Below are 57,671 nucleotides of genomic sequence, written 5' to 3'. Positions count from 1 at the left end.
TGCGGTGGTACTGGCCCTGAAACCAGGCACGGTCACCGTCGAACCGGTGTACGTTCCGCAACAGCCGGGGCCGGGACACCTCAGTCCGCTATAGCCAGTCGACGCAGACCGAGCGTGGTCGAGCGACCGGAAATCACGTACGCATCAGCACACGGGGTCGCATACACGACGGCGGTCAACTACCCGACTGGGCACGCCGACCGCCGTATGCCGTATGCCGTATGCCGTATGCCGTATGCCGTATGCCGTATGCCGTAAGGACCACACTGCATGCGGTGTGCCGCATGCAACTCCTCCATGGCCGCACGCCCCGTTCAGGAGGCGATGCGCTGCACGGCGTACGCGCGACGGCTCAGCCCAGGCCTCTCGAGTCCTGCTTGAGAGCGGTGTCGACCGTCAGGGCCGTCGCGACCACGAGGCTCAGCAGAGGCTCGGGCAGCTGGTAGTGCACCTGCAGGACGTAGTTGTCCGCGGTCGTGAACAGGGTCTTGGCGAGGCCCTCCCAGGTCTTGGTGATCCGGGCGACCTCGTTGTCCGCATGGTCGACGATCGCGAAGTTCCAGGCGCGCCAGTTCTCCGCCTTGATGGCGCCGACCTGTTGGCCGTTCGCGTTCATGGCAAAGTTGATCTTCCCGATCATGTTCTGCTGGACGATCTCACCGACCAGCGATCCGTCCGGGCGGGTCACGATCACCCGGGACTTGAAGATCTTCGCGGGCCGGGTGAGCAAAAGTTGCGGCTGACCGTGGGCGTCGCGGATCTCCAGTTTGTGGGTCAGGAACTGGTCCCAGCTGGAGACGAAGCGCAGGATCTTCTTCAGCGCGCTCTGCCCGACCTCGGTGACCGAACCGATCTCGCGGCCGTTCTGATCCATGACCTTGTACTCGTTGGTCACCTCGATCAGCTTGGCCTTCTGGTTCACGACCAGGACGGGTTCGGTGAACAGAGTCCCACCGCCGGTACCGCCGGCCGCGACACCGGCCTGCTGCTGCACCTGCCGCTGAACCTTGGCATCGGCGGACTGCTGGGGAGCGGCCTGCTGCTGCGGCACCTGGCCGGTGGGCTGCTGGGCTGGGTTGGTGTGCTCGGTCCACTGCGCGCCGTCCCAGTAGCGGAGCGTCTGAGCCGCCCCGTGCGGATCCGGGTACCAGCCTGCAGGTGTGTTCGATTGCGTGGTCACCGGGGCACACTACCTTGACCTGACCAGTACCTGACCAGTTCGCCCGGGGCGGCACTCACCGTGTACTCACTCCGTGGCGATCGCCGGGTCGCTGATACCGGGCAGTCCGTTCTCGACGTGACCGGCGAGGCCGCGCAGGAACGCCGGGTCTCCCTCACTGGTGATCTTGAGATCGTACCAGTGCTTGCTCGCCGCGAGGTGGACGGTGCGCTTCACGGTGGCACCCGACCGCACACTCACCACGAAAGGTCGACCACCGTAACCGTTCGTGACCTTCAGCCGCACCGTGCCGGAACCGTTGTTCGTGAAGGTGAGCTTCAGTCGGTCGCCAGAGTGCCGGGCGGTGACTTCCGGTCCGGCGTCCCGGTTCCGCCCCTTGAAGACCCGGAGAAATCCGTTCGGGCCGTACACCGCCAGGTCGTAGGAACTCTCGGAGTAGGCCGAGTTCCAGGTGTCGGAGACCGACTGGCCGGCTTCTGTGGTGTAGCTCCAGGGACCATCGGTGCGGGTGTTGGAGGTGACGAGGAAAGCTGCGCCCGCCCGCGCTCCCGAGGCGAAGGTGAGCGTGTACGTCCCTGTCGTCGTTTCGGCCGAACCATCAACCGATGGCGCGTACTTGAGAGGACGGGTGGGACGGCTGCCGCATTCCTGCCGGGGCAGGGAGGGGTTGGCGGGCGGGCTGGGCACGTAGTCGGGGTGGCGGTTGCGGTCCGGCGGCCGGTAGCCGGCCGTGGACGGCAGCACAACCGTCTCGGCGGTCCGCCGGGAGAAGTCGAACGCACTGGTCAGGTCGCCGCAGATGGCGCGCCGCCAGGGCGAGATGTTCGGCTCGTGCACGCCGAAGCGGCGCTCGATGAACCTGATGATCGAGGTGTGGTCGAAGGTCTCGGAACAAACGTAACCGCCCGTGCTCCACGGGGAGACGACCAGCATCGGTACGCGCTGGCCGAGCCCGTAGGGGCCGGGGACGTGGCTGCGGTCGCCCTCGAACAGGTCGAGCGAGGGATCCACCGTCGACCTGCCCTGGGCGGCGGAGGCCGGCGGAAAGGGCGGGACGACGTGGTCGAAGAAGCCGTCGTTCTCGTCGTAGGTGATGAACAGCGCGGTCTTCGCCCACACGTCGGGGTGGGCGGTGAGCGCGTCCAGGACCTGGGAGATGTACCAGGCTCCGTAGTTGGCGGGCCAGTTGGGATGCTCGGTGAAGGCCTCGGGGGCGACGATCCAGGACACCTGTGGCAGGTTGCCGGCGCTAACGTCCGCCCTGAGTTGGTCGAAGAAGCCCTCGCCCGTGCGGACATCGGTTCCGGTGCGGGCCTTGTCGAACAGCGGGTCGCCGGGCTCGGCGTTGCGGTACTGGTCGAAGTAGAGCAGGGAGTTGTCTCCGTAGTTGCCGCGGTAGGCGTCTGCGATCCAACCCCAGCTGCCGTCCGCGTCTAGGCCGTTGCCGACGTCCTGGTAGATCTTCCAGGAGATGCCGGCCTGCTCCAAGCGCTCCGGATAGGTCGTCCAGCCGTAGCCCGCCTCGTCGTTGCCGAGGACCGGACCCCCGCCCGTGCCGTCGTTGCCGGTGTGACCGGTCCACATGTAGTAGCGGTTGGGATCGGTGGAGCCTATGAGTGAGCAGTGGTAGGCGTCACAGATGGTGAATGCGTCCGCGAGCGCATAGTGGAACGGGATGTCGTGGCGGTTCAGGTACGCCATCGTCGTCGCAGATTTGGCGGGCACCCACTTGTCGTACCTGCCGCGGTTGAACGCGAGGTGTCCGTCGTTCCAGCCGTGCGGCAGGTCCTGGATGAAGGCCAGGCCCAAGTCGTCGGCGTCCGGGTGGAAGGGAAGGACGTCCTTCAGCCCGTCGGACTGCTTCCAGACCGACCTACCGTTCTGCGTCACGGAACGCGGGTCGCCGAAGCCCCGGACTCCTCGGAGTGAGCCGAAGTAGTGGTCGAAGGAGCGGTTCTCCTGCATGAGGACGACGATGTGTTCGACGTCCCGGACCGACCCGGTGCGGTGGTGGGCGGGCAGGGCCGCCGCACGCTGGATGCTGCCGGACAACGCCGTGAACGCCGTGGTGGCGCCGGCGATCTGAAGGAAACGCCGCCGGTTGACTTCGGGCATGGATGAGGATCCTCTCGTCCTGACGTACTGCGACGCCGTCAGGTGACGGAATCTGCTCGGAGCGAGTGTTCCAGGAGCAGAAAACGCCGGGGAAGCCTCTGGTGGCACCCGTGTGAAACTCGGCGGTCCGTGCGGTGCCGCGAACGGCCCCCGCCGGCCACGGCCGTGGGCACATCTGGCCGGCGAGGGACTTTCGTCTACCGCGAGAGGACTCTCAACTGATGAAGGAGCCGGGGGCACAGGCACTGGCCGTGACCCAGGCATGGGACATGATGTTGTCGTTCATGTTCGCGCCGTTGGTGAAATGGTTGCGGGTCAGGTCGTCCACGTACAACTCGCCCGGCTTGAGGCAGCCGTAGGCCGAGTCATCGTAGTTGGGGAGGTAGTAGAAGGCCACGACGTCCTTGCCGCCGATGTAGCCGCTGTTCATCACGGATGATGCGGCGTTGGCGTCGGAGCCCTGGAAGGGGCCGTAGCCGTCGTTCCAGTTGGAGTCGTTGCCGGGCGTGACGCCGAGGAGTTCCCCCTGGCAGTCGATGTCCCGCCAGGCCCGTACGTTGCCGTCGTAGCCCGGCCACTTGGCGTTGCAGCCGGTGACAGCGTGGGCGGATGCCGGGACGGCGATGCCGAGAGCTGCCAGGCCCAGGGTGGCCACAGAGACGACCAGTTTGCGCATGATGGCTCCTTGTCTTCCTCTTTCCGAGGTGATTGAGGGCGGTTGTGGTGTCCGCACGCGACGGCGCGGAGTCGGTGGGGCGGCAAGCAGCCGGGGCCCGTCGGGGGACGTCAGGCACGGGCGGGAGTGATGTGTTCGGCCCGGCGCAGGGCCGTCAGTCTGAGCTGCCGGTAGGCGTCGAGAGTGGCGACGTACGCCCGGGGGAGCCTGTTCAGGTAGTACGCCTCGCGCTCCCGGCCGATGGGACCGAGGAGGACGCTGCGGGCGCAGGTGGCGTCGGCGACCGCGATGCGTGTCTCTGCGGCGTAGGACCTCGCTTCCTCGGCCTGGGTCTGCTCGGCCGGGTGGTCACGGGTCGCCTGACGGGCGGCCTGCGGGTCCGGATAGGGGTGGCCGGCCCGTGCCATGCACCGTGACCAGGCGTCCACGGCCGCGGTGAACCGCCGGTCCTTCAGCAGTCTGCCGACGTACAGTGGGCGCAGGTTGCTCGCGGTCGTGTCCAGCCGGAACCAGGTCGCAGGGTCGCCGTAGAGCGTCTCCTCGGCCGCGCCGGTGCAACCGCCGGACCGTTTGGCGACCGTACCCCCGCCAGGCGTCCTGGTGCGCAGCGGTTCGGCGTCGTGCCCGCCGTCCATCGCGGTGTCGTAGGCCGCCTTACGGGTGGCCGGGAGGGCGGCGCGGTAGGCGATGTTGGGGTTGTGCAGGCGCGCTCGGTCCTCCTTCGCCCGAATGCGGCTGCCGTAGCCGTGGACGCGGGCCCAGGCGAGATCGTCCTGGACGTAACCAAGGGGTCGGCTCTCCCGCGCGGTGAGCGTCCGGTCCTCCCAGTAGCGAAAGCCGTGCCGTGCCATGCACCGCCGGATCAGACGTTGTTCGGCGTCGGTGATCCGCAGGTCCTCTGTGGGGGTGAGGGCACGTGCGTGGGACCGCGCGGTGGGTACGGCCGGCGTACCAGATCCGTCATCCCGGGCACAACTGGTCAGGACGAGGGCCGTCGCCGCGACGACGACGGCCGTGCGCGCGGCCGTACCGCGGAGGACGGCGGTGCGATTCATTGGAAGACTCCTGAGTGCTGGTCCCGGTCCCCGACCTGTCGGCCGGGGCATCGGTGAGGGCAGGGGCCGGGGCATCGGTGGGGGCAGGGGCGGGCCATGGACGGGGGAATAGGCTGGGTCCCAAGCGGCAACCGCTGAGCGGGGTTGGTGGGGAAGGACCGGGGGTCCAACCGAGGTGACCCGAGGGCGACAGGGGCGATAGAGGAACTGACTGACTGGCTGACTGACTGACTGACTGACTGGCTGACTGGCTGACTGGCTGACTGGCTGACTGCAGAACGTTGGCAACGGGCCGCGCGCGGCCCCGAACCCCGCCTCCCGGGCAAGACCTTGGCCGCCAAGGCCGGTTACCGATCCCACAACGGCTCGGTGGCTGCGTACCGTTGACGGATCCGCAAGCCCATCCGTATGACATCCGGCGGCCGGATTCCCCGGCGGCCGGGTGTAGGACGGATGTCCCGGCCGATGGCCGCCCGTGGTCATACGAACGCCGCCGCGGGGCCGTCTTCCGTACGGGTGGCTCTGCGCCGACCGGCCGGATTCGGACAACCGCCGAGGGAGGCGGGATACCGGGTGACCGACGCCCGGGCAGCGGTCAATGCGCGCCCGGAAGCGGTTGCGGACCCCGAGCCGCAAGGGTCGGGTTTCCGTCAGGGCGGCCCGGCTGTCGGCATGTCCGGAACCGGGACACAGATATCGTTGTCAGCTGTCCGCGAGGGCGGACGGGCGCGGCGATCGGGGTTCGATGTTCGAGGTACGTCTGCTCGGTCCGGTCGAGGCGTGCGAGAGCGGGCGGCGGGCACCGCTCGGCGGATCGAAGCCCCTCGCCGTCCTCGCCGCCCTGGTCGTGCACCTCGGGGAGGTGCTGTCCACAGAGCGGCTCGTGGACTACGTATGGGACGAGCAGGCGCCGGCAACGGCTGGCGCGCTGGTCGCCTCCCACGTCTCCGCCGTGCGGCGGGCGCTGGCCCGGATCGGTGCGGTGGGGGTCATCCGGACGCGTCCCCCTGGTTACCTCGCGGACCTCGGCTCGGCCCAGGTGGACGCTCGCCGGTTCGAGGAGGTCCTCGCGGCAGGCCGTGCCGCGGCCGGGGCAGGACGCCCCCAGGAGGCGGTGGACGGACTCGACGAGGCACTGGGGCTGTGGCGGGGGCGGGAAGCCCTGGAAGGCCTCGACCAGACGTTCGCGCGGATCGAGTCCGCCCGACTGGCGGAGCTCCGGCTGGTGGCCCAAGAGGAGTCGTTCGGGTTGCGGCTGGAGCTGGGGCGCGAGGACGAAACGATCGCTGCGTTGCTCGCACACGTCGCGGCCCATCCGCTGCGTGAACGGCCACGCGGCCAGCTCATGACCGCGCTGTTCCGTACCGGCCGGGCCCCCGACGCGTTGCGCACCTATCAGGAGGGCCGCAGGCGTCTGCGCGAGGAACTCGGGGTTGACCCCAGTCCCGGACTGCGCGCGCTGCATCAGGCGGTGCTCACCAGCGACACCCGTGTGCTCGGCACGGCCACCGTCCGGCGGTGGCACTCCGCGCCATCCCCGCCCGGGCCGTCCTCCCCCGTGCCTCCGCCCACGGCCGGCGACCGCAGGGCCGAAGCCAGGCCCGCCCCCACCCGCCCCAGCGCCGCGCCCGCCGCAGTCGCCTCGTCCTTCACCGCCTCCACACCCGCTCCCTCCCACCTGCCACCGGACATCGCCGACTTCGTGGGTCGCGGGGCAGAGATCACCTGGGCGACCCGGTTGCTGGAGGGGGCCGGGAGCACCGGGCGGACGGCCCCACCGATCGGCGTGATCTCCGGCCGTCCGGGCACGGGCAAGACCGCGCTCGCCGTCCACGTCGGCCATCGCACCGCCGCACTCTTCCCGGACGGCAGGCTGTTCATAGACCTGCGGGCCGCGGACACCACCCCGTTGCAGCCGGCCGACGCGCTCACGCGACTGCTGCGGGTCATGGGCGCCGACCCAGGCGGTCTGCCCGACAGCCCGGAGGAGCTGATCGGCCTCTATCGCACCCATGTCGGGCACCGGCGGATGCTGCTCATCCTCGACAATGCGGCCGGCGAGGCCCACGTGCGGCCTCTGCTGCCGACCGGCCCCGGCTCGGCCGTACTGATCACGAGCCACCGCCGGCTGGTGGCACTGGAGGGGGCGGCCCATCTGGACCTGGCCGTACCCGGGGAGCAGGACGCGCTGGAACTATTGCGGCGGGTGGCCGGTGCGGAACGCACGGACGCGGAGCCCGAACGGGCCGTGGAGATCGTCACGCTGTGCGGGCGGCTGCCGCTCGCGGTGCGCATCGCCGGGGCACGGCTGGCAGCCCGGCCGCACTGGGCTCCGGGCCGGCTCGCCTGCCGGCTCCGTGACGAACGACGTCGGTTGAGTGAACTCAGCGCGGGTGACCTGGAGTTGCGTACCACTCTGGAGCTCGGGTACACCGACCTGGATCTCCCCGAGCGGCGGGCACTGCGCCGGCTGGCGCTGCTGGGCCTGCCCGACTTCGCGTCCTGGATCGCCGCACCGCTGCTGGACATCGGAACCGAGGAGGCTGAGGAGGCCGTGGAGCGGCTGGTGGACTGCCACTTCATCGATGTCGTAGGGGTCGACGAGACCGGCCGGACCCGCTACCGCATTCACGATCTGGCCCGCGAGCACGCCCGGGAGCGCTGCCTCCTGGAGGATGGCGAGGAAGAGCGGGCAGCAGCCGTACTGCGGCTGGTGGAGTGCTGGCTGGACCTGGCGCGAAAAGCTGCGGCGCGCGGGCCCGGCGGCGCAGCCCGTCACTTCCCCGAACCGGCCGCCGTGCGCGCCCTGGACGGGGCGACCGAGGCGTCACTGTTGCGGCGGCCCGCGGCCTGGTTCGCCGCCGAGCAGGCCGGGTTGCTCACCGCCGCCGTGTACTGCGCCGACCACGAACTCCCCCGCGCGGCCCGGGACCTGGCCGGCGCGCTGATGGCCGGATCGGTCGCTCTCTACAACCAGTTCGAGGCTTGGTCCCGGTCCCACACGGCGGCCATGGAGGCCGTGCGCCGCGGCGGCGATACGGAGGGCGAGGCCTGGCTGCTGTCCGGACTTGGTCAGCTGCGGTACGAACAGGACGACTTCGAGGCCTCGTACGGCTACTTCGCCGACGCCCTACGGCTGTTCGAGGTGCGGGGTGACGTGCCGCACGGCGCGGCCCTTGCCCTGGCCGGGATGGGCACGGTTCGGCGGGAACAGGCACGTTATGGCGAGGCGTTGAAGCTGCTGCACGGCGCGCTGAAGAGGTACCGTCGCCTGGACGGCCCGGACGCCCGGGCACGGGTGCTGTACGGCATCGGGTACGTGCACCGCGAGCGGGGCGAGGACACCGAGGCACGGCAGGCACTCACCGAGGCCCTGGAGCTGTACCGTACGAACGCCGACCGGCAGGGCACGGGCCTGACCCTGCGTTCGCTCGCCCTGTGCCATCGCGCGGAGGGCGAGCACACCGCCGCCGAGAGGCTGTTGAGACAAGCGCTGCGGATCTTCACCGAGCTGCACGACACCTTCGGCATGATGTACACCGAGCAGTCGCTGGCCAAGGTCGAGCTGCGCACCGGCCGTACGGGACGGGCGGTGGAACGGCTCGGGCACTGCCTGGCGGTGGCCCGCGACCGGCGGGACAGGTTCGGGGAAGCGCTGGTGCTGCGCACACTGGGCGAGGCGCACCTGGCGACCGGCGACACCGACGGCGCCCGCGAGCCTCTGGAGCGGGCGTTCGCGATCTGGGAGGAGTTGCGGCTTCCGCTGTGGCGGGCGCGGACGCAGTGGGATCTGGCTGCGCTGTGGGCGGCGCACGGCGAGGAGTCGGCAGCCCGAGCGGCTCGCGACGAAGCGCACGGGGTGTTCCGGTCGCTGGGCTGCCGGGAGGCCTGGGAGCGTACTGCCGGCCCTGGTTGAGTCACCGCCCACAGGGCGCGATCCGTCCCGTGGGCCAGTCCGCCGGCACAGGCTGGCCCACGGGCTTGGGCCGCACCACGGGCACGAACCCTGCGGACAGCGGAGCGAGAGCCCGTGGTTCCCGGGACACCAGCGAGACGGTGGCCCGGGGGATCGGCGTCCCCGGGCAGGCAAGGGGCAGCCCCGGGGTCACCTCGCCGCGGAGCGGGGACGGCCCGGCGGCACCGGGTGGCCCGGGCCGGGCAGACCCTGCAGATCGCCTGCTCCACTGCCCGCAGATGCCTGCAGAGAACGTGCAGTGCATTTGCAGGGGCTCGCGGCAGGCTCTGTTCCGTGACGGACACCATCCCACTCTCCGGTTCGCGGGTCGCCCAGGTCGCCGAGCGCGGTGAACGGCTGAGCGACCTGCGTCGGACGCCCGGGCCGCGGACCGAGCCGCGGCAGGCCGGCGGCACTGGGGCCCACGCCGCCTTCAGGTCCGGTACTCTGCGGCGCCTGTTGCGGGCGCAGCGCCCGGCGTTGGCCGGCAACCGGTTCCTGGTGGTGGAGGGATACCGGCCGGCTGGCTTGCACCAGCGGTGCTTCGAGCGTCACAGGGCGGCGCTGCTGGTCATCCGTCGACCGGTACTGAGCACTGCGACGCCGGGTCCCGGTGCCGCACGGTACGACTCGGCGGCGCACCCGCACCGGGCCGGGTGAGAGACGTTCCGAGCGTGGGCGGCACCGCCGCCCGCACTCCGCACGAAAATTGCCCCGGCACAGCAGCCGCCCGAAAACCGCGGGCCGGACCAGCGCGCGCGGCCACCGGACTGACGGACCACGCGGCTACTGGCCCACGGTCGCCAGGCCGCCTGACCCACCACATGACCACCGACCCGACGACCACCGGCCCAACCCACCCACCACACGACCACGGGCCTCGACGACCGTGCGACCTGGGGTCCACGGACGCTTGCGGCCCGGCCAGCGGGAGCGCCTCGCCCAGGCACCGGGGGCCCCGCAGTCACACCGCGACCAGCGAACGGGGGACACACATGGACACCAACAGCGACGACCGCACGCCAGCACCGCACGAGGACGGTTCCCTCGGGCCTGGGGAGTTCGACGCTCTCTTCACCGCCGGAATGCCGCGACTACGCAAACGGCTGTTGGCGCTCACCGGCAACCCGCACGATGCCGACGACCTGTTGCAGGAGACGTATCTGCGTCTGTCCGGCCGGGCACGTGCCCGCTCTCTCGCCCACCAGCGGCACCCGTACGCCTACACCTGCGCCGTGGCGCTCAACCTGCTCCGCGACACCTGGCAGCACCCCGCACGGCGGGAACACGCCACGGACCGTCTGCCGGAGATCGGCTGGGACGGTGGGCTGGGCCGTTACGAGGCGAACGCCGCCGTTCTGGCATTGCTCGGCACGCTCTCCCCGAAGGAAGCGGCGGCAGTGATCCTGGTGGACCTGGAGGGCCTCAGCCACGACTCGGCCGGCGAGCGCCTAGGTGCCCATCGCGGCACCGTGCAGCGCAACCGGATGCGGGCGCTGGCCAAGATGCGGGCCGCGCTCACCGCCGTCTAGACCCCGGTACCGCGCCCCTGCGGGGCGGGGCACGGCACCGGCTCGCGCCACGGCGGCGCGCGTTGCCGCGGCGTGCTTCCCCCTGTCTGCCGTCACCCGTCGACCCGGTGACGGACAGTCGACGAACGAAGGATGGGCTCCTTGAAGACCAGAACCTCCGGCGGGCTCCTCGCCCGGTCCCTCGCTACCCCCCTCGCGGCGGCCCTCACCGCCTGTCTCGCTGGCACCACCGGGGCCGCCGCGGCCCCGGCCACGCTCGCACCTGCGCGGGCGGACGCCTCCGTGCCCACGGTGGCGGACTCCACCGCCCACTCCTCCGAGGTCGCTTCGGCGGGGGCGAATTGCGGTGTCCTCGCCTCCGGTGCCTCGGCCACCGCCGAGGCCGCCGTGCGGGCGGCCTGTTCCCAGGTCGGCGTCTGGTACACGTGGGGTGGCGGACACGGCGCCACGCCCGGCGCCACCTACGGGTACTACGACGGGTCCGATCCGGACAGCCTGCATGACGACGAGCGCCTCGGCTTCGACTGCTCGGGTCTGATGCGCTACGCCTACTACCGGGCCACGGGCAAGGATCTACTCAACGGCACCGCCAACGACCAGTTCCACACCTCACACGCCGCTGCCCGCTTCTCGGCCGGCCAGGGCACGGGCCCTCTGCTCCCCGGCGACCTGATGTTCTGGGGCAACGGCCACGTCCATCACGTCGCCATGTACCTGGGCGCCGGACAGATGGTCGAGGCGTACGAGTCCGGCACCCACATCCGGGTCACTCCCGTGCGCACCGGCGGGGACTACGCGGGCGCCGTCCGCATCAACCCGTCGGGGGCGCCGACTCCCCCGCCCGCGAACGGCGGTACCGTCTTCGAGACCTGGGGCACCGGTGTGCGCACGCACTCCTCGCCGAGTGTGCGGGGGTCGGTCGTGGACACCTTCCCCGGTCCCACGCAGGTGTCGGTGCAGTGCCAGCAGCACGCTGAGACGGTGACCGCCGACGGCTACACCAACGACGCCTGGTCCAAGCTGACCGACGGCTCGTGGATCACCAACATCTACCTCAAAGGTCCGGCCTGGCTGCCCGGCGTCCCGGACTGCGGCGGCAGCAGCCCGGCGCCGCCCAGCGGGGGCAGCAAGGCGCACCAGACCTGGGGCACCGGGGTGCGTACGCACAGCCAGCCCTACGTCAACGCGGCCGTCGTGGACTACTTTGCGCAGCCGACGACGGTCAACGTGGTCTGCCAGAAGCATGCGCAGCAAGTCACCGCCGACGGCTACACCAACGACGCCTGGTCCAAGCTGACCGACGGCTCGTGGATCACCAACATCTACCTCAAAGGTCCGGCCTGGCTGGCGGACGTGCCCGCCTGTTGACCCTCCGGATGGGCAGCCCCGTGCTCCGGCCCAGGGGGGGGCGGGCACGGCCGGGTCATTCCGGACCGGGCCGGATGGGCTCCCGTGCCTGCGGACCGCTGTCGGGAGGGTCCGCTCCGGTGCCGTAGGTCAGGCACGGGCACCACGGTGCGCCGCTGGTGCGGACAGTCCGCGGGTGCTCCCCCGGCCCCGGGGCAGCCTGCCCCGTCCTGGGCGCGCGGCGGCGCCGGCACGGCCTGCCCGGTACCGTCGGTGACCTGAACACCGGCGGTACCGGGTCAGCCTTCGGCGACCGGGACGACCGCGAGGTGCGCGCCGGTGCCGCGCGGCCGGCGACGCGCGCGACGCGCCGGCGCAGCCGCCCGGCGGGCATCGCGCAGGACCATGGTCAGGCGCCGGTAGCCGAGGCCCCGCAGGGTCTGCGGTGTCTCCTCGACGAGGCGGCACTCGGTGGTGCCCCGGCGCGGATCGGGGTGGAGGAGCAACCGGACGGCCCCGTCGAGTCGACTCGCGCCCTCGCCCACGGCCCGGAGCCAGTGCGGCAGTCCCTGCCGGTAAGCAGCCTCCATGATCGGATCCTGGGCTATATCCCGGCGGACGGACTGCAGTTCATGGTCGTGAGCGTACATGTCGAGCGCCATCCTGAGGTGAGCCAGCATCGGCAGGCACCAGCCCGGTTCATGCTCGCCGAGGATGTCAGCCGCGTCGGGATGGAACAGGACGAACCGCAAGAAGTTGTTCCCGGGCATGGCCGTCGGGTGGGGGCGCACCCCACGGAAGAGTGTCTCGAAGGAGCCGTTGGCCAAAACCACGTCCCAACGGTGGTCCACGACCAGGGACGGGAAGGGAAGGGACTCCAGCAGAGCGGCGTAGTCCTGGAGGTACTCCTGTGTCTCGCGGGTCTCGGGGACGGGCCGCGGCGCCGGCCCTTGCCCTCCTGCCTGATATGCCATCGGGAGGTCACCCCTCTTGCCTCTGCGGCCTTCACGCGGCGATGCGATCCTGCTGCCCCACCCCGAGCGGTGTCAACTATCGTGGCATTTCACGACGGTTGACGGCTGAAATTCGCCACAGTTGTGGCGACACCTGGATGTGAGTTCGAGGCACCGGCTACTCTCCGGGAAGTTCACGGCGACCGCTTGCGGCAAGCAGGCACGCGTCTGAGGCCCTCAAGAGACGTAGGAGTTCTGTCGGTGACGGATGGCTACGAGGATCCGGGCGCCACGGCGACCGCCCAGCTGCCGGCCGTCGTCGCCCGCGTCAGCACGCTCGCCGATCGCCTCGGCGTCCCGCACGCCGAGGTCTTCGACGTCGCGCGGCTCTCCATCGCCTGCGGGGTTCCCGAGCCGGTGGTCAAAGCCCTCCTCAGCGGGCGGTCGGCGGGGGAACCGGACGTCCAGGCACGCTTTCTGCAGCGCCTGGACCTCTTGCGTCGCACCCGGCTGAAGTCCAATGGCCGCAAATACACCCAGCAGGAGATCGCCGACGGGGCGGGTATGTCCCGGCAACAGGCCGGCGCCCTCATCAACGGGGACCGGCGGCCCACCATGGAGCACTGCGACGCGCTGCAGCGGTTCTTCCGGGTGCACGCCGGCTTCCTCACCGCGGAGGACCCGGAGGCGCTGGCGGGCACGTTGCAGCGTGCCGAGCAGGAGCTGCTGCAGAAACTCGCCGACCGCGAGCGAGCCGCGGCCGGGACCGCGGCCGGGACCAGGGCCGGGGCCAGAGCCGTCGAGGATCCACTGGAGCGCCTGCTGCAGGACCATGGGGTGCGCGGAATCGCCTGGCGGGCTGCACAGCTGCCCACCGACCAGCACCGGGACAAGGTCGCGGAGTGGCTCGACATGCTCCTGGAGAGCGTCAAGCGGCCCGAGTTGTGAGCCGGGGGAGGACTGTGGGCATCGGCAGGGACATGCGCCGGCTGTGCAGCGAACTGGTGGGCGGACTGACCCTACCGGTTCCCGTACCACCGCAGGAGCTGTACCGGACGCTGTGCGAGGCGATGAGCCGGCGCCGCGGCCGCCCGGTGAATTTCCGGACAGCTGTCTTCCCACCGGGCACGGCGAGTGGATTGTGGCTGGACCTGACCGATCGCGATGTCGTCGTCGTGGAGGAACGCACTGCACCGGACCACCAGTTAGTGATCCTGGGCCACGAGTTGTGGCACATGCAGGCCGACCACTCCGGTCATCACGCGGACGGAGTCAAAGTCGCCACACGACTGTTGCAGGACTACACCGACCAGGCCGCGCTGCAGGCAACGGTGCACCGGGTCGCGGCCCGTAGCCGGTTCGACCTCGCCGAGGAACGGGAGGCCGAGGCCTTCGGCCTGCTGCTGGCCAGCAAGTGCCGTACGTGGCTCGCGGGTTCGGCGCTACGCGGACCGGTGCAGCGCGACGACGTGGCCGGGCGCATCGAGGCGTCCTTGGGCTATCCGGGGCCGCAGGGCTGACTCGGAGGCACCGCAGCGGGTGCGCCGCGATGCGAGCCCGTCCGGGCCCGTTCGGCGCGGAGGGGAAGCGGCACCGCACGGCAGGCCGGACGCCGTCGGGAGTCCGAGCGGTTCGCCTCCGCCGAGCGGGCGAAACGGGGCGAAGCCGGGCGACGTTGTCAGTGGCGAGCGGCAAGCTGGGTACGTGCGCCGTACAGCGCGGCGCACGGCGCCGCAAGGCGCGTGATCGTGACGCCCGCTCGGGGAGAGCCGACCGATGCCCACCACCGTACTGACCGACCGTGAGCGCACCGCCGTACAGGCCTATCTGCGGCTGCTCCATACGGTGCGCGCCGCCTTCGACGACTCACCGGACGACGACCGGCCAGCCGTCGTCCCGCCCGCCGTACTCGCTGAGGCAGAACAGGCCCTCGCATGCACGGGCCTCGCGGGCAACGAGGAAGTCTTCTTCCGGCTGCTCAGGGGGTGGTGCCCGCCCGCACCGGCCGCCGGAAGACCGCCGCTGCCGTGACGCACGCCGTGCGATGACTACGGCGATGCGGGGCGGGTGCTGGGAACCAGACAGGCACCAGCCGCAGTGACGACGACGGTTCTACCGACGCCTTCCGGACGCCCCGGGCCGCGGAGGAACACCGCGGGCCCTGGGGCCGGACGCCAGTCCCGTCAGGGCCACGGTACTGCGACGGTCGTGGCCACCACTCCGTCGCGTACCGTCCACCGGCCGTTGAAGGCCTGCAGCTGGTGGGCGCCGACCAGGGGGCCGGGGACCAGAAGTTCGGCGTGGAGGACGCCTCCCAGCCCACCGCTCACCTCCGTGTGCAAGGTGATGTCGGCCTCGGAGAAGTCCAGCCACTTTCGGGTGAGGGGGTACCACGCCTTGTAGACGGACTCCTTGGCGCTGAACAGGATCCGGTCCCAGTGCACGTCGGCCCGCCAGCCGGTGAGCCGGGCGAGCCGCTCGGCCTCGGCGGGCAAGAAGACGCTGGCGCCGACACCCTCGGGAAGCGGCCCGTGCGGTTCGGCGTCGATGCCCAGAGAGGCCAGGTCCACGGCACGGACCAGAGCGGCGGCGCAGTAGCCGTCGCAATGGGTCATGCTGCCGACCAGGCCGGCTGGCCAGCAGGGTGCGCCCCGCTCGCCGCTGACCACGGGCTGCGGTGGCACACCGAGCTTCTCCATGGCGCGTCGTGCGCACCCGCGCACGCCCGCGAACTCGCGGCGGCGCTTGGCCACGGCCCGTGCGACGAGCGCCTCTTCCTCCGGGTAGAGCGGGGCGTCCCACAGCGGGTCGTCACCGTGCGCTTCCACGGCCACGACCGGCTCCGGGAGCAACTCCTCGATCACCGGTTTCAACCTCCATCGGCAGGACGCGACGCAATCTTCCCGGGGATCCGGGACGTTTGCGCCACTCGCGGGGATAGCCCACGGAGACCTCTTCGAAGCGGACTCCGTCGTGCCAGGTGGTGCGGGGGATGTGTAGATGGCCGTAGACCATGGTGGCGACGCGGAACCGGCGGTGCCAGTCCGCGGTCAGCTCCGTACCGCACCACATCGCGAACTCGGGGTGCCACAGGACTTGGGTGGGATGCCGATCCAGCGGGTAGTGGCCCGCCAGCACGGTCGGCAGGTCCTCGGGCAGCGCGGCAAGTCTGCGCTCCGTCTCGGCGACCCGCGCCCGGCACCAGTCCTCCCGGGTCGGGTACGGGTCCGGGTGCAACAGATACTCGTCACTGCAGACGATGCCCGTGCTCTCGGCGTAGGCCAAGCCCTCCGCCTTCGTGGCACAGCCAGCCGGCAAGAACGAGTAGTCGTACAGAAGGAACAGCGGGGCGACGGCAACCGGACCGCCGGGTCCCTGCCACACCGGGTAGGGGTCCTCTGGCGTCACCACCCCCAGTTCCCGGCACAGCTCGACCAGATGTTCGTAGCGGGCGACGCCGCGCAGTTTGACGGAGTCACGCGGGTGAGTCCACAACTCGTGGTTGCCTGGCGCCCACAGCACTTTGCGGAACCGGCCCGCGAAGACGGTCAGGGCCCAGCGGATGTCTGCGACGGTCTCCGCGATGTCACCGGCCACGATCAGCCAGTCGTCGCCGCTACTAGGGCGCATCTGTTCCACCAAGGCACGGTTCTCCGGATAGCTGATGTGCAGGTCGCTGATGGCCAGCAGCTGCCCCGGCCCCGCCGTCGACTCCACCCCGTGCCCCTCCCGATGATCAGCCCGCCGGCACCACCAGAACACACTTCCGGGCAGGGGACAAGAGACGCCCCGGCCGCGCTGCCTCGGCCAGCGGCTGTCCCCGCGGGCCCATCGACCGGTCCACACCGATCCGCCACACGCGTGTTGCACCCACGGCTCCCGCAAGCCCCATGGTCTCCCGACACCAGGGCCGCCTCGCATATCTCGTACACAGAGGCCGTCCGGTGTCCCTGCCTCCCTCCTGCCCGGGACGAGCCGCTTCCACCTGCCCGCACGCTCCGAAGGGCGGCCTGCATGCCCTCTCGCATACGCGTCCGGCTCCCCCCTACGCGGAGAACGTGTTCTTCGTGGACCAGCTGCGGCGAAATCCCCACGACCGCGCGGCAGGCAGTGGCTGCAGTGGCCGTGGTCGAGGACAGGGCGACCGCCTACGAGGCGGTCAGGTCGGTGGGCGCGCCGTACCTCCCTGGTAGCGAAGTCCGGTCGTCTCCAACTCCTCTCCTTCGTAGCAGAGCTGGAGACGACCGGGCACAAGACCTGTTTCAGCCTGCCGCTGGAGCGGGGGGCGGCTTCCGACTGTGTCTTTCCGGTTGGGTTCGCCACGCGTGGAGGTCACCCAGGAAAGCCTGGGCACAGGCGCTCATTCAAGATATGACAGGCCGGGATGAACTTCGGCGTAGCCCTCGACCAGCCTGCGGGCCACGGAGACCGAGTCGACCAGTGGATGCAGCGCGAACGCCTTCACCGCCGTCGCACGGGAACCGGACTCCGCGGCGGCGAGCACCTCGCGTTCGACGGCCTTGACCGCGCAGACCAGGCCGGTGGCATGACCGGGCAGCGGGTCGACGGCCAAGGGATGGGCGCCGCTCGCGTCGACCAGACAGGGCACCTCGATGACCGCGTCGGCATCGAGGACGGGCAGGGTGTAGCGGTTGCGCACGTTGAGGATCAAGGTGACGCGTTCATCGCGGGCGATGGCCCGCATCAGGGCGAGGGCGACTTTCTCGTACCCGCCGGACAGATCAACGGGCTCACGTTCGCCCGCGCCGGAGCTCTCCCGGTTCTCTGCCATGTACGTCGCCTCACGCTCGGCGCGGGTGCGGTCCCAGGCTCGCAGCGCGGAGACGCCGGGGGCACACGCCTCCGTGTAGAACCGGGCCTGCTGGTCGCGCAAGAAGGCACCCCGGGTCCTCTCCACCTCCTGGTAGGCGCGCACGGTCTCCCGGTTGAAGTAGTAGTAGTGCAGGTACTCGTTGGGGATCGCGCCGAGCGACTGCAGCCAGTCGGCTCCGAAGAGCCTGCCCTCCTCGAAGGAGCCGAGCAGCACCGGATCACCGAGCAGGCGGGGCAGTTCGTCACGGCCGGCGACCCGCAGGGCACGCACCCATCCGAGGTGGTTCAGGCCGACGTAGTCGACGAAGGCGTGCTTCGGGTCGGTCCCGAGGACACGGGTGATACGACGGCCGAGGCCGACCGGTGAGTCGCAGATGCCGATGACGCGGTCACCGAGATGGCGAGACATCGCCTCGGTGACCAGGCCGGCAGGATTGGTGAAGTTGATGACCCAGGCGTCCGGGGCGAGGCGGGCCACGCGCCGGGCGATGTCGGCGGCGACGGGGACGGTGCGCAGACCGTAGGCGATGCCTCCCGCGCCGACCGTCTCCTGCCCGAGCACGCCTTCGGCGAGGGCCACCCGCTCGTCGTTTGCCCGGCCCTCCAGGCCGCCGACTCGGATCGCAGAGAAAACGAAATCGGCTCCGCCCAGAGCCTCATCAAGGTTGGTGGTGGCACTCACCGCGGGTGCATACGGGATACCCGCGGCCTGTTCAGCCAGTACACGGGTTACTGCATACAGTCGACGGTCGTCCACATCATGCAGCACCACCTCGGTGATCCGCCCCTCGTCGTGGTCGGTCAGCAGTGCGCCGTATACCAGCGGCACCCTGAATCCGCCGCCGCCCAGAATCGACAGTTTCACGACTGCATCCTTCCCGCCGCTCCCGTCACGACCGCTTCGGCTTCGGCTTCGGCTTCGGCTTCGGCTTCGGCTTCGGCTTCGGCTTCGGCTTCGGCTTCGGCTTCGGCTTCGGCTTCGGCTTCGGCTTCGGCTTCGGCTTCGGCTTCGGCTTCGGCTTCGGCTTCGGCTTCGGCTTCGGCTTCGGCGAACACTACTCGCCACCGTCGCTCACCTCGCGGATCACTTTCACCGCGCGGGATCACCAAAGCTCACACCGCCGCATGCCCAGCGAGCCAAGTGCCGCGGATGGTCAGTGTGGGAGACCAACCCGCCGTCGGTCCCGATCAGGTCTCACGGTGACGAGCCTGTTCCCGAAGCCCAATCCAGAGTCGAGGCCCAAACCGGCACCCGGTGGGGGTGCCGGCCACGTGCCCGCCTCCGCCGACGGCCGCAAGTCGGTCGGGCCCGTACGGACGCTCCGCCGCCGGCGTGGGGCGCAGAACGTCCGGCTTGTCTTGCGACTCCGATGATCCGAACCCCACCGCGGAACGCCACCTGCGCCACGACTTCACCCCGTGAACTCCCATGCGGAACAAGCACTTTACTCGCTTCAAGTCTTGACGACTGCTGGGGCGGAGAGCACATTGGCAGCATTGTGAGAGCGCTCTCAGACGCTCCATGGGAGCGCTCTCACTAATTCCCGCACGCACACCTCCGCATCCGAGAGGCTCCCCATGAGCGCATCCTCCGGTACGCCCAGGCCCCGGCCCTTCCGGCGCGCCATCGTCGCCGTCATCACCACGATCGGTCTAGCCGCGGCAGTCGCTACGACCGCCACCACGCCTGCGGACGCATCCGCGCCCTCGCCCCCTCCGGGCTGGACGCAGGTCTTCGCGGACGACTTCAACGGCCCGGCAGGCTCTGCCGTCGACACGACAAACTGGCTGTACGACACCGGGACTTCGTACCCGGGCGGAGCCGCCGCCTGGGGCACGGGCGAGGTCGAGACGATGACATCGAGCACCAGTAACGTGGCACTGGACGGCAACGGCAACCTGCGCATCACCCCGCTCCGCGATGCCGCCGGCAACTGGACGTCCGGCCGGATCGAGACGACGCGCACCGACTTCCAACCGCCGGCCGGCGGCAAGCTGCGGGTGCAGGCACGGATCCAGATGCCCAACGTCACCGGCACCGCCGCCAAGGGCTACTGGCCCGCATTCTGGATGCTGGGAACGCCATTCCGCGGTAACTACTGGAACTGGCCGGACATCGGCGAACTGGACATCATGGAGAACGTCCAGGGACTGAACACCGACTGGGCGACCATGCACTGCGGCACCAGCCCGGGCGGCCCGTGCAACGAGACCTCCGGCATCGGCGACTCCACCTCCTGCGCCGGTGTCACCTGCCAGTCCGGCTTCCACACCTACGCGATGGAGTGGGACCGCTCCACCAGCCCCGAGGAGATCCGCTTCTCTCTCGATGGCGTCAACTTCCATACAGTGAAGGCGAACCAGGTCGACGCAACGACGTGGGCCGACGCCACCGATCACGGCTTCTTCCTCATCCTCGACGTGGCCATGGGCGGCGGTTTCCCCGCCGCGTTCGGCGGCGGCCCGGACAGCGGGACTGCGTCGGGCCGCCCCATGGTCGTCGACTACGTGCAGGTCCTGCGGTCCTCGGGCGGCGGAAGCAACACCACTCCCCCGCCCTCCGGCAACCGGGACGCCTACGGGGTCATACAGGCGGAGTCCTACGACAGCCAATCCGGCATCAGCACCGAGAGCACCACGGACACCGGTGGCGGTCAGGACGTCGGGTACATCGCCAACGGCGACTGGGCCCTCTACCAGGGCGTTCACTTCGGCTCGATGGCGGCGAAACAGCTCTACGCGCGGGTCGCGAGCGGTGCCGCGAGCGGCATCAGCGGCCTGGTCGAGGTACGCCTGGACAGCCGGAGCAACGCCCCCGTCGGCAGTTTCGCCGTCGCCGGCACGGGCGGCTGGCAGTCCTGGCAGACGATCCCGGCCAACATCAGCGCGGTGACCGGCACCCACGACGTGTACCTCACCTTCACCAGCGGCCAGCCGGCCGACTTCGTGAACGTGAACTGGTTCGGCTTCGGGCACTGATACGAAGGGCTCGGACACGGCAGCGTCGCCAGGGAGCTCTCACCGGTGGGTCGACCCCGTAGCGGCCCCCTCCCGACGGCCCGAGCACGGTCATCCCCCAACCGGCGTGACGCGTCCGGACGCACGCGCTTCCGGCCCGTCCCACCTCCGCTCGCACGGGCTGCTCAGGACCGCCGCGTGCGCGGCCCGTGTGTCCGCTCGGCCGTGGCCGCAACGCGGGTGGCATCAGCGGGTGGCAGGCGCTGGCCAAGGCGGTGTTCGCCGTGCTGATCCACACGGCCATCCAGAACGGGGACCGGGTGTCCTCGAAGGCAGCGAAGCCGCGCAGCAGCATGTACTGCGCAGAGAAGGAGATCAGGCCGAGCCCGAGAGCCTGGAGCATCTGGCCCAGCGGCACGGTGGACGCCGGATCGGCTGCTCCGTGAGCGAAGACCACCTGCGCCGATTACGGGCCGAGGGCCACGAAGAAGAAGGCGGCAGGAACGATGACGACGCCGCTGATGAGACGTCCGGCTCTCCTACGGAAGTCGGGCATGCCGACGTGGACGGTGGCGTGCCTGGCCGCGAGGTCGCGCATGACGGTGAGTTTCTGCTCGGCGGCGGCGAGGCCGGCCTCGACCGCGGCGACCTCGCCGAGCCGCCCCTGTCCCTTGACCTTCAGGAGCCGATCAAGCAGGTGCGCGTGGATCTCCTCCAATCGGGGCATCCGCTGGGGATCGGGTCGCAGGGCGGGACAGCGGATGCAGACTTCTCTGAGCTACGCACGCAGCGTGATCCTTGGGATGGCCTCGGCGCTGCCAGAGGAACGCGGCCTCGCTGCAGGGCCGGCAGTTGAAGAGGTGAACGTCATGCGGGTGACGCACGATGGGCAGTCGGGAGTCTCGTCGCTTTGGAGCCAGTAAGGCTCGCCGCCCAGCCGTCCGAGGACCGGCTCCTCCGTGGGTTCGTCAACGAGACGGAGGCGCAGAGCGGTGACCGCGCCCAGCAGCGTCTCGCCGTCGACCGGGACGATGGCCAGTGTGAGCTCACCGGAGAACTGGTAGGCGCGGTTGGCGCCGGCGGTGGCGTCCCAGTCGTCGAGTGATGCTGACGGTAGGCCTAGCGAACATCGGAAACTTCACGGACCGGTGCGGGGGCCTGCGTGCCCTCCCCCGACCCCGTCTTCGTCCCTGCCACCAGCCGTGCCACCACCCGCGGTGCCACCACCCGCGGTGCCACCATCCGCGGTGCCACCACCCGCGGCTCGGGGCTCTTTGTCGGCCATGCCCTTTTCGCGCCACCACCCCTGTCGTGCGTTCACCGTCCCAGACTCATGACGCTCCACAGGTTGACGCACCCCGACCTACCCTCAAAAAAGTCAGACTTTTAGTCTTGAACATGTGCGGCCAGCATCCATGCATCAAACAAGGATTTCCTGAAGATGGCGACTCAGACCTCCGTCGGCTTGGAGTGGACCGGCCTCGATCGGCGTGCCGTGGACACCGCCCATCTGCTGGCGGCTGATGCCGTGGAGAAGGCCGGCACAGCCGCCCGGGTACCGCGATCGGCCTGGCTCCCGTGGCGTATGCAATCTTTCAGAAGGTGATGCTCCATGCCCCAGCTGACCTGGATTGGGTCGGCCGAGATCGGTGTGCGCGACACCGCGACCGCGTTCACACGGGATCCCCGGGCTGAACGTCGTCCGCCCAGCGGACGTCAACGAGACCGCCGTCACCTGGGCCGAGATCCTGAAAAGGCACGCCACGAACCCCGCCTCACGCGGGCTCGCGCTCATCCACCAGGGCGTGCCGGTCCACACGCCGAACGAGGACTCGGCCGGGGGCGGCTACGAGTTGCGCGAGTCTCGACGAACGTCCCGGAGGTGATCACCACGGCGGGGGACTCCGGGAAGCAGCGGCCATGGCCGCGCAGGAGCGGCCACGGAGCGCGGGAATCGGCACACGGGTGCCCGCGAGCCGCTACCTAGCGCCCGCCCCGAAACCGACCCGCCGTGGCGGCGAGCACGGCACGAACAGCGACGAGAAGTCCACGAGAAGTCCGACGACGAACGCGACGAGAGAGATGACTAACGTGACCGTGACCGAAACATGCACGACCGCCGGAGCCCTCAAGCGGCTGTCGGACGAGGGGGCCTCCGTCCGGCTGGACGGACTTTCGCCCGGCGGCTACGCACGGGCCCGGGCCCGCCTGGCCGCCGTCGAGCAGCTCGGGATCTCCTCCGACGACGCCCGGCAGGTGGAGGAACGGGGCAGCACCACGTTCGAGGCAGCCTGGCAGGACCTGCTGGGCGCCGTCGCCGAGTCGCTGGACAACAAGGGAGTCGACCCCCGATGACCGACGATGCCTCCGCCCAGGCACCCCAAGAGGTGCGCGTCCCGGCAGCCTCGGCCCCCGACTGGGTGAACCCGCTGCGGGACGCCCGAGACCGCCGCCTCCCCCGGATCGCGGGCCCGTCCGGTCTGGTCATCTTCGGCGTGACCGGTGACCTGTCCCGCAAGAAGCTGATGCCGGCCGTGTACGACCTGGCCAACCGCGGGCTGCTGCCGCCGGGCTTCTCCCTGGTCGGATTCGCCCGACGGGACTGGGAGGACCAGGACTTCGCGCAGGTCGTACACGACGCGGTGCGTGAGCACTCCCGCACCCCCTTCCGTGAGGAGGTGTGGCAGCAGCTCTCCGAGGGCATGCGGTTCGTTCCCGGCGACTTCGGCGACGACGACGCCTTCAAGCAGCTCAAGGACGCCGTGGAGGACCTGGACTCCTCCCGAGGCACCGGCGGCAACTTCGCCTTCTACCTCTCGGTGCCGCCGAGGTTCTTCCCCAAGGTCGTCCAGCAGTTGAAGAAGCACGGACTGGCGAACCCGCCCCAAGGTGCATGGCGGCGCGCGGTCATCGAGAAGCCGTTCGGCCACGACCTGGCCAGTGCCCGTGAGCTGAACACCATCGTGCACGACGTTTTCGAGCCGGACCAGGTCTTCCGCATCGACCACTACCTGGGCAAGGAGACCGTTCAGAACATCCTGGCGCTCCGCTTCGCCAACCAGATGTACGAGCCGGTGTGGAACCGGTCCTACGTCGATCACGTGCAGATCACCATGGCCGAGGACATCGGTATCGGCGGCCGGGCCGGCTACTACGACGGCATCGGCGCCGCCCGGGACGTCATCCAGAACCACCTGCTGCAACTGATGGCCCTGACCGCCATGGAGGAACCGATCGCGTTCGACGCGGAGGCGCTGCTCACCGAGAAGCTGAAGGTGCTCACATCGGTGCGGCTACCGAAGGACCTCGGCCGGTACACCGTGCGGGCCCAGTACGCGGACGGCTGGCAGGGCGGCGAGAAGGTCGTCGGCTACCTCCAGGAGGAGGGCATCGACCCCCGGTCGAAGACCGACACGTACGCGGCGATCAAGCTGGGGATCGACAACCGCCGCTGGGCGGGCGTCCCCTTCTACCTGCGCGCCGGCAAACGGCTCGGGCGCCGCGTGACCGAGATCGCGGTTGTCTTCCAGCGGGCCCCGCACTCCCCCTTCGACCACACCGCCACCGAGGAGCTGGGGCAGAACGCGATCGTCATCCGCGTCCAACCGGACGAGGGCATGACCGTACGGTTCGGCTCCAAGGTGCCGGGCACCTCGATGGAGATCCGGGACGTCTCCATGGACTTCGCCTACGGCGAGTCGTTCACCGAGTCGAGCCCGGAGGCGTACGAGCGGCTCATCCTGGACGTACTGCTCGGCGACGCCAATCTGTTCCCCCGTCACCAGGAAGTGGAAGAGTCCTGGAAGATCCTCGACCCGATCGAGGAGTACTGGACGGCGCACGACAGACCGGCACAGTACGCGTCGGGCAGCTGGGGACCGAGGGAAGCCGACGAGATGCTCGCACACGACGGACGGAGCTGGCGCAGGCCATGAAGATCGACCTGACCGACACCACGGCAAGCAAGATCAACAAGGCGCTGGTGCGGGGCCGCCGTGCCATCGGCACCCCCGCCGTCGGCATGGTCCTGACGATGGTCATCGTCACGGACGAGGAGAACGCCTACGACTCCATCCGAGCGGCCGAACAGGCCTCGCACGAGCATCCCTCGCGCACCCTGGTAGTGATCAAGCGGCACGCTCGCACCCTGCGCGACCGCACGCACTCAAGGCTGGACGCCGAAGTCCGGGTCGGCTCCGAGGCCGGCACCGGTGAGACGGTCGTGCTGCGCACCTACGGCGAGGTGTCCGACCACGCAGGCTCGGTCGTGCTTCCGCTGCTGCTGCCGGACGCCCCGGTGGTCGTGTGGTGGCCGGTGGACGCGCCGGACACGCCGTCACAGGACCCGCTCGGCGCCCTGGCCCAGCGCCGGATCACCGACCTGTACGCCGTCGACCGGCCGTTGGAGGTCCTGCAGACGCGGATGCTGAACTACGCGCCCGGCGACACCGACCTGGCCTGGACCCGGCTCACGCCGTGGCGTTCGATGCTGGCCGCCGCCCTGGACCAGGCCCGCGTGCGGGTGACGTCGGCGGCCGTCGAGGCCGAAGCGGAGAACCCCAGCGCCGAACTACTGGCCCGCTGGCTGGAGGCCCGCCTGGGGGTGCCCGTGGACCGCGTGGTCACCGCCGGACCGGTCGTCACCGCCGTGCGCCTCGGCACCGGCTCCGGCGAGATCGTCATCGACCGCCCCGAGGGCCCGCTCGCGACCCTGACCCTGCCGGGGCAGCCGTCGCGCACCCTCGCCCTGAAGGTTCGCCCCACCTCTGAACTCATCGCCGAGGAGCTACGCCGCCTCGACGCCGACGAGATGTACGCCATCGCCCTCAAGGGCGAGGCCGGCAAGGAGAACGCCTGACATGCCCGACGCCCCGTCCATCACACCGAAGCCCACCCGGCGGCCCGAGTGGACGGCACTGGCCGACCACCGCGCGGGGGGACAGCCGAACCTGCGCGAGCTGTTCGCGACGGATCCCGGCCGCGCCGAACGATACGTCGTCAAAGCCGGCGACCTGCACATCGACTACAGCAAGCACCTGATCACCGACGAGACCCTGGTCATGCTCCGGGAACTCGCCACCGCCACGGGGGTGTTCGCGCTGCGGGACGCGATGTTCCGCGGCGAGAAGATCAACATCACCGAGAACCGGGCCGTGCTGCACACCGCGCTGCGCGCTCCCCGCGACGCGGTGATCGAGGTCGACGGAGAGAACGTCGTCCCGAAGGTGCACGCCGTGCTGGACAAGATGGCCGGCTTCGCCGAACAGGTCCGTTCCGGCGCCTGGACCGGTCACACCGGCAAGCGCATCAAGAACGTGATCAACATCGGCATCGGCGGCTCGGACCTGGGGCCCGCGATGGCGTACGAGGCACTGCGCAGCTTCACCGACCGCACCTTGACCGTCCGTTTCGTGTCGAACGTGGACGGTGCCGACCTGCACGAGGCCACCCGCGACCTGGACCCGGCCGAGACTCTGTTCATCATCGCCTCCAAGACGTTCACCACGATCGAGACGATCACCAACGCGACCTCCGCGCGGACGTGGCTGTTGGACGCGCTCGGTGACGCGTCCGCGGTGGCCAAGCACTTCGTCGCGCTGTCCACCAACGCCGAGAAGGTGGCCGGTTTCGGCATCGACACGGCCAACATGTTCGAGTTCTGGGACTGGGTGGGCGGTCGGTACTCGTACGACTCCGCGATCGGCCTCTCCCTGATGATCGCCATCGGCCCGGACCGGTTCCGGGAGATGCTCGACGGCTTCCGCCTGATCGACGACCACTTCCGCACCGCCCCCGCCGAGGCCAACGCCCCGCTGCTGATGGGCTTGCTCGGCATCTGGTACGGCAACTTCTTCGACGCCCAGTCGCACGCTGTCCTGCCGTACAGCCACTATCTGTCCAGGTTCACCGCGTACCTGCAGCAACTGGACATGGAGTCCAACGGCAAGTCGGTCGACCGGGACGGTCACCGGGTCGAGTGGCAGACGGGTCCGGTCGTCTGGGGCACCCCGGGAACCAACGGGCAGCACGCCTACTACCAGTTGATCCACCAGGGCACCAAGCTGATCCCGGCGGACTTCATCGGCTTCGCCGAGCCGGTCGCCGAACTGAGCGGGGAGGTCAGGGCCCAGCACGACCTGCTGATGGCCAACTTCTTCGCCCAGACCCAGGCCCTCGCCTTCGGCAAGACCGCCGACGAGGTCCGCGCCGAGGGCGTGCCCGACGGGCAGGTGGCGCACCGCACCTTCCGCGGCAATCACCCCACCACCACAGTCCTCGCCACCGAGCTGACCCCCTCGGTCCTCGGCCAGCTGATCGCGCTCTACGAGCACAAGGTGTTCGTGCAGGGCGCCATCTGGAACATCGACTCCTTCGACCAATGGGGCGTGGAACTCGGCAAGGTCCTCGCCAAGCGTGTGGCACCCGCCCTGACCGAGGGCACCGCCGTACCCGGCCTCGACCCGTCCACCACGGCCCTGGTCGCTGCCTACCGTTCTCTCAGAAAGTGAATCCGGTCATGACAGCCATGCAGTTGGGCATCGTGGGTCTCGGCAAGATGGGCAGCAACATGCGCGAGCGGATCCGCCGCGCAGGCCACACCGTCGTCGGCTACGACCGCACCCCCGAACTCAGCGACGTCAAGAGCCTTGCCGAACTGGTCGGGCAGTTGGACGCACCCCGCCACGTGTGGGTGATGGTGCCCGCAGGCACCGCCACCCAGACCGTCATCGATGAGCTGCGGGACCTGCTGTCCCCCGGCGACACGGTGATCGACGGCGGAAACTCCCGCTGGACGGACGACGAGAAGCACGCCGCCGAACTCGGGGTCAGGGGTATCGGCTTCGTCGATGCCGGTGTCTCCGGTGGCGTGTGGGGCCTAGAGCACGGTTACGCCCTCATGGTCGGTGGCGACAAGGAGCGGGTGGAACGGCTGCGGCCGGTGTTCGACGCGCTCAAGCCGGAAGGCCCGTACGGCTTCGTCCACGCGGGCCGGGTCGGTGCCGGGCACTTCTCGAAGATGGTCCACAACGGCATCGAGTACGCGATGATGCAGGCCTACGCCGAGGGCTGGGAGCTGCTGGAGAAGGTCGACTCGGTGGAGAACGTCCGGGAGGTGTTCCGTTCCTGGCAGGAGGGCACCGTCATCCGTTCCTGGCTGCTGGACCTGGCGGTCAACGCCCTGGACGAGGACCAGCACCTGGAAGGCCTGCGCGGTTACGCCGAGGACTCCGGTGAGGGACGCTGGACCGTGGAGGCCGCGATCGACAACGCGGTGCCGCTGCCCGCGATCACCGCGTCCCTGTTCGCCCGGTTCGCCTCCCGGCAGGAGGACTCGCCGCAGATGAAGATGATCGCCGCGCTGCGCAACCAGTTCGGCGGCCACGCCGTCGAGAAGACGGACTGACCGGCCCGGGCAGCCCACCGCCGGTGCGCCGCGTTGAGGGGGACGGACCCCGTCGATGTGGCGCACCGGTCCGCTCCGAGGGGGCCACCGGACCGGTCCGGTGGCCCCCTCGGAGCGAGGTGGAGCGAGGAAGGACAGCCCCTGCTTCTACAATCACCGGCACGCAAACGCGCGCCCCAGGTGTTCCAAGGCCCGAAGGAATCCGATGACCAGCGTCGATGAGCCGGCACGCCCTGAGGGAAGGGTGCGCGACGCGGCCCGCACCAAGGCCGAGATCCTCGATGTGGCCACGCAGGAGTTCGCGCGGGCCGGCTACGACGGCGCCCGGGTCGACGAGATCGCGGCCCGCACCCGCACCACCAAGCGGATGATCTACTACTACTTCGGCGGCAAGGAGCAGCTGTTCACGGCCGCGCTGGAACGTGCCTACGAGGTGATCCGGCAGGCCGAGCAGCAGCTGGACGTCGAACATCTGGAGCCGGTGGCGGCGATCAGGCGGCTGGCCGAGGTAACCTTCGACCACCACGAGGCGCACCCGGACTTCATCCGCCTGGTCAGCATCGAGAACATGCACGGCGCCGTCCACATCGCGGGCTCCGAGAAGCTCGGCAGGATCGCTTCCCCGGCGCTGGAGGTGATCCGCCGCATCCTGGCCGCTGGGCGGGAGTCCGGTCTCTTCAAGGCCGATGTGGACGCCGTCGACCTGCACGCGGTGATCAGCTCGTTCTGCTTCTTCCGGGTCGCCAACCGGCACACCTTCGGCACGCTGTTCGGCCGGGACCTGGTGGACCCGGTGCGGCGGGAACGCTTGCGCGCCATGCTCGGGGACATGGTGATCGCCTATCTGACGGCGGACCGCGCCGAGACCGGTGCACCGGGGTACGGCGAGGCCGGCTGATCCGTTGGTCGCCCGTCCCCGGTCGAACGCCCGCAGTCGCCCACCCGAGCACGGGCGCACCCGTGCCCGGCTCCACGGGGCCGGGCTCAGCCGGTCACGAGGTCCGTCCAAGCCGCCGTCACACGGTCCAGCGCATAGGACTCCCGCACCTGGGCCCGGGCCAGACCAGCGGCTGCCCGCCAGGTCGCCGGATCGCCCAGCGCGGCGATCGCCTCCGCCATCGCCGCCGGCCCGTCATGGATCCAGCGCCGGTCGTAGATCTCGTCCGCCCCGGGCCACGGCAGCAGCGCCGGTACGGCACCGGAGGCCATCCCCTCGGCCGGAGCAAGGTGGAAGCTCTCGTCGTCGCTGGTGGACAGCACGTGCCCCACCCGGCGCAGCCAACCCGCCACGTCCGCGCCGAACTCGTCGAAGACGACCGCTCCTCGTAGCAGCGGGGAGGTCTGAACTCGGCGCAGGATCGCGTCGTAGTGCGCCCGCTCCTCGGCCTTGTTCCAGATCCACCAGTACTGCCACGGCGGTTGGGACTTGACCGACAGGTGCCAGCGCCGGTCCCGGGCGCGCAGCGTCTGGAGGACGTCCAGACCGAGGTCGAGGCGCTTGCGGCTGGGCGCGATCCCGATCATGCCGAGACGGAACTGGGCTCCGGGCGTCTTCGGCCGATCGAGTTGGTCGGCATCCACCCAGTTGGGTACCACCGTGACCTTGGCGGCCGGCCAACCGGTGTGTTCCAGGGTGCGGCGGGCGTAGTACGGGCTGACGCACACCACCTGGTCGACGGCACCGATGTCCACCTGTCGCGGCCAGACGGCGTCCAGTTCGAACCGGTGGAGCCGGATCACGAGCCGGCTGCCGCGCCGCTTGTGGCGGCTGTACCAGACGGCGGCCGGCCCACACCATTCGACGATCACCACGTCGGCCCAATCGGCCAGTTCACGGCTGGCAGCCGGGTCGTGCCCGGCAAGCGCGGGCCAGGCGTCGACGCGCACGTCGAGTCCGGGCAGGGCACGCAAGTGATCGAGGATCCGGGTGAAGAACTTCAGGTCATGGCCCGCCACACCAACCCTCAGCGGGCGGGTGCGCCCGGTCACGGCGGCAGGCGCGGGTGGGAAGGCCTGATCGAGGTGGGTGCGCCAGCGGGCGGCGGCGGCCTCAAGGGTGTACCGTCCGGCGGCGTCCCGGCAGCGGTCGACCGCGAGCCGTCGGGCCCCGGGGTCGCGGGCGGCACGGGCAATGGCCGCGGCGGCGTCCTCGGGTCCGGCCCGGCCGTCGACGTAGAGCGGGTAGCCGACTCCCAGCAGCGCCTCGTGCGCGGGGGTGCGGTTCAGCACGACGGGCAGACCGAGCGAGCCGAACTCCAGTACTTTGGTGGACAGTTCCAGGCTGGAGTCGAGCAGCGGGTCCCGCCAGCCGAGGCCGAGGTCACAGGCCGCGGCAATGCGCATCGCCTCCTCGCGAGGCTGCCCGCCGTGGTGCCGGACGCCGGGGGTCCCCCCGTGCAGAGACCGGAACATCGCGTCCCGGAAACCGGGCTGTGCGGGATCGTCGTGAATCTTGTCGCCGACGGTGTGCAGTTCGACATGCACACCCCGGCGGGCCAGCAAGGAGGGCAGTTGGGTCATGGGAAGGGTGTTCCACAGCGGTGCGAACTTCCCGGTATAGACGAGCCGCAGCGGATCGTGCGGCTGGTCGCGGCACGGGACCTCAAAGCTGGGTTCCGGCACGGCCGGCGGGCAGAGCACACTCCGGCCGCAGGCCTCGGGCACCCAGGTTTCCAGCAGGCAGCGCAATTCCTCGGTCTGGCAGAGGAGCCGCCGGGACGCCACGGCGATCGAGGCGAGTTCCGCGCGGGCCTGCTCGGTCATCGTGGCGGCGGACTGCGGGATGTCGGTGAGGTAGGCCCAGATCCGCCCGCCGAAGTGACCGTCGGCGACGACCTGACCGACGAGCCTGCGCCCGCGTAGCACCAGCAGGTCACAGGCCTCCTCGCGGTCCAGCCGGGCGAGCAGCCGGGAGGCCTGCACCGGTGACAGCGGTCGGCCCCGCTGCCCGTCGACAAGCCGTTCCTCGGCCGGCCGCACCACCGTCACCCCGGGCAGCCCGGCCAGCGGGTCGGTGAGCCGTCCCGTGCGCACGGGGGCCTTGAGCACCAGCCGGGTCTCGCATCCCGCCAACGACAGCGCCTGCACGGTCGACTGGGCCCAGACGGCGGAGCCGTCGATGAGGTTGAGGTCCACATCGCCGTAGACCAGGGCCCGTACCACCCGGCTCATGACGGCTCCTTCCCGCATACGGCGAAGAGACGGTATCCCTGGCCGCACCAGGTCTCCGGCGGTGTACCCGCGGTGTGAAGGGACGAGCGCACGAGGAGTGGCCACCGCAGTTCCGGTACGAAGGTGTAGTCGGCTGCCGCTCCGGCACGCCCCAAAGCGTCCGCCCCTGAGTGTTCCTGAGCGCACATCAGGTCCAGCAGCAAGGTGTCCGGGCGTTCTCCGGCCGGATCGGTCCAGTACGCCGTCCAGGGCGCGGTGGGCAGCCCGGTACGGACGGCAACGCCCGCACCGGTGAGTTCCTCCAGACCCGCTGGGTCCGCGACGACCACTTCGGCCGGACGGTGCCGCTGGCCGAGTACCTGTGCGACCAGCCGGGCCACGTCGTGCCGGTCACGCGGCTCAGCCAGTACGGCGACCCGGCGCTGGTCGAGCGGGTCCGGGGCGCCCACCAATCGGGCCAGTTCCGCCAGCCGCACCCGGGTGCTGTCCCGCTGGAACACCTCACGCAGCCGTTCCCTGCCGTGTTCGGCCGGGTCGAGCCGGGAGAGACACACGCCGGTGCCGGCGTCGAGCACGGCGTCCCAGGTCAGCCGGGCGAGGCCCGGCGCTGCAGCCCCCGGGGCGTCCCGCCACAGGACAGCCGGACGGCCCAGAGCCCGTGCCTGGGAGAGGAGTTCGGCCAGCTTCCGGTCCAGGTCGGGAGCCAGGCCGGTGCCCAGGAGCGACCAGGGTCCGTCACCCGTGCAGGCGCTCAGCTGCACCACGACCGCGTCGGGGTCGGTGCGTTGCAGCAGGAGGACGGCGTCGTGCGGAAGCATCCGGTTCACGATGGCGTCCGCCGCGAAGTCCCCGGCGGTGCGGTCGGTCAACACACCGGCGATCACCAGACGGTCGCGGGGCACACAGGAGAAGGCACGGTGAACGAGGTGGAGGCGCCCGTCGGCGGCCACGGCCGTGGAGCCGTCCCCGGCGGGGCGGGATGCCGGCACCGGCTTGTGCGCGGTGCGCCCGCGCCACAGTCCGAACAGTTCCCTGGGCAGAGTCACCGCGGCACGCCGCGGGCGGCGCGCCGCCGAAACCAGCGCCTTGCCCACCTTCAGTGAGGTCGAGCCCTCCAGCATGGCCACCCGCGCCTCCAGCGCCCCGGCCCGCTCGCGTGCCGCACGCAGCGCGGCGGCCAGTTGTTCCTTCTCCTGGACGGCGGCGGCCAGGCGGTCGGTGAGCCTCTCCTCACGGGCGGCGTCCCGCAGGTGTTCCGCCTCCTGCGCCCGGCGCTGAAGATCGAGGTGGCGGGCCCGCAGCGAGCGGGAGACGAGGTCGGCGAGAACGTACTCGCCGGCCAGGCGCAACGTGGCAGCGAAGCCGTCCGGCGGCACCGGGCGACCGAACCAGTCGTGCGTCGGCAGGAGTTCGTCCGTACCGAGGCACACGAAAACCGCACCGGCGTGTAGGTGTGCGTAGTCGAGCGGGGCAGCGCGCAGCACCTGGCAGCGGTGAGCCACCAGACTGTCCAGGAGCCGGTGATAGGGCGGCTCCGGCCCGGGGTGACCGAAGAGGAGCAAGCCTCGCCCTCCGGGCCGGAGGCGTTCCAGTACGGCGAGGCAGTCGGCTTCGGTGCCGTACAGAGCAGGGTCCGGGCCGTACGGGACGAGTACCATTTCGCCTTCCCCCATGTGTCGTTCGCCATCGTCGTCGAGCAGGACGACACCGTCCGGGAGGTGCAGGTAGGGCGCGAGACGCAGGCTGTGAGGGGCCGCGTCGATGACCGTGGTGACGCCGTCCAGGTGCGGGTGGAGCAGATCGGTCAGGCGCATCATCGGGTCCTCGTGAAGACGTGGAAGCCGACCTCGGACTCCCTGAAACCGTATGGCCGGAACTCGGTGTGCCGCAGGCCGAGGGGTTCAAGTTCAGCGCGGTAGGCGGCCGTCGGCCGGTGCAGCGTGTGGTCGTCGCGCTTGCGGGGCCCGGTCCGGTCCTCGTCGGTGAGGATCAGCTGTCCGGTGAGTCGGACCAGGGAGGCCAGGTTGCGCAGCGCCGCCGACCACTCGGGGTCGTCGAGGAGATGGAAGAGGACGTCGATGCACAGGACGACGTCGTACGGCCACGGGCTGCGCCATGCGTCCAGCCGGGCCCGGGCGTAGTGCGGACCTCCGCCGGCGGCGCGAGCCCGTTCGACGGCCTCCTCGCTGGCATCGAAGGCATCCACCTGATGTCCACAGCGGGCCAAGGCCCGCGCGAAGGAGCCCTCGCCACAACCCGCGTCGAGCACGAACAGGGGAGCTGCCGGGCTGCTGAGGTCTCCGACGAGTGAGAGCAGCGTGCCCAGCCGCAGCGCGTGGTACAGCTCGTTGCCGGCCCGGTCGAGGCCGGGGTGGCCATCGGGGGCGAGCTCGTGCTGCTCGCGGTCGCGGGTGTCCCCGTAGCCGAGGGTCGCGTCAGTCATGGTGCTCCAACCAGCGGGTGACGACGCGGGCGATCCGGACGCCGGCCCTGCCGTCCCACAGGGGCGGCCCTTCGGCGGGTGCGGACGGCCCCGCGTCGAGTGTTTTGCACAGGGCGGGCACGAGTTCGGTGTGCGTGACGAGCCGGTTGGTGCCGTGAGTGACAGTGACCGGGCGTTCGGTGGTGGTGCGCAGCGTCAGGCAGGGTACGCCGAGCACTGTGGTCTCCTCCTGCACCCCGCCCGAGTCGGTGATCACGGCCGCCGCGCCGCGCACGAGGCTCATGAACTCGATGTATCCGAGGGGTTCGATGAGGTGCACACCGGGCGCGGCAGCCAGGCCGGCCGCGTGCAGCGTCTCGCGGCCGCGGGGATGCAGGGGGACGACGAGGTCGAGCGCGCGGGCTGCCTCGGTGAGCGTCCTCGCGGCGGCGCGGGCGGCCTGGGGATCATCGACGTTGGCGGGACGGTGCAGGGTGACCACGCCGTAGCGTTCGGGCAGTTCGTACGTGGTCCGCGCGGCGGCCGGGTCGAAGAGGTCCAGGTGGGTGAGCAGGGTGTCGATCATCGGGTTGCCGACGAGGTACGTCCGGGCCGGGTCGGCGCCTTCGCGGGCGAGATGGCCGATGGCCTCGGGGCTGGTGGCGAACAGCAGCTCGGCCAGCTGGTCGACCAGGCGGCGGTTGACCTCCTCGGGCATCGTCATGTCGAAGCTGCGCAGGCCCGCTTCCACATGGGCGACCGGGATATCCCGCTTGGCGGCGGCCAAGGCGGCGGCGAGCGTCGAGTTGACGTCGCCGTACACCACGACCAGGGCTGGTGCGCGGACGGCCAGCTCGGCGTCGAGTGCCACCAGCAGATCGGCGGTCTGCCGAGCGTGGCTGCCGGAACCGACGCCCAGATCGGTGTCCGGTCGGGGAAGTCCCAGCTGGCGGAAGAACACGTCCGACATCCGGGTGTCGTAGTGCTGCCCGGTGTGGACCAGGACCTGGTCGCACCCGGCCATCCCGAGCGCGGCGACGACTGGTGCCGCCTTCACGAAGTTGGGCCGGGTGCCGACCACATGGAGTACTCGGCCGTTCATTGTCCTCGCCTTTCGTCGGCGGTCCGCGGGGAGATCAGGAGGGGGACCAGAGGAATCCGGGGCGGCCAGGGGCCGTCAGGGACGACCAGGGCAACCGGAGGCTCACGGGATCAGGGGTGGTCAAGGGACTCTGCGGGGGGTGGGTGAGCCGGGCCGTAGGCGCGTGCACGGCACGGGTGTGCTCCCGCGGCGGCGCGGGCGGCGGTGCTGCGGTCTTCGGCCTACCGTGGCGACATGTCCCGCCGTGTCCCCCGCGCTGTCAGTCTGGCCGCATCCGTCGCCTGGGGCGAGTTGCGCCACGATCCCGCCAGGGCCGCGCTCCTCGGTGTACGGCTGCTGCCGGAACCCGTGCGACGCCGGACACGGCCGGTGGAACGCTGGCTGTCCTCCCGGGCCCGTACGACGGGGCCGGGCGCGGCTCCGTCCGCCGTCCGGGTGAGCGCCCCCACGGGTCGGCCGGTGTGCCCCGTGCCCGGACGGGTGCTGCACGTGGTGACCAACTCGCTGCCGTTCGTCCACGCCGGGTACACCGTGCGTACTCAGAAGCTCGCCGAGGCGCAGCGGGCCGCGGGGCTCGACCCGCACGTCGTGACCCGGATCGGGTTTCCGGTGACGCAGGGGGTGGTGGACGCCAGCCCACTGCAGACCGTATGCGGTGTGCCGCAGCACCGGCTGCTGCCCGTGTGGCTGCCCTACGGGCAGGGTCCGGCACTGGCCCGCAACGCCGAACTCGCCGCGCGACTCGTGGCACGGCTCCGGCCCGCGGTGCTGCACGCGGCCAGCGACCACGGCAACGGACGGGTAGCCCTCGCCCTGCGGGAAACCTTCGGGCTGCCGGCGGTATACGAAGTACGGGGCTTTCTGGAGGAGACCTGGTTGACGCAGGATCCGACACGCAGTCGACAGGATCCCGTCTACCGCATGCGACGCGAGCTGGAGACGCACTGCATGCGGGAAGCCGACCTGGTCCTGACCCTCGGTGCCGCGATGAAGACCGAGATCGTGGCGCGCGGTGTCCCCGCCGAGCGGGTGCTGATCGTCCCGAACGCCGTGGACGACACCTTCCTGGCTCCGCAGCCGGACGGGGCGGGGCTGCGTGCTCGCCTCGGTATCGCCCCGGACGAGTTCGTGGTCGGCACCGTCAGCAGTCTCACCCCGCACGAGGGGATTGGCACACTGCTCCGTTCGGGTGCTGAGCTCAGGCGGCGCGGAATTCGGCTGCGGTTGCTGATCGTGGGCGACGGCCCTGAGCGCGTGCCCCTGCGGCGGATGGCCGCACGGCTGGGCCTGGACGATGGCACGGCCATGTTCACCGGACGAGTGCCGCACACCCAAGTGCCTTATTTCCATGCTGTGTTGGACGTGTTCGCGGTGCCGCGCACCGACGAGCAGGTGTGTCATCTGGTGACCCCTCTCAAACCGGTCGAAGCGATGGCGAGCGGTATCCCCGTACTGGCAAGTGATCTCACCGCCATCAGGGAATTGGTCAAACCAGAGGTTAACGGGCAGCTAATTCCCCCTGAATCACCCCGGGCTTGGGCAGATGCCCTCGAAACGGTGCTTTACAGTCATAAGCGACGACTCGAATGGGGAGCGGCCGCTCGCGCGATGGTCACGCGGGAACGCACCTGGGCCCGGGTCGCCACGACGACCCGCGAGGCGTATCGCTCTCTCGGATGCGTCTGAAGTCCTGCACCCTCCACCACCAGTCCAGCCGTGAAGGCCGGGTGATTCCTTATGCAGGTCGAACGGAACCAACACCTCGGGGACAGCAGTGAACCGCTCGGGGACGAGCGGCAGGAAGGACGGCCCGACGCCGTCGAGCTCGCAGTGATCGGACTCGGTTACGTCGGACTGCCCCTGGCCCGGGAGGCGGCCTCGGTGGGCCTGCGTGTCGTGGGCCTGGATCGCGACCCACGGGTCGTCACACGGCTGAACTCCGGCCGTTCGCACATCGATGACGTGTCCGACCGCGACGTGCGCAGGATGCGGGACGCCGGTTTCACCGCTTCCACCGATGGTGCCTGTCTGGCCCGGGCTCAGACCGTGGTGATCTGTGTGCCGACACCGCTCGGTGAGGACGGGGGACCGGACCTGGGCGCGGTCGTCTCGGCTGCCCGCGCGGTGGCCGGCCACCTGCAGCGCGGCCAGTTGGTAGTGCTGGAGTCGACGACCTATCCGGGCACCACCGAGGAGGTCGTACGCCCCCTATTGGAGGAGACCGGGCTGCGCGCCGGCGAGGACTTCGCGCTCGCCTTCTCTCCCGAGCGGATCGACCCCGGCAACACCCAGCACGGGCTGCGTGAGACGCCGAAGGTGGTCGGCGGATGCACCCCGTCCTGCGCGGTGCGTGCGGTGGCCTTCTACGGCAAGATCGTGGACACGGTCGTACAGGCCAGGGGCACCCGCGAGGCCGAGATGGCCAAACTCCTGGAGAACACCTACCGGCACGTCAACATCGCCCTGGTCAACGAACTGGCCATCATCAGCCGCGAACTGCACGTCGACGTGTGGGACGCGATCCGCTGCGCGGGAACCAAGCCCTTCGGCTTCCAGGCCTTCCGCCCCAGCCCCGGAGTGGGCGGCCACTGCATACCCATTGACCCCAACTACCTCTCCTACAAGGTACGTTCGTCCCTGGGGCACGAGTTCCGGTTCATTGAGCTGGCCCAGGAGATCAACCGACGCATGCCGGAGTACGTGGTCCGTCGGGCCCAGGACCTGCTCAATTCCGCGGGACGCCCGCTGCACGGTTCACGGGTCTTGCTGCTCGGCATCACCTACAAGCCGGACGTCGCCGACCGGCGGGAGACCCCGGCAGTGCCCGTGGCACGGCTGCTGAAGGAACGGAAAGCCGAGGTCGCCTTCCACGATCCGCACGTCCCGCTGTGGTCCGTCGACGGGGTCGCCGTCCCCCGCGCCGGCGATCTGACGGCCGCACTGCGCGAACAGGACCTGACGATCCTGCTCCAGGACCACTCCGCCTACGACTTGCGGGCCATCGCCGATACCGCGCGGCTGCTGTTCGACACCCGCGGCCGGATCTTCCAACCCGGCGTTGAGGTTCTCTAGACCTCCGGCCCCGATGCCGATCGCCTGGCCCGCCCGCGGAATCGAGCCGACCCGAAAGGCACTTCCATGCGGATACTGGTCGTCACCGTCGTCCACCACCCCGAGGACGCACGCATACTGCACCGGGAGATAGCCGCTCTGCGCGAGCGTGGCCACCACGTGGTGTACGCAGCTCCGTTCGCCGCCCTCGAGACGACTCCACGGCCCTACGTCGAGGGAGTCGACCTGCCCCGCGCGGCCGGCCGGGACCGCCGTACCGCACTGCGTGCGGCCCGGAACCTGCTGGCCCAACGCGGACCGGCGGCCGACGTGGTGCTGCTGCACGATCCCGAGCTACTGCTGGCCCTGCGCGGCACACTGCGCCGCTGGCGGCGGTCCGGTCCAGCCCCCGTCACCGTGTGGGACGTCCACGAGGACACGGCGGCAGCACTGGCCATGAAGAACTGGGTGCCCGGTGCACTGCGCCCACTACTACGGGCCGCAGTGCGGGCGTTGGAACGACTGGCCGAACGCCACCTGCGACTGCTCCTCGCCGAGGACGCCTACCAGACCCGATTCCGCCGGCCCCACCCCGTCATCCCCAACCTCGCCACCCCGCCGGTCGGCCCGCCCCCGCCACCCGGCACCGGACGGATCGTCTACCTCGGCCACCTGTCTCGCGCACGCGGCGCCCTGGACCTCATCGCCACGGCACGGCTGCTGGCCCCGGAGGTCCGGGTCGAGGCGATCGGCGCGGCGGACCCCGATATCCGGGACGCACTCGCGGCAGCAGGCCGGGACGGAGTGCTGCACTGGCACGGTTTCCTGCCCAACGACCGGGCGCTCGCCCTGCTCCCTGGTGCGCTGGCAGGTCTGTCCCTCCTCCATGACCAGCCCAACTACCGCCATTCCAGACCCACGAAGGTCGTCGAGTACATGGCCCACGGCGTTCCCGTCGTCACCACCCCGACCCCGCTGGCCGCACAGCTGGTCGAACAGCACCGATGTGGTCTCGTGGTCCCCTATGAGGATCCACGGGCGGCGGCGGATGCGGTCCGTCGCCTCGCCGGTGACGCCGCGCTGCGTCTGAGCACCGCCCGACAGGGCCGTGCAGCCGCCCTGTCGGAGCTCAACTGGCAGACCCAAGCAACCGAGTTCGTGGACCTGCTGCAGACATGGGTCGAGGACGGAGCGACCGCGACTGCAGCTTCGCCGGACCCCCGGGTGGACCAACCGGCCCGTCCCGGCTGACCCCGTCCATAGCCCCGGAATCTTGGCACCCTCAGAGGTCGCTTCCCAGACCGGACGTTCCCAAGACCGGATGTTCCCAGGCCGGACCCGGGGGCAGATGGTCTCAAGGCCTGACACTGCACAGGGGCTGGCGCCGCCGGGACCGCGAACAGGAGGGCCCGCATCCGGCAGCCGATTGCCGGTAGCCGGTAGCCGGTAGCCGGTAGCCGGTATGCAGTCGCTCGTATGCCGTATCCACTATCCGCATACCGCACCTCGCGGACACACTACGTTCGGCCAGGTGCAGTGGACCAGTACGGCGTATCTGGTCGTGGTGGCGGGCCTGCTGGTGTTCGGGGGGAGACTCAGCGACCGGTACGGACAGCAGCGAACGTTCGCGCTCGGCATGCTGGGGTTCGGTGCAGCCTCGGCAGGCATCGGCTTCGCGCCCGAAGTGGGCTGGGTGACTGGGTTGCGGGCGCTGCAAGGCGTGTTCGGGGCGTTGCTGCAACCTGCCACGCTCGGGATGCTGCGGGCCGCGTACCCGGCGGACCGGCTCGCGCGGCCCCTCGCAGTGCGAACCGGCGCGATCGGGTTGGCCACGGCTGCGGGACCGCTGGTGGGCGGGGCACTGGTGACGGACCTGGGCTGGCGGGCAGTGTTCTTCGTCAACGTGCTGCCGGCGCTCGCGTTCGGGCTGCCGGCCCTGTTCCGGCCGGACCCGCGCCCGGCGGACCCGCGCCCGGCGGGCCGGCGGACGCCCCTGGACCTGCCGGGTGCCGTGCTGCTCGCCGTGTCACTGGGTTGCCTGGTGCACACGCTGGCCACCCGGCCCGCCGTGCCGGTGAGCGGTGTCCTGGCGCTACTCGCGGCTGCCGCTCTCGTGCGGCGCGAGCGACGGGCGGCGAGCCCGCTACCGCCGCCGGAAGTGATTGGCTCGCGAGCGGCCGGGGCGGCCTTCGGCATCCTGGTCGCCGTGTCCGCGTCCCTGTTCGGCACCCTGTTCGTCGCCACGTATCTGCTGCAGCGCCGCCTCGGCCTGGACCCGTTCCGCAGTGCGCTGCGCAGCCTGCCGCTGGCGGTGCTGATGGTGTTGTCCGCGGCCCTGTGCCCCGTGGTGCTGCGCCGGTTCGGAGTGCGGGCCGCTACGAGAGCTGCGGCGGCGGTTGTGGCGCTAGGTGGTGCCGTGCTGTCCCGGGCCACCGCTGTCCCGGGCCACCGCTGTTCCGGCCCTTGCGTGCGCCTTCGCGCTGCTGGGGGCTGGGTTCGGCACGGTGATGATGGCCGCCACCCATGTGATCGTACGACGGGCGGACCCAGGTGTGGCCGGGGTTGCCGGTGGGCTGCAGCAGACCGCGCTCAACGTGGGCCCGGCCGTGGGGGTAGCGGCGGCGACCACGTTGCTGGACGCGGGCACCGGGCCGGCGCTGCTCGTGCTGGCGGCCGTGGCCACGCTCGGTATACCCCTGGCCTGCGCTCTACCTGGGTCCGATTCTGTCGTGCCGGGCACGTACGTCGCCGGTGCACGGGGCACCGGCGGGGTCACCGCGCGACGATGAGGAACGAGCACCTCCGGCGGGCAGCGGAGCGCTGGGCAGCGTACGCGCGGGGGACGTGGCACAGCCGCGACAGTTTCCCCGGTGTGCGCCGTGTGTGCCGGAGGACGGCCCGACAGGGGGTGCCGGGCGGTGTCAGGAGCCCTGGGCCACGGCGTCCAGATGGGGCAGGTGGTGGTCCATCCGCTCCCGCTTGGTCCGCAGGTAGGTGATGTTGCTCTCGCAGGGCTCGATCAACAGCGGCACCTGCTCGGCGACCTGGATGCCGTGTCGGACCAGGGCCTCTCGCTTGCGCGGGTTGTTGGACATCAGCCGCACTGAACGGACGTTGAGGTCGTGCAGGATGTCGGCCGCCACGCGGTAGTCGCGGGCGTCGACCGGCAGCCCGAGCGCGAGGTTCGCTTCCACGGTGTCCAACCCCTCCGCCTGCAGGGCCATCGCGCGCAGTTTGGCGAGGAGCCCGATGCCGCGACCCTCGTGGCCCCTCAGGTAGACGACGATTCCGCTGCCCTCGGTGGCCACCGCGCGCAGTGCGGCCGCCAGTTGGTCACCGCACTCGCAGTGGCGGGAGCCGAAGGCGTCTCCGGTCAGGCACTCGGAGTGCAGCCTCGTCAGCACGTTCTCGGCACCGATGTCACCGTATACCAGGGCGACTTGTTCATCACCGCGGTCGTGGTCCAGGTAGCCGATCGCCTGGAATTTTCCGTACACGGTGGGCAGCGGGGCATTCACGACGCGCTCCGCACCCGAACGCCGCGGGGACTTCTTGCCGAGGACACCGATGTTTTCTGTCATGATCTGATTCCTAAGCAGAGACGAAAGGCCGTGAAGAGATGAGTGGTTCGGACGCGCGTACGGCGGCATTCGGGGTGGTGCCGACGGACACTACGGAAGACGTACGGATGCGGGGGGCGGACGTTTCAGTACAGGTCGCCGTCCTGCCCGTCGGGAGTTTCGAACAGCACGGCCCGTTCCTTCCGCTGGCGACCGACACACTGGTCGCCTGCGCCCTGGCGCGGGAGATCGCCGCAGCGTACCCGGTACACCTCCTTCCTCCGGTGACGGTTTCCTGCTCCCATGAGCACGCGGCCTGGCCGGGGACGGTCAGCATCTCGGCCACGACTCTGCATGCGGTGGTCAAAGACATCGCGGCGTCGCTGCGCCGCTCCGGCATCGGCGCGCTCGTCGTGGTCAACGGCCACGGCGGCAACTACGTGCTGGGCAACGTCGTACAGGAAGCCTCCGCGCGCGGCGAGAAGGTGGCGCTGTTCCCGGCCGCCGAGGACTGGGAGGCGGCACGCGAGCGGGCGGGGGTGCACACCTCGCTGCTGACCGACATGCACGCGGGGGAAATCGAGACCTCCATTCTGCTGCACGCTCATCCCGAATGTGTCCGCCCTGGTTACGAGTCCGCCGATTTCACGGCCGATGATCGCCGTCATCTGCTCACCACGGGAATGTCCGCCTATACCGAATCGGGTGTCATAGGCTGTCCTTCCCTGGGGTCGGCGGAAAAGGGGAAGGCGCTCCTGGCGAGCCTCGCCGATTCCTTCGGACCGTATGCCGCGTTGCTCACCGCCACCGAGGGACGCGGGTAGTCCGTTCCCCCGGTGGGCCCGGGAGCCGCCGCGGTGGCCCCGGCCCGCGCGCCCGTGTACCAGCGCGCAGCGAGGACGGCGGCACCGGGCAGGCTCGCCACGAAGCTGAGCACCCCGTAGACGACGGCGACAGCGACCCCGGTGTCCGCGCCCAGGCCCGCGGCGGCGAACGCCCAGGCGGTGACGCCCTCGCGGGGGCCGAAACCGCCTACGTTCAGCGGCAGGCCCATGGCGGCCAGGGCGAGGACGGCGAGCGGAGTCAGCGCCACGACCGACACGGCGGAGCCGGCGACCCGGGCGGCCACGGCGAACATCGCCAGGTGGCCGGCGAGGATGACGGCGGAGGAGAACGCGATGCCCGGCCCGTTCTGCCGGGACAACAGCCCGTGCCGGACCTCACCGACGACCGCGCGCAGACGGCCGCCGCGGCGTGCGGGTGCCCGGTTCATCCGGACGGCGAGAACGACGGCGAGCACACCGGCGGTGGCGTAGGCCGCTGGTGCGGCGAAGCTGCGGACGTCCGCGCGGACCGGGGACGGCAAGGTGAGCAGCACCGTCGCGCCGGCCACGGCCAGCGCGATCTGTCCGGCGGCCCGCTCCAGCACGACCGTCTTGACCCCGCGTTTGATGTCACCGGCGCCTTGTCCGTGCCGTACCGCCCGGTGCACGTCGCCCAGGACTCCGCCGGGCAGGGCTGCGTTCAGGAACAGCGCACGGTAATAGTCGGCGATGGCCGTCCCCAGGGGCAGTCGGATGTGCAGCCCCCGGGCCACCAACTGCCAGCGCCATGCACTCAACACGGTGGTGACCCCGCCGATGCCCAGCGCAGCCAACACGGTCGGAGTGTCGATCCGCTGGAGCCCGTCGAGCAGGACTCCGGTGCCGAGCCGCCACAGGAGGGCCACGAGAATGACCGCACCGGCGAGGGTGCCGAGGTGGGTGCGCAGGGCCCGGGCTCCGAAGCGGCGGCATGGAACCGGGCGGTTCGGCCCGGGTGCGGACGCTGGCGTGCCCTCGGGCGAATCAGGTTCTGCGAGCGCCGTCGTGGCGTCAGGGACGCGCCCGCCGCCGGCGTGCCGCGCACGTACGTGGGCCATGTCGGCGACCTGGACTGGTGCGTGTATCGCCCTGGGGAACTGTCCGCGCGCACATGCCGTGTGCGCGGACTGCCCGCGCGCACGTGCGGTGTCAGCGGACTGCAGGCGGGCGGGTGTCACGTCCGGTGGCGTCGCACGCGGGTACGCGCAGGCTCCCGGCCCGGCCGCCGCACCCGCGCTCATGACGCGCCGTCCATCGGCTGGGGCAGGGCCAGCAGGTCGCTGTGGTGAACCACGGCCCGCAGCTCACCGGCCGCGCAGGCAGCCAACCGTTCATGCAGGTAGCGTTCGGCGTGTTCGCGTAGTTCCGGACGCTGTTCGGTGGCCGCGCCCACCCAGCCGCGCAGCCACTGCTCGGTGAGCTCCGGCTCCTCGGGGCCGAGCCGCCACAGGCTGGGCTGTACCCGTACCGTCGCGCCGCGCTGGGCGAAGGCCTCGCACGTCACGGTGACCGCGTCCGGCCCCAGAAGTCCCGAGCGACGCTGATGTGCGTTGAACGCCTCGGTCATCGCGGCGTCCAGCGGGTCGGCCGGCGTGAGTTCGACACGGCCCGCGACGGAGAGGGTGAGCAGGGCCGGGCAACCGGCGCCCGCGCAGGCGCCAGCGAGGGCTTCGACCTCTTCACGGGTGAGGACATCGAGCAGTGCGGACGCGGTCACCAACGAGGCCCCGGACAGCGCGTCCGGGGTGAGCCGGGCCACGTCGCCGCGGCGCGTCTCGACCGTGACGGGGCTGCCGTCGGCGGCCGTGCGTGGGCAGGCCACGGCGGCGAAGTGCAGCAGGTAGGGGTCGCGGTCGTGCAGGACCCAGTGCTGGGCACCGTCCAGGCGGGGCGCCAGCCAGCGGCCCATTGATCCAGTGCCACAACCGAGGTCGTGCACGACCAGTCCGCCCGCCCGGCGCGGCCCGGCGGCCCACCGGATCCGCAGCGGGTCCAGCAGGTCCTGTGCCCGCGCGGCCGCGTCGGCACGCTCCCGCAGCTCAAGCCATTCGGGCGCGTACCGCGGAGGCTCCTTCGGGCCGCCGTCGCGCAGCCGTACGGTGGCCCGCTCGCCCGGGCGGGTGACGGGGCCGGCACCGGGGATGACGGTGACGGCACCAGGGCTTTCGGCGGCGGACGTGGTGCCGGCGGCAGATGCGGAGGGTTCGGCTCCGGCGGCGGGGGTGGCTCTTCCGTCGGTGGCGCCGGGTGTCCCGGCCGGTTTTTCCGGGCGGCTGGCCCACCGGACGGGCCCGGTCCCTCCATCCGTCACTCCGATCCTTCCGGGCCCTGTCGGCTCCGGCTGGGCCGGGACCGAACCGTTCGCCGCGCTTCGTGCGCCCCTCATGCCGCTCTCCTCGGTGCTTCGGGGAGCCGCTGCAGGACTCCGGCCAGGCTGCGGGCGGTGGCCGCCCAGCCGTCGAGTGCCGCGCGACGGCCACGGGCGGCCGCCTTGAGCCGACGGCGCACGTCGGGCTCGCCGAACCAGCCGCGCAGTTCGGCGGCGAGTGCGGCGGGGTCCTCGGGCGGAACGAGGATGCCCGGAACTCCGCCGTCGGGGGCCCGGCCGACTGCCTCGGGTAGGCCGCCGACATCGGTGGCGAGGACCGGGATGCCGCGGGCGAGGGCCTCGGTGACCGCCATGCCGTAGGTCTCGGCGTAGGAGGTGAGGACCATCAGGTCGGCGGCGGCGTAGGCGGCGTCGAGGTCAGCTCCGGAACGCGGGCCGGTCAGGTGCAGGCGGTCGGAGAGACCGTACCGGTCGATGAGGTCGCGCAGGTCGGCGACGTACCCGGGATCGTGGCCGAGGCCGCCGACGCACGCGCAGGTCCACGGCAGGTCCCGTACCGTCGCGAGCGCCTCCACCAACCGGTGCTGGCCCTTGCGCGGGGTCACCGCGGCCACGCACAGCAGCCGGGAGACGCCGTCGGAGCCGGGCGCGAGGGGCGCGATGTCGGCCCCCGGTGCGGCGACGTGCACCCGGCCGGGGGTGAGACCGTGGTGGGAGACGAGACGGCGCACGGCCCACTCACTGGTGGCGACCACCGCGGGTACCGTACGGAGCACGGCGCGTTCGCGGGCGTCGAGATCAGCGGCGAGCGCCGGGGTGAGACCCGTCTCGTCACCGAGCGGCAGGTGCACCAGGACCGCCAGACGCAGACGTTCGGCCTCGGGTACGACGGTCTCCGGGACGCCGCAGGCGACCAGCCCGTCGAGCAGGACGACCGCGTCGTCGGGCAGGTCTCGCAGCGTACGGGCGAGGCGTTCCCGGTCGGCCGCGTCCGGACGTGGCCAGGTGCCGGGCACGGCGTGCCGGGTGACCTGCCAGCCGAAGCCGGGCAGGTCCAAGCAGACCCGACGGTCGTAGGCGTTACCGCCGCTGGGCGCGGCCGGGTCGTCGACACCGCCCGGCATGACGAAGTGCACGGTTCGCAGGGACATGGGGATGATTCCGGGGTCCTCGGTGGCGGTGGGCTGGGCGGGCACGCCGGGGAGCCGCATCGTCCCCGCCGGATCGCCGTTGCCCATCGCCGTGGCCTTCCGGACGGCCTGTTCCGGATGCCCGGTCCGCTCCGTCTTCGTCAGCGTCAGGTCGGTCACAGGCCACGCTCGTAACTCGCCCAGGCGATGTGTGACTCGTGCAAGGTGACCGTGATCCCGGTCAGACCCTTGGCGCCCTCACCCAGGGCACCCTTGTGGATGCGTGCGGCGAGCCGGTCGGCGATGACCTTGGCCAGGAACTCGGTGGAGGTGTTGGTGCCGGCGAACTCGGGTTCGTCGTCGAGGTTGCGGTAGTTCAGCTCGGCTGCGACCGCGCCCAGTTCCCGCGTGGCCAGACCGATGTCGACCACGATGTTGTTCTCGTCCAGCTGTTCGCGGCGGAACGTCGCATCGACGAGGAACGTGGCGCCGTGCAATCGCCGGGCGGGCCCGAACACCTCGCCGCGGAAGCTGTGGGCGATCATGATGTGATCGCGGACGGTGATGCTGAACAACGGACGACCCTCCAGGTGCGGCGCGTCTGGTCCCCCTGGCCCTTGCCTGGCCCTCGCCTGCCGGGGGATGTCGTGTAGTACGGCTCTTCGCATTCCCGCGTTCAGCCCTCTTTCAGTCCTTTCTCAGGTCAGGCCTGTCTCGCCTTCCCCAGACCGCGCCCGGTTCCCCCAGGTCGAGGGCGGTTTCCCGCACACGGTCCCGGTCCACTCTCATCGGGTCTCATCGGGTCTCATCGGGTCGCGCTGGGCTCGGCGTACCGGATCCGGTGGCACAGCGCGGGGATCTCTCCGGAGGCGAGTTTCGGCATGACGTCCGGTAGTTCCTCGAAGGTGCTCTCACCGGTGATGAGCGCGTCCAGTGCAGGGTCGGCGAGCAGGTCCAGGGCGAGCGCCATCCGGTCGCCGTAGCTGCGGCCGGGGCGGGCGGCCGGGGAGACGGTGCCGACCTGGCTGCTGCGCACCGTGAGCCGGCGGGAGTGGAAGGCCTCGCCCAAGGGCAGGGCGACATGCCGGTCGCCGTACCAGCTCAGTTCCACGACCGTGCCCTCGGGTGCGAGGAGCTGGAGTGCGCGGGCGAGGCCGGCCTCGGTGGCGCTGGCGTGCACGACGAGATCGCAGTCGCCGAGGGCATCGGCGGGGGCGGCGAAGTCGACGCCGAGGGCATCGGCGGTCTTCGCGCGGGCCGGGTCGGTGTCGACGAGTTGCAGCCGGACGCCCGGGAAGCGGGCGAGCAGCGCGGCCACCGAGCAGCCGACCATGCCGCCGCCGACCACCGCGATCCGGTCGCCGAGCAGTGGCGCCGCGTCCCACAGGGCGTTCACCGCGGTTTCCACCGTTCCCGCGAGTACGGCCCGTCCGGCGGGCACCCGGTCCGGCACCACGGTCACGGCGGTCACCGGAACGACGTACCGGCTCTGGTGGGGGTACAGGCAGAAGACGGTGCGGCCGGTCAGTGCGGCCGGGCCTTCCTCCACCACACCGACGTTCAGGTAGCCGTACTTCACCGGCCCCGGGAAGTCGCCCTCTTGGAACGGCGCACGCATCGCCGCGTGCTGGGTGCCGGGGACCCCGCCGCGGAAGACGAGCGTCTCCGTGCCCCGGCTGACCCCGGAGTACAGTGCGCGCACCAGGACCTCGCCCTCGGCGGGCTCCCGGAGGCTGACGTCGCGCAACTCGCCGTGGCCGGGCGAGTGGACCCAGAACGCGCGTGCCGGACGGTTCATCTGCTTCCTCCTGAACGATCGGGAAGTTGTTCACGTACCGAGAAGTGCACGGGCCGCGCACAGTACGCGGCGTTGATCGACTCTGTCACTCGGCCGGAGGATGCGCGGTGGCCCTGAACAACACGTATGACGCGAAGCCCCAGCAGGAGACCGCTGTGGGAGCGGGTGTCCAGATCCTGCTGCTGGCCCTGCTCGGTACGGCGATCGGCATGGGACCGGCCGGCTGGCTGACGGGGCTCGCGTTCGCGTTCGCCACCTGGGCGGTTCTCTCCCGTGCCCTGCACCGTTCGCGGCCCAGTTCCTTCGGGCCGGCGAACCGGGTCACGCTCGGCCGGGCCACCCTGGTCGGCGGGGTCGCCGCGCTGGTCGCGGACTCCTTCGAAAGCGCACCGCCGGTCACGCTGCTGGTCGCCCTCACTGCCGTAGCCCTGCTGTTGGACGGGGTGGACGGCAAGGTGGCCCGCCACACGGGAACCGCGACCCCGCTGGGCGCCCGCTTCGACATGGAGGTCGACGCGTTCCTGATCCTGGTGTTGAGCGTGTACGTGGCCACGCAGCTGGGCCCGTGGGTACTGCTGATCGGCGGGATGCGGTACGCCTTCGTCGCCGCCGCCCACGTCGCTCCCTGGCTGAACGCCCCACTGCCGCCGTCGTTCGCCCGCAAGACCGTGGCCGCGGTCCAGGGCGTGTGCCTGCTGCTGGCGGGCGCGGGACTGTTCCCGCATCCGGTGAACCTCGCCGTCGTACTGCTCGCGCTCAGCTCGCTGGTGTGGTCCTTCGGCCGGGATGTGGTGTGGCTGTGGCGGAACTCCCGTACGCGGGCCGGGGCTCCGGCCGAACCGAAGCTCCAGGAACTGGCAGCGCGCTGAGCTGAGGACGGCAAGGGGCCAGACGCGGAAGCTCAACACACGGCCGGCGCATGTGTTTCCGGCACGGCACCGAAGCCCCGCGCGCGTGGGTGCGGAACACGCCCGCCGAGGAGCGGCCGAGGCGCACGGTGCAGCAGCCTGCCGGCAAGGCCACGGCGGAGGCGGTCACGGACGCAGGGCTCCGGCTGCCTTGCCCGCGGGAGTGACCGCGGGGTCGTCCCTGCGCGCCTGCGAGACGGGTCAACTGCCCGGTCCCGACCGGCACGCGTGTGGCCGGGGAAGGCTGCGCCGCGGTGCCGGAGCGGGCTGCCGCCCCGGCACCGCTTCCGCCGCATCACCCCTCGACACGCAGCCTGGCCGCCAGGGAGGTCAGCGACTCGGTCTCCTCACTGTGGCCCAGTGCGGTCAGGCGGGAGACCGCCCCGCCGAGACGGGTGAGGGCGGGGTCGGGGCGTTCCAGGTAGATGCCCTCCACGGCAGCCGCAAGACGGACGCACTCGGCCCACTCTCCGGCTTGGTCCTCGTCGGGTCCCGGTTCGCCGAGCAGGGTGAGAGCCTTGTCCAGAGCGGCCAGTGCGGTCTCGTACTCACCGCCGTAGGCGTTGACCCGCCCGTGTTCGTAGGCGAGGGCACTGTCCAGGGAACGACCGCGGGCCTCGTACCCCGCAGCACGGGCCTCGTCGGCGATCCTGCCCGCGTCGGCGAGGAAGGCCAGGGCGTCGGCCAGGCCCTCGGAGCCCTGCCGTTGGGCCTGGAAGCGGGCGAGTTCACGCAGACAGCTGCTGAGCTGCTCGTAGCGCGGGGCCCGGACGTGGGTGGCGAGGGCCTGGTTCGCGGCCTCGCGGGCTCGGCCGAACTCGCCGGACTCGGCGAGGAGTACGGAAGTCTCCGCGGCGATCACGGTGTGGCTCCCGGGGTCGTCGTCCCAGCCAGCCGACTCGGGCGCGAGGGCGGCGAACTCCGCTGTGGCGGCCTTGAGGTCCTCCCCTGCGCGCAGTGCGCGGGCGCGGGTCAGGCGCAGTTGGGCGACGAGCCGGTCGTCCAGCTCTCCGCCGGCGATGTCCGGTTCGGCCAGGAGGGAGTCGAGCAGAGCGATGCAGTCCTCGACGCGGCCCAGGTCGAGGCTGAGCTGGGCCGCATTGATGTAGGTGCAGAACGCGTCCGTCCGGCTGCCGTGGCGCAGGTCCAGCTCCGCGGAGCGCGTAAGGTGCCGCAGCGCCTCGTCGGGGCGGCCCAGGCGCATGCAGGTCTCGGCCAGATCACCGTGGAGGCGGGCGGTGTCGATGGTGCCGGGCGGCCAGTCGGCGGCCAGTCTCAAGCTCTCGACCAGGTCCTCGTGCGCGGCCTGCGCATCCCCCCGGCCGAGCTGGATCCGGCCACGGAGGCTGAGCGTGCGCGGCAGTTGCCAGGCGGGGCCGTACGCCGTCAGCCGGTCGAGGAGGTCGTCGGTCTCCGTGACCGCGGCGGCCAGATCGCCGGAGAGGGTGTAGGCGCTGGCCCGCAGCATGAGGGCGCCGGAGGCCTGTTCGGCGATGTCGTGCCGGGTGGCGAAGGCGAGCAGCAGGTCCGCCTCGGCAAGGACCGGTGCGATGTGCTCCTCGTTCCTCGACGTCTGCAGACGCAGGCCGAGCGCGGTCGCCCGCAGCCGCAGCATGCGGACCTCCTGGTACGGGGCGAGGTCGGGCGTCTCCTCGTGCAGACGGACGAGGGCCGCGTGGGCGACGGTCGACGCGGCGACCTTCGCCTCGGCTCCGTCCGCGCGCTCTGCGGAGCTCTCCCCTGCGGGGAGCAGGGCGCAGGCGCGGGCGAGCACCGCATGACCTGGCGCTCCGGCCTCGTCGTACAGGCGCGCGGCCTCCTCGTGCAGGGCGGCGGATTCGTCGAACTCGTCCTTCTCGCTCGCCCGGTTCGCCTCGTCGGCCAGCAGGTCCGCACGCAGGTGTTCGAGCGGCCCCACGGCCGGGTCGTCAGGGGGGCGTAGTCGGGGGCGGCAACGAGCGTGCGCAGCCGTGCCCAGCAGGCCACCGCGTCCGGATGCCCCTGCTCATCCAACGCCCTTGCTCGGGTGACGAGTTCGGGCAACGATTCGGGGACGGTGGAAGCTGTGCGGGCGGCGGGCGCATCCGCCGGGGCCATGTCGTCGAGGCCGCGGGTGCGCAGGGTCAGTTCCAGTGCGTCCAGCAGGGGGGCACGGTCCAGCCGGGCCCTACGCCGATCGGTGTGGGCCGTGGTTCCGTTGCGGGCGTCGAAGCGGGTGGCGAGGTCGTCGGCACGGCCACGCACCTCGGCGCGCAGACCGGCCACCGTCCAGATGCGGCCCGCGTATCCGGCAGCAGGCAGGTCTCCGTGGCCGAGGGATTCGACACACCGGAGGAGGACCTCCACGCCGGTGAGAAAGCTCAGCAGGTCCAGCGGCGAGTCGACGTCGTCGAACAGGCTCCGGTTTTCGGCGAGCAGCTCCAGGCCGCGTGCCTCGTTGCCGGTCAGCGCGCAGAACTCCAGGTGCCGGCCGACCTCGCCGAACATCGAGGGGTTGCGGCGGCAGGCGCGGTAGCCGGTGAGGTGCAGTGCGCGGGCTTGGTCGGTGCGGCCGGTGCGCAGTAGGGGAAGCTGCGCGTACGAAAGAGTTCGCGCAGGTAGACGCGAGGGCTGGAGTAGAGGTGGTGGGAGAGGAGATCGACGAGGCCACGCAGATCCACCTGGAAGGTGCGGTCGGCGCCGGCTGGGCTCAAGGGGGTGTCGGGCAGAGTCATCGGGCAGTCCGGGGTGAAGTGTGCGAGCCGAACCTCGACGGCGCCCTGCCCACTACCCGCGCGCGCGGTGCCGTCTACTCATCTGGCGACATCGCCACGATGGCGTTGCCGTTATGTAGGCTGCCGTCGCCCCACCACGTTTCATTCACGAATGACGCATGCACCGTGTACAACTGTTCGATGGCGCTGTCGGTTGGATCAACCGACTCGTCGATGCCCGTGATGAAGTCACTCGATGCCATGGAAATGAGCGCCGAACTTCTCTGGACGCCACCGCTGGTGGAGTTCCACCAGTATTGGTAGACGTTATGCTCGGTGGCCACGTACACCTGGTGTGTTGTGCCGTCCATGCGTTTGATCCCGGCGATGACCATTTCACCACTGGGCACCGTGACAATCTTCGCCGGATTGCTCAGCCCTGACCATGAACTCGTATCGGGATAGTACTTCTGCCAGGTCTCATGGACACCCGTCTTAGTGACGGTATACACCAGCACAGTGTTCCCGATCGTCTGGGCGTCGACGCCCACGGTGTCCGCCAAAGCGGTCACTTGTGTTTTCTGTACGCCTCCGTTCACCGGCCACCGCATACGGTACACGTGATCCTTTACGGCCACGTACACCTCGTCGGCGCCATTCGGTGCGACGCTCTTGACGATGTCCAGCCCGTTGGTGATGTTCCACAGCAGATAGCCGTTACTCACACCGGTGCCGTCTCGCCACCAGTATTCATACGGCCCGTCTTGGGCAAGTACGTACAGCCGGTGCGTGAGAGTACTGCCCGACACCTTGAGATCTGCTACCACCTTGAGCACGTCGTTGCGCTTGATGATCTGGGCTGGCGCACTGAACCCATGGCCGTCCCACCATACTTCGTAGATACCGCCGGTTGTGCCTCCAGCCGTGTCTTGGGTGGCGATGTACAGGTTTTGGGTGTTGCCGTCCGGCTGGGTGATCTTGTCGAAATGAACAACCTCTTGCCCTGCCCCGGCGGTGTACACCTTGGTGTGCGAGATTCCCCCGCTCCCCGGCCACCATTGATCCAGATAGACACCGCTTTTCGTGGCTGTCCAGACCTGTTGCGTGGTCCCGAATGACCTTTTCTTGACGGCGATGATGTAGTTGGAGGTGGAGTCGGAGGTACTACCCCCTGAATTGTCCGGGGGGTTGGTCATGTGCTCACCGAAGTACACAAACTCAGTGAAGCCCATGTCTGACGGCTTGCCTGATCGCTGATGGAATGCTCCATCGTACGACCCGCCGCTGGTAGGCCAGTTGTACTCTGTCGTCACGATGGATCCGTCGTCGTTGACGGCTTCCACGTAGGCCACGTGTCCCCTGCTACCACTTGTGCTGACGGCGGCTGCGCCCACCTTTGGTGATGTGCCGCGGTTCAAGCCTGTCTTGCTAGCGGCGTTGTCGTACCAGCTCCCGCCATCGCCAAGGCCGCGCGTCAAGCTGTCGGGCACTCCGAGGCTCTGCATTTTCCACGCAACGTAGTCGGTGCAGTTGCGGAATGCATATCCGTAGGGTGACCAACCATTGCCACTGGCGTCCGTCCACCACGAATCAGGTGCGCTGGCCCCTGGGCCGTTGTAGTCAGCGTACGGATACCCACCCGTTTCAGCCCACGCTTGTGGTGCGAGGCCGAGCACTGCAGATCCGACACTTCCCGTAACTGCAGCCAGGCCTATTTGTAGCGCTCGGCGACGATCGTAAAGACGGCGAGGCAACGTTTCCTTCTCTCCCTGTTTCTTTTCTTAATGTTTACGCCCATGAATTCTTGGCAATCACGGGCACGGAAGAACAAAGACGCCGGATTCGGAATAGTCAGCATTATCTTGGCGACTGCCACCGCAGCCATCCTCGACTTCTTGGTTGGCGCATACACAAAACAACCCAGCACAAGCAACAAAACGACACAACGAACCAAACGAGCAGCACCCAGACTCAACAGTCAGGCAAGCATTGCAAATAGACCCCACCGAAGGCTGTGTCGTCGTCAAAGAATGGGAGTGCGCTTCAAATCAGTGGACTGACTGAGTGGTGTCGAGCAACTTCAAGCCGACTGGCGTTTCCACCGGCTCAATGAGCTTTCACGACAAAGTGGCCTGCCCAGCTGGAGCCCGTTGCTGTTCATGACAGCGCGATGGTTATCGTTGGCTACTATACCTATCAACACCGCTCGTCGGGGTTGCCCGTAGTCAGAACCAGGTAGGCTGTCCGCTCGAAAACAAGTCGGTCACAAACATTCCAGCTTCCCTGAAATCCCGTGAAACGGCCGCATAGGCCGGCTCGACCATCTCACAAGGTCTGAAAAGAGAACCACCCTGTCCAGACCACTCGGATGCCGAGGGTCAGAACCCGGCTTTTCCATGCCCTCTAGGCTCGGCCCGACACTTCCGCCTGAACATCACTGTCCCTCCCCTGCTGAGCCGTCGTAGGCCACGGTACTACCGTGCCCCGGTCGCGAGGGGCCGAACGCAGCAACCGGATGCCGAAGTAGCACCGGTGGGTTCGTCGTCAGCGATTTCGGCGGCGAACAGCAGCAACTGTTCCACTCCGGGAGGACTTTGTTGTCGGTGCGATCTACTGTGAATCACGGCCGGCGAACACGAAGGGACGGGCGATCACGGCTGAACAGCTGAACAGACGCCAACGTGTCCGACCTGCGGCAAGACGGTCACCGTGACCCACGGTTGGGTGAAGCCGAACGCGGCTTCCGGGCCGTTCAGGACAGGACTGGCCCCCGACAGCTGCGAAGGATGCCGAGAGACGCTCAGCAGACACGGCCACACGGCCACACCCTCGTGAAGCAGAACCCGTACGGGACGATCGACTCCACCTCATGGCGCAGCTCGTGGGGAGTGGCTCGGCACTGACTCACAGGTCACTCGCCACTGGCTCCAGCTCGGCCACGACTCAGCCACGGGTCCGGCAATGCCGCCCTCCCACCGGAACTCGGCACCTACTCTGGGAGCGGATCGTCGAACGGCTGCCGATACGCCGCTCCATCGGGTCGGTAGGAGGGGGAGATGACGGAGTGACAGCTCAGGTCCACGGGCCAGCGTGGGCGCGGGAAGGGCTGGGTGTGCGGTCCGGGCGGTATCCCCTCGCGGTGGAGGGCCCGGTGATGCGGGCGGTGGACCGGTTGGTTCCCGGAGTGTCCACCGTGACCCGCTACATCCGCTATCACTCGCTGTACGCGGCGATCGCGGCGCACGCAGAACAGAACGGTTGGGACATCGCCGCGTGCCGCCGGGTGGTCCGCCGCAGCGAGGTCCTGCTGGCAGCGCTCCAGCACCACGCGGACACGGATCCGGCGTGGCTTGCCCACGGGACCGACCGGGTGCGACGTTTTTGCGCAGCGGAACTGGAACTGGCGCGAGCCGCCGACGAGGAGCAGCTGAGCCAGTCGTACTCGCCCCGCCGCTGGGGCTTTTGGGACCAGTACGGCGGACCCGCCACGGTGCTCGGCACCGTGGACGTCCGGGATGGGATACTCAGGCCCGGCCGGCACGCGTGCCCTCCCGTGGTTAAGGAACTCTTCGCCCCTCTGCTGTCTCTCGCGGCCCGGGACGTCGTGTCCTTCGCCGACCTGGAGACAGCGGGGCAGGCGGCTCTTGGTATCCCGTGTGCGGCCGAGCAGGAATGGCTGACGGACGTGCTGACCGCAACTCGCGGTGGAGGAACCCACGCGCAGGGAGACTGGGAGGCGTCCGATCGCACTCGGCGTGCGACCCTCCGTATCCTCGGCCGGGCGATCGATCTCCACGGTCATGAGGGCGACGGGTATCAGGAGACGATGCGTTCCGCGGTGGCCTTCGGTGCGGAGGCGACAACGGATCCCGTTCTGGCGGCGATTCCCGAAACGGCCGGTTGGCGAGGGGTGCTGCTGCGCCACTATTCCGTCGGCGCCTGGCGTCGGCTGTGGGCTGCGCTGGTGGCCGATGTCGGCTCCAAGGACGGCGAGGCCGACCGGTCGGCCGAGGAACTGCGCGACTGGCTGGCGCAACAGGCCCCGGACGCGGTTGTAGGGCGGGTCCTGGACGACCTGCCTCCACTCAAGAACGCGGCAGGTCAGTTGCTGCCGGTCGAACGGCAGCTCCTGGCGCGGGGTGCCGATGCCATGACCCATGTGCTGCTCCTGATGGTGGGTGCGCTGCGTTCCCGAGAGGGTCATCTGCCCGGCGACGTTCGAGCCGTCTTCCTGGGCCGTCAGCGGCGCTGGGCCGAGTTCCTCGACCCGACGTGGGTCGACGGCCTCATCGATGACTACGCCGACCGTCCGTTCCGCGACCTGGCCGCCCGGCTGGTGGACGACATGCTCGCCCAGTCCCGCAGAGTCGCCCTGGCGAAGCTGCGCACCGACCCTGCGACCGGCGGGCTGAAGATCTTCTCCCGTCTGCACCTGCGCAACGAGCGCTATTTCAAGACCGGTGACGAAGGAGACTCCGACATCGGCACCCGCATCCCCCAACTGGGCTCCTTGGCAGCGCAGCTGGGGCTTTTCGCCGTCCGCGACAACTGCCACACCGTCACCGCGCAGGGACAGCGAATCCTGGAGACAAACCCATGAGCGCGGCACAGCACACCCGTTTCGCATCCCCCGTCACGCTGCTGAGGGAGTGGAGCGAACGCCGCGATCAGCAGGCGCTGCACGAAGCGCTCTTCCTGGGTTTCACAGTTGATCTTCCCTTTCTGGAGAAGGTCGCCATACCCGTCGCCCGTGGCCTGGGTGCTCGCACCGCGGTGATCGGTGACGCGACCCAAGGGCTGTACGACCCGGTCGATGTGCGCATGGCCGGCCGCAGTTATCTGCACGGCCTCGCCTCCTGCCGGCGTGCGTTCCATCCCAAGGTCGTCCTTCTGATCGGGGAACACGCCTGCCGACTCGCAGTGGGGTCGGGGAACCCGACGCTGTCCGGCTGGGGTGCCAACGACGAACTATGGACGGTGGTGGAGACCGAGGACGACGACTCCCACGCACTCCTGGCCGACCTCGCCGACTGGTTGGACGCACTGCCCTCAGCCGTGGAACTGGCTCCCTGGTCGGCGAGTCATCTGACGGAACTGGCCGCTCTTCTGACCGAACGGCATGTCAACGCCCCGGCCGGACCGGAACCCGGTGCCCGGCTTCTGCACAACCTCCAGGAGAGTCTGCTGGACCAACTGCCGCTCGGTCCTGTCGACGAACTCCACGCGTACGCCCCGTTCGTCGACGAGGCCGGTCATGCCCTCAGCGGGCTGGTCGGCCGTCTGACACCCCGCCGCACCATCCTCGGGCTCCAGCCTCGCTGGTCCAGCTACGACGCCGGAGCGATCAAGAGGGCACTCGGCGGCTTCGACGCGCAGATCCGTTTTCTCGAGGAGACTCGGATGCGGCACGGCAAGTTCGTCGAATGGCAGGCCGGCGGACGCCGTTACGCTCTCACCGGGAGCCCGAACCTCACCCGCGCCGCGCTGTGCACCAGCACCCGGGACGGCGGCAACTGCGAGCTCGCCGTACTCGCCGCCGACACCGCGCCGCTGCTTCCCGAACAGGGGCGCCCCACCTCACTCGCGAGCCTGACGGGCCGCACCATCCGGCCCTTCGAGTCCACCGGTCACACGCTCGTCCTGCTGGGTGCGAAGACGGACAGCGAAGGCCTGCACGTCTCGCTGGCGCACCCCCAGCCCCTGCCCGTGGTGATCAGCACGTCTCCGGACGGTTCACCGGGTTCCTGGACGCAGACCGGAACCATTCCGGCCGGGGCGTCGGCCTGTTCCTTCCCGCTGCCCGAGGTTCCTGGTGCGGCGGTTCGCGCCACATGCGCCCGTCCTGACGGCACCACCGCCGCATCCGCCGTCGTCTTCGTCTACAGCCCCGTGCACTGCGCACGACGCCACAGCGCCGACAGCGGTCCCCGGCTGAGATACGACTACACGGCGCAGACCCTGTTCGCCGACGAGCGTGCCGCACGCCGTTTCGAAACCGATCTGCTGCGCCTTCGCGAGCTCACCGCCGGAACGGCCGCTCCGCGGGTGAGCCCGGTGGGAGAGGCGACAGCGGGCTCGGTGACATCGAGCGGCGTCGACCGCTGGGACGCCTACCTGGCCGACTGCCGCCGGATGATCGGGGCACCGTTGACGGATCTGGCGTTCGGCACCTCGCAGCTCGACCTGCCGCAGGCACCCTCGTCGCGGTGGATCGTGTCGGCGGTCACCGTTGGCGTGCGGGAGGAGGACGACGAAGAACACGAGGACGAGACGGAGGAGGTGGACCTCCCCACCACGAGCGAGCCGCTCGCCCCCTACGTCGCGCCGGAGCAGCGTGCCCGTTGCCGCGCCTGGGCCCAGCGCTGGGTCGGGGCGCTCACGGGCCCTGCCAGTCTCGCGGGCCCTGCCAGTTCAGCCGCAGCACCGGTTCCGGTCCGGCTGCTCGTGGCCAACCTGTACGTCCAGCTCCTGGCCGCGGGAGTCTGGGACGAGCAGGACCAGAGCTGGCGCGACGGGCTCAGCCGCCTCCTCGAAGCACTCCGTTCCGAAGACCTGGAGGGTGAGGCAGAACACGATGCTCCGCCCGAGACCCGGCGACGGCTGGACACGGTGGCGGCCGTGGTGATGACACTGCT

The 57,671-nt window shown here is 70.1% G+C and carries 42 protein-coding genes and 5 pseudogenes (2 of these 47 cut by a window edge); 25 read left to right on the top strand and 22 right to left on the bottom strand.

Annotated features, from left to right (window positions below; genetic code table 11):
• Nucleotides 1-94 carry the 3' portion of a DMT family protein gene (locus LK06_RS28510; RefSeq protein WP_043432478.1) on the top strand. 983 nt of this gene lie to the left of the window's left edge, so 94 of the gene's 1,077 nt are visible here — the last part of the coding sequence; its start codon lies off the left edge, out of view; its stop codon occupies nt 92-94.
• A gap of 258 nt (nt 95-352) precedes the next feature.
• On the opposite strand, the gene LK06_RS28505 is transcribed toward LK06_RS28510, so the two are convergent.
• The 4 genes from LK06_RS28505 to LK06_RS28490 form a co-directional block, all read right to left on the bottom strand.
• Nucleotides 353-1,180, bottom strand: a complete 828-nt coding sequence (locus LK06_RS28505; protein WP_039655411.1) for an LURP-one-related family protein — start codon at nt 1,178-1,180, stop codon at nt 353-355.
• A 66-nt stretch (nt 1,181-1,246) separates the two neighbouring features.
• Nucleotides 1,247-3,295, bottom strand: coding sequence for a phosphocholine-specific phospholipase C (locus LK06_RS28500; protein ID WP_039655410.1), 2,049 nt, complete (start codon nt 3,293-3,295; stop codon nt 1,247-1,249).
• A 214-nt stretch (nt 3,296-3,509) separates the two neighbouring features.
• Nucleotides 3,510-3,971, bottom strand: a complete 462-nt coding sequence (locus tag LK06_RS28495) for a hypothetical protein (protein ID WP_039655409.1) — start codon at nt 3,969-3,971, stop codon at nt 3,510-3,512.
• A 110-nt stretch (nt 3,972-4,081) separates the two neighbouring features.
• Nucleotides 4,082-5,026 (bottom strand): hypothetical protein, encoded by a 945-nt coding sequence (locus tag LK06_RS28490; protein ID WP_039655408.1) that lies wholly within the window; start codon nt 5,024-5,026, stop codon nt 4,082-4,084.
• A 745-nt stretch (nt 5,027-5,771) separates the two neighbouring features.
• Between LK06_RS28490 and LK06_RS28485 the strand changes: the two genes are divergently transcribed.
• The 4 genes from LK06_RS28485 to LK06_RS28470 all read left to right on the top strand — a co-directional run bounded on the left by LK06_RS28485 (nt 5,772) and on the right by LK06_RS28470 (nt 11,881).
• Nucleotides 5,772-8,942 (top strand): AfsR/SARP family transcriptional regulator, encoded by a 3,171-nt coding sequence (locus LK06_RS28485; RefSeq protein WP_039655407.1) that lies wholly within the window; start codon nt 5,772-5,774, stop codon nt 8,940-8,942.
• Between the two features lie 333 nt (nt 8,943-9,275).
• Nucleotides 9,276-9,641, top strand: a complete 366-nt coding sequence (locus LK06_RS28480) for a M15 family metallopeptidase domain-containing protein (protein WP_052270169.1) — start codon at nt 9,276-9,278, stop codon at nt 9,639-9,641.
• A gap of 335 nt (nt 9,642-9,976) precedes the next feature.
• Nucleotides 9,977-10,513 carry an RNA polymerase sigma factor gene (locus tag LK06_RS28475; RefSeq protein WP_039655406.1) on the top strand — a complete coding sequence of 179 codons (537 nt, stop codon included), beginning with the start codon at nt 9,977-9,979 and terminating at the stop codon, nt 10,511-10,513.
• Nucleotides 10,514-10,795: 282 nt separating this feature from the next.
• Entirely contained in the window at nt 10,796-11,881 is a 1,086-nt protein-coding gene (locus tag LK06_RS28470; protein WP_052270171.1) for a C40 family peptidase, read from the top strand.
• A 278-nt stretch (nt 11,882-12,159) separates the two neighbouring features.
• Here the strand turns inward: LK06_RS28470 and LK06_RS28465 are convergent, their stop codons facing one another.
• Nucleotides 12,160-12,834: an MmyB family transcriptional regulator gene (locus tag LK06_RS28465; RefSeq protein WP_043432231.1), complete on the bottom strand. Its 675-nt coding sequence runs from the start codon at nt 12,832-12,834 to the stop codon at nt 12,160-12,162.
• Nucleotides 12,835-13,074: 240 nt separating this feature from the next.
• On the opposite strand from LK06_RS28465, the gene LK06_RS28460 reads away from it, so the two are divergent.
• From LK06_RS28460 to LK06_RS28450, 3 genes are all read left to right on the top strand, one after another.
• Nucleotides 13,075-13,761, top strand: a complete 687-nt coding sequence (locus tag LK06_RS28460) for a helix-turn-helix domain-containing protein (protein ID WP_043432234.1) — start codon at nt 13,075-13,077, stop codon at nt 13,759-13,761.
• Between the two features lie 32 nt (nt 13,762-13,793).
• Entirely contained in the window at nt 13,794-14,333 is a 540-nt protein-coding gene (locus tag LK06_RS28455) for a hypothetical protein (RefSeq protein WP_039655459.1), read from the top strand.
• A 256-nt stretch (nt 14,334-14,589) separates the two neighbouring features.
• Nucleotides 14,590-14,844: a hypothetical protein gene (locus LK06_RS28450; protein WP_039655403.1), complete on the top strand. Its 255-nt coding sequence runs from the start codon at nt 14,590-14,592 to the stop codon at nt 14,842-14,844.
• Between the two features lie 152 nt (nt 14,845-14,996).
• Here LK06_RS28450 and LK06_RS28445 read toward each other — a convergent pair whose 3' ends face one another.
• The 4 genes from LK06_RS28445 to LK06_RS33895 all read right to left on the bottom strand — a co-directional run bounded on the left by LK06_RS28445 (nt 14,997) and on the right by LK06_RS33895 (nt 18,702).
• The gene (locus tag LK06_RS28445; RefSeq protein WP_174673948.1) at nt 14,997-15,677 is read right to left on the bottom strand and encodes a 4'-phosphopantetheinyl transferase family protein; all 681 of its coding nucleotides are present in this window, start codon (nt 15,675-15,677) and stop codon (nt 14,997-14,999) included.
• Nucleotides 15,625-16,530 carry a metallophosphoesterase family protein gene (locus tag LK06_RS28440; protein WP_043432237.1) on the bottom strand — a complete coding sequence of 302 codons (906 nt, stop codon included), beginning with the start codon at nt 16,528-16,530 and terminating at the stop codon, nt 15,625-15,627. The genes LK06_RS28445 and LK06_RS28440 overlap by 53 nt, the downstream gene beginning before the upstream one ends.
• Before the next feature lie 643 nt (nt 16,531-17,173).
• On the bottom strand, nt 17,174-18,511 hold the full coding sequence (locus LK06_RS28435; RefSeq protein ID WP_039655401.1) for a 6-phospho-beta-glucosidase: 1,338 nt from the start codon (nt 18,509-18,511) through the stop codon (nt 17,174-17,176).
• Nucleotides 18,508-18,702: a hypothetical protein gene (locus LK06_RS33895; protein ID WP_167747929.1), complete on the bottom strand. Its 195-nt coding sequence runs from the start codon at nt 18,700-18,702 to the stop codon at nt 18,508-18,510. The genes LK06_RS28435 and LK06_RS33895 overlap by 4 nt, the downstream gene beginning before the upstream one ends.
• A 522-nt stretch (nt 18,703-19,224) precedes the next feature.
• On the opposite strand from LK06_RS33895, the gene LK06_RS28425 reads away from it, so the two are divergent.
• Nucleotides 19,225-20,625: a glycoside hydrolase family 16 protein gene (locus tag LK06_RS28425; RefSeq protein ID WP_043404807.1), complete on the top strand. Its 1,401-nt coding sequence runs from the start codon at nt 19,225-19,227 to the stop codon at nt 20,623-20,625.
• A 220-nt stretch (nt 20,626-20,845) separates the two neighbouring features.
• Here LK06_RS28425 and LK06_RS34640 read toward each other — a convergent pair.
• Nucleotides 20,846-21,136, bottom strand: a pseudogene (locus LK06_RS34640) (lipid II flippase MurJ); the annotation flags it as partial.
• Nucleotides 21,137-21,514: 378 nt separating this feature from the next.
• Between LK06_RS34640 and LK06_RS33505 the strand changes: the two are divergent.
• The 8 genes and pseudogenes from LK06_RS33505 to LK06_RS28375 all read left to right on the top strand — a co-directional run bounded on the left by LK06_RS33505 (nt 21,515) and on the right by LK06_RS28375 (nt 28,907).
• Complete coding sequence (locus LK06_RS33505) at nt 21,515-21,709, top strand: hypothetical protein (RefSeq protein ID WP_039655398.1); 195 nt, start codon at nt 21,515-21,517, stop codon at nt 21,707-21,709.
• A gap of 336 nt (nt 21,710-22,045) precedes the next feature.
• Nucleotides 22,046-22,254: pseudogene (locus LK06_RS28405) on the top strand (transketolase); the annotation flags it as partial.
• 441 nt (nt 22,255-22,695) lie between these two features.
• Nucleotides 22,696-22,959, top strand: a complete 264-nt coding sequence (locus LK06_RS28400) for a hypothetical protein (protein WP_039655397.1) — start codon at nt 22,696-22,698, stop codon at nt 22,957-22,959.
• Entirely contained in the window at nt 22,956-24,539 is a 1,584-nt protein-coding gene (zwf, locus tag LK06_RS28395) for a glucose-6-phosphate dehydrogenase (protein ID WP_039655396.1), read from the top strand. The genes LK06_RS28400 and zwf overlap by 4 nt, the downstream gene beginning before the upstream one ends.
• Nucleotides 24,536-25,462, top strand: a complete 927-nt coding sequence (gene opcA / locus LK06_RS28390; protein WP_039655395.1) for a glucose-6-phosphate dehydrogenase assembly protein OpcA — start codon at nt 24,536-24,538, stop codon at nt 25,460-25,462. Before zwf ends, opcA begins: the two co-directional genes overlap by 4 nt.
• A gap of 1 nt (nt 25,463) precedes the next feature.
• A complete protein-coding gene (pgi, locus tag LK06_RS28385) occupies nt 25,464-27,113 on the top strand; it encodes a glucose-6-phosphate isomerase (RefSeq protein WP_086083537.1) in 1,650 nt (549 codons plus the stop codon).
• A gap of 17 nt (nt 27,114-27,130) precedes the next feature.
• Entirely contained in the window at nt 27,131-28,009 is an 879-nt protein-coding gene (gene gnd / locus LK06_RS28380; RefSeq protein WP_071659308.1) for a phosphogluconate dehydrogenase (NAD(+)-dependent, decarboxylating), read from the top strand.
• A gap of 205 nt (nt 28,010-28,214) precedes the next feature.
• The gene (locus LK06_RS28375; protein WP_052270311.1) at nt 28,215-28,907 is read left to right on the top strand and encodes a TetR/AcrR family transcriptional regulator; all 693 of its coding nucleotides are present in this window, start codon (nt 28,215-28,217) and stop codon (nt 28,905-28,907) included.
• Between the two features lie 86 nt (nt 28,908-28,993).
• On the opposite strand, the gene LK06_RS28370 is transcribed toward LK06_RS28375, so the two are convergent.
• From LK06_RS28370 to wecB, 4 genes are read right to left on the bottom strand one after another with little or no spacing between them, the layout of a single operon-like run.
• On the bottom strand, nt 28,994-31,180 hold the full coding sequence (locus LK06_RS28370) for a glycosyltransferase (RefSeq protein ID WP_174673947.1): 2,187 nt from the start codon (nt 31,178-31,180) through the stop codon (nt 28,994-28,996).
• Nucleotides 31,177-32,997 carry a hypothetical protein gene (locus LK06_RS28365; RefSeq protein ID WP_043406383.1) on the bottom strand — a complete coding sequence of 607 codons (1,821 nt, stop codon included), beginning with the start codon at nt 32,995-32,997 and terminating at the stop codon, nt 31,177-31,179. The genes LK06_RS28370 and LK06_RS28365 overlap by 4 nt, the downstream gene beginning before the upstream one ends.
• Nucleotides 32,994-33,623: a class I SAM-dependent methyltransferase gene (locus LK06_RS28360; protein ID WP_052270312.1), complete on the bottom strand. Its 630-nt coding sequence runs from the start codon at nt 33,621-33,623 to the stop codon at nt 32,994-32,996. The genes LK06_RS28365 and LK06_RS28360 overlap by 4 nt, the downstream gene beginning before the upstream one ends.
• Nucleotides 33,616-34,704, bottom strand: coding sequence for a non-hydrolyzing UDP-N-acetylglucosamine 2-epimerase (wecB, locus tag LK06_RS28355; RefSeq protein WP_043435266.1), 1,089 nt, complete (start codon nt 34,702-34,704; stop codon nt 33,616-33,618). The genes LK06_RS28360 and wecB overlap by 8 nt, the downstream gene beginning before the upstream one ends.
• Nucleotides 34,705-34,938: 234 nt before the next feature.
• Between wecB and LK06_RS28350 the strand changes: the two genes are divergently transcribed.
• The 4 genes and pseudogenes from LK06_RS28350 (at nt 34,939) to LK06_RS28335 (ending at nt 40,544) form a co-directional block, all read left to right on the top strand.
• Nucleotides 34,939-36,390: a glycosyltransferase family 4 protein gene (locus tag LK06_RS28350; RefSeq protein ID WP_078859068.1), complete on the top strand. Its 1,452-nt coding sequence runs from the start codon at nt 34,939-34,941 to the stop codon at nt 36,388-36,390.
• Between the two features lie 51 nt (nt 36,391-36,441).
• Nucleotides 36,442-37,776 (top strand): nucleotide sugar dehydrogenase, encoded by a 1,335-nt coding sequence (locus LK06_RS28345; RefSeq protein WP_078859067.1) that lies wholly within the window; start codon nt 36,442-36,444, stop codon nt 37,774-37,776.
• Nucleotides 37,777-37,842: 66 nt separating this feature from the next.
• A complete protein-coding gene (locus LK06_RS28340) occupies nt 37,843-39,006 on the top strand; it encodes a glycosyltransferase (RefSeq protein ID WP_086083535.1) in 1,164 nt (387 codons plus the stop codon).
• Between the two features lie 211 nt (nt 39,007-39,217).
• Nucleotides 39,218-40,544 (top strand): annotated as a pseudogene (locus tag LK06_RS28335) (MFS transporter).
• 132 nt (nt 40,545-40,676) lie between these two features.
• Here LK06_RS28335 and ribA read toward each other — a convergent pair.
• A complete protein-coding gene (ribA, locus tag LK06_RS28330) occupies nt 40,677-41,336 on the bottom strand; it encodes a GTP cyclohydrolase II (RefSeq protein ID WP_039657577.1) in 660 nt (219 codons plus the stop codon).
• Between the two features lie 38 nt (nt 41,337-41,374).
• On the opposite strand from ribA, the gene LK06_RS28325 reads away from it, so the two are divergent.
• A complete protein-coding gene (locus tag LK06_RS28325) occupies nt 41,375-42,139 on the top strand; it encodes a creatininase family protein (protein WP_078859081.1) in 765 nt (254 codons plus the stop codon).
• 143 nt (nt 42,140-42,282) lie between these two features.
• Here the strand turns inward: LK06_RS28325 and LK06_RS34635 are convergent.
• The 5 genes and pseudogenes from LK06_RS34635 to LK06_RS28300 form a co-directional block, all read right to left on the bottom strand.
• Nucleotides 42,283-43,236 (bottom strand): annotated as a pseudogene (locus tag LK06_RS34635) (lysylphosphatidylglycerol synthase transmembrane domain-containing protein); the annotation flags it as partial.
• Between the two features lie 179 nt (nt 43,237-43,415).
• On the bottom strand, nt 43,416-44,321 hold the full coding sequence (locus tag LK06_RS28315) for a methyltransferase domain-containing protein (RefSeq protein WP_052270316.1): 906 nt from the start codon (nt 44,319-44,321) through the stop codon (nt 43,416-43,418).
• Nucleotides 44,322-44,560: 239 nt separating this feature from the next.
• On the bottom strand, nt 44,561-45,718 hold the full coding sequence (locus LK06_RS28310; protein WP_039657619.1) for a glycosyltransferase family 4 protein: 1,158 nt from the start codon (nt 45,716-45,718) through the stop codon (nt 44,561-44,563).
• A gap of 95 nt (nt 45,719-45,813) precedes the next feature.
• Nucleotides 45,814-46,212 (bottom strand): 6-pyruvoyl trahydropterin synthase family protein, encoded by a 399-nt coding sequence (locus LK06_RS28305; protein WP_039657579.1) that lies wholly within the window; start codon nt 46,210-46,212, stop codon nt 45,814-45,816.
• Nucleotides 46,213-46,442: 230 nt separating this feature from the next.
• A complete protein-coding gene (locus LK06_RS28300; protein WP_039657581.1) occupies nt 46,443-47,435 on the bottom strand; it encodes a zinc-dependent alcohol dehydrogenase in 993 nt (330 codons plus the stop codon).
• A 107-nt stretch (nt 47,436-47,542) separates the two neighbouring features.
• On the opposite strand from LK06_RS28300, the gene LK06_RS28295 reads away from it, so the two are divergent.
• Nucleotides 47,543-48,304, top strand: coding sequence for a CDP-alcohol phosphatidyltransferase family protein (locus LK06_RS28295; protein WP_039657583.1), 762 nt, complete (start codon nt 47,543-47,545; stop codon nt 48,302-48,304).
• A gap of 334 nt (nt 48,305-48,638) precedes the next feature.
• On the opposite strand, the pseudogene LK06_RS28290 reads toward LK06_RS28295, so the two are convergent.
• A pseudogene (locus tag LK06_RS28290) lies at nt 48,639-50,941 on the bottom strand (hypothetical protein); the annotation flags it as partial.
• 190 nt (nt 50,942-51,131) lie between these two features.
• Entirely contained in the window at nt 51,132-52,712 is a 1,581-nt protein-coding gene (locus LK06_RS28285; protein ID WP_071659306.1) for a CHAP domain-containing protein, read from the bottom strand.
• A gap of 1,388 nt (nt 52,713-54,100) precedes the next feature.
• Here LK06_RS28285 and LK06_RS28280 point away from each other — a divergent pair.
• Nucleotides 54,101-55,636, top strand: a complete 1,536-nt coding sequence (locus tag LK06_RS28280) for a hypothetical protein (RefSeq protein ID WP_234367529.1) — start codon at nt 54,101-54,103, stop codon at nt 55,634-55,636.
• Nucleotides 55,633-57,671, top strand: the 5' portion of a protein-coding gene (locus tag LK06_RS28275; protein ID WP_043435366.1) for a phospholipase D-like domain-containing protein. It continues 637 nt past the right edge of the window; the window shows 2,039 of its 2,676 coding nt (coding positions 1-2,039); its start codon is at nt 55,633-55,635; its stop codon lies off the right edge, out of view. Before LK06_RS28280 ends, LK06_RS28275 begins: the two co-directional genes overlap by 4 nt.

Origin of the sequence: Streptomyces pluripotens (assembly GCF_000802245.2) — a bacterium.
Lineage (GTDB): Bacteria > Actinomycetota > Actinomycetes > Streptomycetales > Streptomycetaceae > Streptomyces > Streptomyces pluripotens.
The sequence above is the reverse complement of the archived record's forward strand: the minus strand, read 5'-3'. Positions and strand labels throughout refer to the sequence as shown.

What these genes read in the sequence shown, in the direction of transcription:
- ribA (WP_039657577.1), bottom strand. Translation starts at nt 41,336, where the DNA reads ATGACAGAAAACATCGGTGTCCTCGGCAAGAAGTCCCCGCGGCGTTCG.
- LK06_RS28455 (WP_039655459.1), top strand. Translation starts at nt 13,794, where the DNA reads ATGCGCCGGCTGTGCAGCGAACTGGTGGGCGGACTGACCCTACCGGTT.
- LK06_RS28310 (WP_039657619.1), bottom strand. Translation starts at nt 45,718, where the DNA reads ATGCGGCTCCCCGGCGTGCCCGCCCAGCCCACCGCCACCGAGGACCCC.
- LK06_RS28340 (WP_086083535.1), top strand. Translation starts at nt 37,843, where the DNA reads ATGCGGATACTGGTCGTCACCGTCGTCCACCACCCCGAGGACGCACGC.
- pgi (WP_086083537.1), top strand. Translation starts at nt 25,464, where the DNA reads ATGCCCGACGCCCCGTCCATCACACCGAAGCCCACCCGGCGGCCCGAG.
- LK06_RS28350 (WP_078859068.1), top strand. Translation starts at nt 34,939, where the DNA reads ATGTCCCGCCGTGTCCCCCGCGCTGTCAGTCTGGCCGCATCCGTCGCC.
- LK06_RS28450 (WP_039655403.1), top strand. Translation starts at nt 14,590, where the DNA reads ATGCCCACCACCGTACTGACCGACCGTGAGCGCACCGCCGTACAGGCC.
- LK06_RS28360 (WP_052270312.1), bottom strand. Translation starts at nt 33,623, where the DNA reads ATGACTGACGCGACCCTCGGCTACGGGGACACCCGCGACCGCGAGCAG.
- LK06_RS28345 (WP_078859067.1), top strand. Translation starts at nt 36,442, where the DNA reads ATGCAGGTCGAACGGAACCAACACCTCGGGGACAGCAGTGAACCGCTC.
- LK06_RS28475 (WP_039655406.1), top strand. Translation starts at nt 9,977, where the DNA reads ATGGACACCAACAGCGACGACCGCACGCCAGCACCGCACGAGGACGGT.
- LK06_RS28485 (WP_039655407.1), top strand. Translation starts at nt 5,772, where the DNA reads ATGTTCGAGGTACGTCTGCTCGGTCCGGTCGAGGCGTGCGAGAGCGGG.
- wecB (WP_043435266.1), bottom strand. Translation starts at nt 34,704, where the DNA reads ATGAACGGCCGAGTACTCCATGTGGTCGGCACCCGGCCCAACTTCGTG.
- LK06_RS28370 (WP_174673947.1), bottom strand. Translation starts at nt 31,180, where the DNA reads ATGAGCCGGGTGGTACGGGCCCTGGTCTACGGCGATGTGGACCTCAAC.
- LK06_RS28465 (WP_043432231.1), bottom strand. Translation starts at nt 12,834, where the DNA reads ATGGCATATCAGGCAGGAGGGCAAGGGCCGGCGCCGCGGCCCGTCCCC.
- LK06_RS28300 (WP_039657581.1), bottom strand. Translation starts at nt 47,435, where the DNA reads ATGAACCGTCCGGCACGCGCGTTCTGGGTCCACTCGCCCGGCCACGGC.
- LK06_RS28365 (WP_043406383.1), bottom strand. Translation starts at nt 32,997, where the DNA reads ATGATGCGCCTGACCGATCTGCTCCACCCGCACCTGGACGGCGTCACC.
- zwf (WP_039655396.1), top strand. Translation starts at nt 22,956, where the DNA reads ATGACCGACGATGCCTCCGCCCAGGCACCCCAAGAGGTGCGCGTCCCG.
- opcA (WP_039655395.1), top strand. Translation starts at nt 24,536, where the DNA reads ATGAAGATCGACCTGACCGACACCACGGCAAGCAAGATCAACAAGGCG.
- gnd (WP_071659308.1), top strand. Translation starts at nt 27,131, where the DNA reads ATGCAGTTGGGCATCGTGGGTCTCGGCAAGATGGGCAGCAACATGCGC.
- LK06_RS28500 (WP_039655410.1), bottom strand. Translation starts at nt 3,295, where the DNA reads ATGCCCGAAGTCAACCGGCGGCGTTTCCTTCAGATCGCCGGCGCCACC.
- LK06_RS28375 (WP_052270311.1), top strand. Translation starts at nt 28,215, where the DNA reads ATGACCAGCGTCGATGAGCCGGCACGCCCTGAGGGAAGGGTGCGCGAC.
- LK06_RS28490 (WP_039655408.1), bottom strand. Translation starts at nt 5,026, where the DNA reads ATGAATCGCACCGCCGTCCTCCGCGGTACGGCCGCGCGCACGGCCGTC.
- LK06_RS28325 (WP_078859081.1), top strand. Translation starts at nt 41,375, where the DNA reads ATGAGTGGTTCGGACGCGCGTACGGCGGCATTCGGGGTGGTGCCGACG.
- LK06_RS28425 (WP_043404807.1), top strand. Translation starts at nt 19,225, where the DNA reads ATGAGCGCATCCTCCGGTACGCCCAGGCCCCGGCCCTTCCGGCGCGCC.
- LK06_RS28495 (WP_039655409.1), bottom strand. Translation starts at nt 3,971, where the DNA reads ATGCGCAAACTGGTCGTCTCTGTGGCCACCCTGGGCCTGGCAGCTCTC.